This window comes from Brevundimonas vancanneytii (assembly GCF_901421975.1).
Lineage (GTDB): Bacteria > Pseudomonadota > Alphaproteobacteria > Caulobacterales > Caulobacteraceae > Brevundimonas > Brevundimonas diminuta.
The window spans coordinates 2,295,001-2,352,023 of record NZ_LR588407.1 but is presented as its reverse complement, the minus strand read 5'-3'; the positions used below and the strand labels follow the sequence as shown (position 1 = coordinate 2,352,023).

50 protein-coding genes and 4 pseudogenes (2 of these 54 only partly in view) are annotated in these 57,023 nt (G+C 66.8%); 40 read left to right on the top strand and 14 right to left on the bottom strand.

Features of this window, described 5'->3' with window-relative positions; genetic code table 11:
- From murB to lpxC, 7 genes and pseudogenes are all read left to right on the top strand, one after another.
- Positions 1-885 (top strand): annotated as a pseudogene (gene murB, locus FGL25_RS11675) (UDP-N-acetylmuramate dehydrogenase) (its annotated part extends 39 nt beyond the left edge of the window); the annotation flags it as partial.
- A 256-nt stretch (positions 886-1,141) separates the two neighbouring features.
- Positions 1,142-2,079 (top strand): annotated as a pseudogene (locus FGL25_RS11670) (D-alanine--D-alanine ligase).
- Positions 2,067-2,906, top strand: a complete 840-nt coding sequence (locus FGL25_RS11665) for a cell division protein FtsQ/DivIB (RefSeq protein ID WP_138141757.1) — start codon at positions 2,067-2,069, stop codon at positions 2,904-2,906. Before FGL25_RS11670 ends, FGL25_RS11665 begins: the two are co-directional and overlap by 13 nt.
- Before the next feature lie 27 nt (positions 2,907-2,933).
- The gene (gene ftsA, locus FGL25_RS11660; protein ID WP_046651635.1) at positions 2,934-4,259 is read left to right on the top strand and encodes a cell division protein FtsA; all 1,326 of its coding nucleotides are present in this window, start codon (positions 2,934-2,936) and stop codon (positions 4,257-4,259) included.
- Between the two features lie 294 nt (positions 4,260-4,553).
- Positions 4,554-8,354: a TonB-dependent receptor domain-containing protein gene (locus FGL25_RS11655; RefSeq protein WP_138141756.1), complete on the top strand. Its 3,801-nt coding sequence runs from the start codon at positions 4,554-4,556 to the stop codon at positions 8,352-8,354.
- 225 nt (positions 8,355-8,579) lie between these two features.
- Positions 8,580-10,172 (top strand): cell division protein FtsZ, encoded by a 1,593-nt coding sequence (ftsZ, locus tag FGL25_RS11650; protein ID WP_128115333.1) that lies wholly within the window; start codon positions 8,580-8,582, stop codon positions 10,170-10,172.
- A gap of 204 nt (positions 10,173-10,376) precedes the next feature.
- Entirely contained in the window at positions 10,377-11,276 is a 900-nt protein-coding gene (lpxC, locus tag FGL25_RS11645; protein ID WP_076223530.1) for a UDP-3-O-acyl-N-acetylglucosamine deacetylase, read from the top strand.
- 176 nt (positions 11,277-11,452) lie between these two features.
- Here the strand turns inward: lpxC and pgeF are convergent, their stop codons facing one another.
- From pgeF to lgt, 4 genes are read right to left on the bottom strand one after another with little or no spacing between them, the layout of a single operon-like run.
- Positions 11,453-12,223 carry a peptidoglycan editing factor PgeF gene (pgeF, locus tag FGL25_RS11640; RefSeq protein WP_138141755.1) on the bottom strand — a complete coding sequence of 257 codons (771 nt, stop codon included), beginning with the start codon at positions 12,221-12,223 and terminating at the stop codon, positions 11,453-11,455.
- On the bottom strand, positions 12,220-12,489 hold the full coding sequence (locus FGL25_RS11635) for a helix-hairpin-helix domain-containing protein (RefSeq protein WP_138141754.1): 270 nt from the start codon (positions 12,487-12,489) through the stop codon (positions 12,220-12,222). The genes pgeF and FGL25_RS11635 overlap by 4 nt, the downstream gene beginning before the upstream one ends.
- Positions 12,490-12,502: 13 nt before the next feature.
- Complete coding sequence (locus tag FGL25_RS11630; protein WP_138141753.1) at positions 12,503-13,576, bottom strand: class I SAM-dependent methyltransferase; 1,074 nt, start codon at positions 13,574-13,576, stop codon at positions 12,503-12,505.
- A gap of 7 nt (positions 13,577-13,583) precedes the next feature.
- The gene (gene lgt / locus FGL25_RS11625; protein ID WP_138141752.1) at positions 13,584-14,456 is read right to left on the bottom strand and encodes a prolipoprotein diacylglyceryl transferase; all 873 of its coding nucleotides are present in this window, start codon (positions 14,454-14,456) and stop codon (positions 13,584-13,586) included.
- Between the two features lie 179 nt (positions 14,457-14,635).
- Here lgt and FGL25_RS16885 point away from each other — a divergent pair, with 179 nt between their 5' ends.
- From FGL25_RS16885 to FGL25_RS11610, 3 genes are all read left to right on the top strand, one after another.
- On the top strand, positions 14,636-14,842 hold the full coding sequence (locus tag FGL25_RS16885) for an accessory factor UbiK family protein (protein ID WP_167493341.1): 207 nt from the start codon (positions 14,636-14,638) through the stop codon (positions 14,840-14,842).
- Between the two features lie 156 nt (positions 14,843-14,998).
- Positions 14,999-15,502, top strand: a complete 504-nt coding sequence (locus FGL25_RS11615; RefSeq protein WP_004370784.1) for a YbjN domain-containing protein — start codon at positions 14,999-15,001, stop codon at positions 15,500-15,502.
- Positions 15,502-16,305, top strand: coding sequence for a pyrroline-5-carboxylate reductase family protein (locus FGL25_RS11610; RefSeq protein ID WP_138141751.1), 804 nt, complete (start codon positions 15,502-15,504; stop codon positions 16,303-16,305). Before FGL25_RS11615 ends, FGL25_RS11610 begins: the two co-directional genes overlap by 1 nt.
- Before the next feature lie 12 nt (positions 16,306-16,317).
- On the opposite strand, the gene FGL25_RS11605 is transcribed toward FGL25_RS11610, so the two are convergent.
- From FGL25_RS11605 to FGL25_RS11595, 3 genes are all read right to left on the bottom strand, one after another.
- The gene (locus FGL25_RS11605; RefSeq protein ID WP_003163549.1) at positions 16,318-16,809 is read right to left on the bottom strand and encodes a hypothetical protein; all 492 of its coding nucleotides are present in this window, start codon (positions 16,807-16,809) and stop codon (positions 16,318-16,320) included.
- Between the two features lie 88 nt (positions 16,810-16,897).
- Positions 16,898-18,256, bottom strand: coding sequence for an ATP-binding protein (locus tag FGL25_RS11600; RefSeq protein ID WP_003163548.1), 1,359 nt, complete (start codon positions 18,254-18,256; stop codon positions 16,898-16,900).
- Positions 18,257-18,278: 22 nt separating this feature from the next.
- Positions 18,279-19,010, bottom strand: a complete 732-nt coding sequence (locus tag FGL25_RS11595; RefSeq protein ID WP_003163547.1) for a response regulator — start codon at positions 19,008-19,010, stop codon at positions 18,279-18,281.
- 88 nt (positions 19,011-19,098) lie between these two features.
- On the opposite strand from FGL25_RS11595, the gene FGL25_RS11590 reads away from it, so the two are divergent.
- The 4 genes from FGL25_RS11590 (at position 19,099) to FGL25_RS11575 (ending at position 22,659) form a co-directional block, all read left to right on the top strand.
- The gene (locus FGL25_RS11590) at positions 19,099-19,977 is read left to right on the top strand and encodes a branched-chain amino acid aminotransferase (protein WP_138141750.1); all 879 of its coding nucleotides are present in this window, start codon (positions 19,099-19,101) and stop codon (positions 19,975-19,977) included.
- Positions 19,978-20,088: 111 nt separating this feature from the next.
- Positions 20,089-21,360, top strand: a complete 1,272-nt coding sequence (locus FGL25_RS11585; protein WP_003163544.1) for a NupC/NupG family nucleoside CNT transporter — start codon at positions 20,089-20,091, stop codon at positions 21,358-21,360.
- 35 nt (positions 21,361-21,395) lie between these two features.
- A complete protein-coding gene (locus FGL25_RS11580) occupies positions 21,396-22,013 on the top strand; it encodes a glutathione S-transferase family protein (RefSeq protein ID WP_003163543.1) in 618 nt (205 codons plus the stop codon).
- A gap of 7 nt (positions 22,014-22,020) precedes the next feature.
- Entirely contained in the window at positions 22,021-22,659 is a 639-nt protein-coding gene (locus FGL25_RS11575; protein ID WP_197733841.1) for a YoaK family protein, read from the top strand.
- On the opposite strand, the gene FGL25_RS11570 is transcribed toward FGL25_RS11575, so the two are convergent.
- The gene (locus tag FGL25_RS11570) at positions 22,643-23,077 is read right to left on the bottom strand and encodes a PaaI family thioesterase (protein ID WP_003163540.1); all 435 of its coding nucleotides are present in this window, start codon (positions 23,075-23,077) and stop codon (positions 22,643-22,645) included. The two genes, FGL25_RS11575 and FGL25_RS11570, sit on opposite strands and share 17 nt — an antisense overlap.
- Before the next feature lie 47 nt (positions 23,078-23,124).
- Between FGL25_RS11570 and FGL25_RS11565 the strand changes: the two genes are divergently transcribed.
- The 19 genes from FGL25_RS11565 to FGL25_RS11475 all read left to right on the top strand — a co-directional run bounded on the left by FGL25_RS11565 (position 23,125) and on the right by FGL25_RS11475 (position 42,447).
- The gene (locus tag FGL25_RS11565; protein ID WP_003163539.1) at positions 23,125-23,445 is read left to right on the top strand and encodes a DUF3253 domain-containing protein; all 321 of its coding nucleotides are present in this window, start codon (positions 23,125-23,127) and stop codon (positions 23,443-23,445) included.
- Positions 23,429-24,034, top strand: coding sequence for a uracil-DNA glycosylase family protein (locus tag FGL25_RS11560; RefSeq protein ID WP_138141749.1), 606 nt, complete (start codon positions 23,429-23,431; stop codon positions 24,032-24,034). The genes FGL25_RS11565 and FGL25_RS11560 overlap by 17 nt, the downstream gene beginning before the upstream one ends.
- Before the next feature lie 170 nt (positions 24,035-24,204).
- Positions 24,205-25,224 (top strand): alpha/beta fold hydrolase, encoded by a 1,020-nt coding sequence (locus FGL25_RS11555; RefSeq protein ID WP_167493340.1) that lies wholly within the window; start codon positions 24,205-24,207, stop codon positions 25,222-25,224.
- 143 nt (positions 25,225-25,367) lie between these two features.
- Positions 25,368-26,456, top strand: a complete 1,089-nt coding sequence (locus FGL25_RS11550; protein ID WP_138141748.1) for a Glu/Leu/Phe/Val family dehydrogenase — start codon at positions 25,368-25,370, stop codon at positions 26,454-26,456.
- A gap of 238 nt (positions 26,457-26,694) precedes the next feature.
- Complete coding sequence (gene fliF / locus FGL25_RS11545) at positions 26,695-28,332, top strand: flagellar basal-body MS-ring/collar protein FliF (RefSeq protein ID WP_138141747.1); 1,638 nt, start codon at positions 26,695-26,697, stop codon at positions 28,330-28,332.
- Positions 28,332-29,369, top strand: coding sequence for a flagellar motor switch protein FliG (gene fliG / locus FGL25_RS11540; protein ID WP_003163534.1), 1,038 nt, complete (start codon positions 28,332-28,334; stop codon positions 29,367-29,369). The genes fliF and fliG overlap by 1 nt, the downstream gene beginning before the upstream one ends.
- Before the next feature lies 1 nt (position 29,370).
- Complete coding sequence (locus FGL25_RS11535) at positions 29,371-30,045, top strand: hypothetical protein (protein ID WP_003163532.1); 675 nt, start codon at positions 29,371-29,373, stop codon at positions 30,043-30,045.
- Entirely contained in the window at positions 30,045-30,377 is a 333-nt protein-coding gene (fliN, locus tag FGL25_RS11530; protein WP_003163531.1) for a flagellar motor switch protein FliN, read from the top strand. The genes FGL25_RS11535 and fliN overlap by 1 nt, the downstream gene beginning before the upstream one ends.
- A 42-nt stretch (positions 30,378-30,419) precedes the next feature.
- The gene (gene flbD, locus FGL25_RS11525; RefSeq protein ID WP_138141746.1) at positions 30,420-31,832 is read left to right on the top strand and encodes a sigma-54-dependent transcriptional regulator FlbD; all 1,413 of its coding nucleotides are present in this window, start codon (positions 30,420-30,422) and stop codon (positions 31,830-31,832) included.
- 4 nt (positions 31,833-31,836) lie between these two features.
- On the top strand, positions 31,837-32,721 hold the full coding sequence (gene bla, locus FGL25_RS11520; protein ID WP_138141745.1) for a class A beta-lactamase: 885 nt from the start codon (positions 31,837-31,839) through the stop codon (positions 32,719-32,721).
- 47 nt (positions 32,722-32,768) lie between these two features.
- Positions 32,769-34,868 carry a flagellar biosynthesis protein FlhA gene (flhA, locus tag FGL25_RS11515; protein WP_128719674.1) on the top strand — a complete coding sequence of 700 codons (2,100 nt, stop codon included), beginning with the start codon at positions 32,769-32,771 and terminating at the stop codon, positions 34,866-34,868.
- Positions 34,869-34,922: 54 nt separating this feature from the next.
- Positions 34,923-36,458 (top strand): sensor histidine kinase, encoded by a 1,536-nt coding sequence (locus FGL25_RS11510; RefSeq protein WP_138141744.1) that lies wholly within the window; start codon positions 34,923-34,925, stop codon positions 36,456-36,458.
- 20 nt (positions 36,459-36,478) lie between these two features.
- Positions 36,479-36,877: a response regulator gene (locus FGL25_RS11505; protein ID WP_040344682.1), complete on the top strand. Its 399-nt coding sequence runs from the start codon at positions 36,479-36,481 to the stop codon at positions 36,875-36,877.
- Positions 36,878-36,881: 4 nt separating this feature from the next.
- Positions 36,882-37,925: a sensor histidine kinase gene (locus FGL25_RS11500; protein ID WP_255370625.1), complete on the top strand. Its 1,044-nt coding sequence runs from the start codon at positions 36,882-36,884 to the stop codon at positions 37,923-37,925.
- 50 nt (positions 37,926-37,975) lie between these two features.
- Complete coding sequence (locus FGL25_RS11495; RefSeq protein WP_003163524.1) at positions 37,976-38,452, top strand: NUDIX domain-containing protein; 477 nt, start codon at positions 37,976-37,978, stop codon at positions 38,450-38,452.
- A 63-nt stretch (positions 38,453-38,515) separates the two neighbouring features.
- Positions 38,516-38,698, top strand: coding sequence for a CsbD family protein (locus FGL25_RS11490; protein ID WP_003163522.1), 183 nt, complete (start codon positions 38,516-38,518; stop codon positions 38,696-38,698).
- A 175-nt stretch (positions 38,699-38,873) separates the two neighbouring features.
- Positions 38,874-40,274 carry a glycosyltransferase gene (locus FGL25_RS11485; protein WP_197733840.1) on the top strand — a complete coding sequence of 467 codons (1,401 nt, stop codon included), beginning with the start codon at positions 38,874-38,876 and terminating at the stop codon, positions 40,272-40,274.
- Positions 40,271-41,242, top strand: a complete 972-nt coding sequence (locus FGL25_RS11480; protein ID WP_138141743.1) for a hypothetical protein — start codon at positions 40,271-40,273, stop codon at positions 41,240-41,242. Before FGL25_RS11485 ends, FGL25_RS11480 begins: the two co-directional genes overlap by 4 nt.
- 176 nt (positions 41,243-41,418) lie before the next feature.
- Positions 41,419-42,447 (top strand): hypothetical protein, encoded by a 1,029-nt coding sequence (locus FGL25_RS11475; RefSeq protein WP_252970144.1) that lies wholly within the window; start codon positions 41,419-41,421, stop codon positions 42,445-42,447.
- A gap of 201 nt (positions 42,448-42,648) precedes the next feature.
- Here the strand turns inward: FGL25_RS11475 and FGL25_RS18000 are convergent.
- Both FGL25_RS18000 and FGL25_RS11465 read right to left on the bottom strand, forming a co-directional pair.
- Positions 42,649-43,835 (bottom strand): annotated as a pseudogene (locus FGL25_RS18000) (vWA domain-containing protein).
- A gap of 21 nt (positions 43,836-43,856) precedes the next feature.
- Positions 43,857-44,384, bottom strand: coding sequence for a GNAT family N-acetyltransferase (locus tag FGL25_RS11465; protein ID WP_040344422.1), 528 nt, complete (start codon positions 44,382-44,384; stop codon positions 43,857-43,859).
- 236 nt (positions 44,385-44,620) lie between these two features.
- Here FGL25_RS11465 and FGL25_RS11460 point away from each other — a divergent pair.
- The 5 genes and pseudogenes from FGL25_RS11460 (at position 44,621) to dxs (ending at position 48,819) form a co-directional block, all read left to right on the top strand.
- Positions 44,621-45,260: pseudogene (locus FGL25_RS11460) on the top strand (histidine phosphatase family protein).
- A gap of 60 nt (positions 45,261-45,320) precedes the next feature.
- Positions 45,321-45,578: an exodeoxyribonuclease VII small subunit gene (locus tag FGL25_RS11455; RefSeq protein WP_040344421.1), complete on the top strand. Its 258-nt coding sequence runs from the start codon at positions 45,321-45,323 to the stop codon at positions 45,576-45,578.
- Positions 45,578-45,934, top strand: a complete 357-nt coding sequence (locus tag FGL25_RS11450; RefSeq protein ID WP_003163509.1) for a tRNA-binding protein — start codon at positions 45,578-45,580, stop codon at positions 45,932-45,934. Before FGL25_RS11455 ends, FGL25_RS11450 begins: the two co-directional genes overlap by 1 nt.
- A 2-nt stretch (positions 45,935-45,936) precedes the next feature.
- Complete coding sequence (locus FGL25_RS11445; protein WP_046651608.1) at positions 45,937-46,842, top strand: polyprenyl synthetase family protein; 906 nt, start codon at positions 45,937-45,939, stop codon at positions 46,840-46,842.
- A gap of 66 nt (positions 46,843-46,908) precedes the next feature.
- The gene (gene dxs / locus FGL25_RS11440) at positions 46,909-48,819 is read left to right on the top strand and encodes a 1-deoxy-D-xylulose-5-phosphate synthase (RefSeq protein ID WP_138141742.1); all 1,911 of its coding nucleotides are present in this window, start codon (positions 46,909-46,911) and stop codon (positions 48,817-48,819) included.
- Between the two features lie 335 nt (positions 48,820-49,154).
- On the opposite strand, the gene FGL25_RS11435 is transcribed toward dxs, so the two are convergent.
- The gene (locus FGL25_RS11435) at positions 49,155-49,934 is read right to left on the bottom strand and encodes a PhoH family protein (protein ID WP_088412108.1); all 780 of its coding nucleotides are present in this window, start codon (positions 49,932-49,934) and stop codon (positions 49,155-49,157) included.
- A 299-nt stretch (positions 49,935-50,233) separates the two neighbouring features.
- On the opposite strand from FGL25_RS11435, the gene FGL25_RS11430 reads away from it, so the two are divergent.
- Together FGL25_RS11430 and FGL25_RS11425 are read left to right on the top strand one after the other, a co-directional pair.
- On the top strand, positions 50,234-50,764 hold the full coding sequence (locus FGL25_RS11430; protein ID WP_040344420.1) for a gamma carbonic anhydrase family protein: 531 nt from the start codon (positions 50,234-50,236) through the stop codon (positions 50,762-50,764).
- Between the two features lie 168 nt (positions 50,765-50,932).
- Positions 50,933-51,862: a hypothetical protein gene (locus tag FGL25_RS11425; protein WP_252970273.1), complete on the top strand. Its 930-nt coding sequence runs from the start codon at positions 50,933-50,935 to the stop codon at positions 51,860-51,862.
- A 126-nt stretch (positions 51,863-51,988) separates the two neighbouring features.
- Here the strand turns inward: FGL25_RS11425 and FGL25_RS11420 are convergent, their stop codons facing one another.
- From FGL25_RS11420 to hfaB, 3 genes are all read right to left on the bottom strand, one after another.
- Positions 51,989-54,868 (bottom strand): M16 family metallopeptidase, encoded by a 2,880-nt coding sequence (locus FGL25_RS11420; RefSeq protein WP_138141741.1) that lies wholly within the window; start codon positions 54,866-54,868, stop codon positions 51,989-51,991.
- A 138-nt stretch (positions 54,869-55,006) separates the two neighbouring features.
- A complete protein-coding gene (gene hfaD, locus FGL25_RS11415; RefSeq protein WP_138141740.1) occupies positions 55,007-56,260 on the bottom strand; it encodes a holdfast anchor protein HfaD in 1,254 nt (417 codons plus the stop codon).
- Positions 56,187-57,023 carry the 3' portion of a holdfast anchoring protein HfaB gene (gene hfaB / locus FGL25_RS11410; RefSeq protein ID WP_003163501.1) on the bottom strand. The gene runs 183 nt beyond the window's last position, so the window shows 837 of its 1,020 coding nt (coding positions 184-1,020); the start codon falls outside the window, past its right edge — the gene reads right to left on this strand; it ends in the stop codon at positions 56,187-56,189. The genes hfaD and hfaB overlap by 74 nt, the downstream gene beginning before the upstream one ends.

Below are 57,023 nucleotides of genomic sequence, written 5' to 3'. Positions count from 1 at the left end.
GCTGCTGCTGAACGAGCCGCTGGGGCCCTACACCTGGTTCCGCGTGGGCGGGGCGGCGGACGCCCTGTTCATTCCGGCGGACGCCGATGATCTGGCCGACTTCCTCAAGACCCTGCCGAGGACGTGCCCGTCACCGTGATCGGCGTCGGCTCGAACCTGATCGTGCGCGACGGCGGGGTCGAGGGGCGTGGTGATCCGTCTGGCGGGCCGCGCCTGGGGGCAGGTGACGACCGACGGCGTCACGGTCACGGCGGGCGCAGGCGCGCTGGACAGCATGGTGGCGCGCGCCTCGGCCAAGGCGGGCATCGCCGGGGCTGGAGTTCTATGCGGGCATCCCCGGCTCGATCGGCGGCGCCCTGACGATGAACGCGGGCTGCTACGGCTCGGAGACGAAGGACGTGCTGGTTTCGGCCTGGGGCCTGAACCGCAAGGGCGAGCGGGTTGAATTGGCCCTGGCCGACTTCGGCTACACCTACCGTCACTCGAACGCCCCGGCCGACATCATCTGGGTCGAGGCGACCTATCGCGGAACGCCCGACGCGCCCGAGGCTGTCGCCGCCCGGATCAACGAGATCACCGGAGCGCCGCGAGAAGACCCAGCCGATCCGTGAGAAGACCGGCGGCTCGACCTTCAAGAATCCCGACGGTCATTCCTCGTGGAAGCTGGTCGACGAGGCGGGCTGGCGCGGCAAGCTGCACGCCGCGCCTGCACCGCATGGGGGCGGCGGCGCCAAGTTCAGCGAGCTGCACTCCAACTTCATGATCAACCCCGGCGAGGCCACGGCGGCTGACATCGAGGGGCTGGGCGAAGCCGTGCGCGCGGATGTGCTGGCCAAGACCGGCGTGCAGCTGAACTGGGAAATCAAGCGGATCGGGGCGTCCGTAATCCTTCTCCCCTTGTGGGAGAAGGTGGCCCGTCAGGGCCGGATGAGGGGTGTCGACGCGACGTTCCCTAATCCTGGCCCCAATCTCAGCCGCTCACCCAGCTTCCTCGCACCCCTCATCCGTCTTGCTCCGCAAGCCACCTTCTCCCTCAAGGGGAGAAGGAAGAGGGTGACGAATTTCCTTCCACGACCCCGTATCGTTTCAACCGGTTAACCGTATTCAGGGCATAGGGGTGGGCTAGTCTTCGGATGTCGCCATGCGTACGCCCCTGAACACCCTCCATGTCGCTTCCTGATGGGCGGTCTGTCGTCGGAACGCGAGGTCTCGCTGTCCTCGGGCCGCGGCTGCGCGGACGCTCTGGAGGGACAGGTCGCCAAGGTCACGCGCGTCGACGCCGGTCGCGACCTGGCTCAGGTGCTGACGGCGCTGAAGCCCGACGTCGTCTTCAACGCCCTGCACGGCAAATGGGGCGAGGACGGCTGCGTCCAGGGCATCCTGGAGACGCTGAAAATTCCCTACACCCATTCCGGCGTCCTGGCCTCGGCCCTGGCGATGGACAAGGACAAGTCCAAGGCCGTGCTGCACGCGGCGGGCGTCATCGTGCCCGGCGGCGGCCTGTTCGACCGGCATGAAGTGGCGTCGCGCCACGTCATCGACCCGCCCTATGTGGTCAAGCCGAACGCCGAGGGCTCCTCGGTCGGCGTCTTTCTGGTGCGCGAGGGCGCCAACCGTCCGGTGGCCGAGGTCGGCGCCGAAGACTGGACCTATGGCGATCAGGTCATGGTCGAGCCCTTCATCCCCGGCAAGGAGCTGGCGGTCAGCGTGATCGGCGAGGCGACCAGCCCGCGCGCCCTGACCATCACCGACATCACCCCGACCAAGGGCTTCTACGACTACGAGGCCAAATATGCGCCCGGCGGCTCGCGGCACGTCCTGCCCGCCGAGTTGCCCTCGCACGTCTTTGACAAGGCTTTACGTCAGGCCGAGCTGGCCCACGCGGCCATGGGGTGCCGAGGCGTCTCACGCGCCGACTTCCGTTATGACGATGTTAACGACGTTCTCGTTCTGTTGGAGGTGAACACCCAGCCCGGCATGACCCCGACCTCGCTCGTTCCCGAGCAGGCGGCCTTCGTCGGTATGGATTATCGCGAACTGGTTCGTTGGATGGTGGAGGACGCCTCATGCCCGCGGTAGTGCGCGGCGGTCGGCGACAGTCTTCGGGCAAGGGCGGCGCGCGCGGCGCTCCGTCCGGCCGCGCGGCCGAGATCGGCCGTCTGGACATGTCGCCGCGCGTCGTGGCGGCGACCCTGGTGGTCGGCGTCGGCATACTGGCGGCCGTGCTGGCCACCGGCGCGCGGGCTGAGCGCATCTCGACCGCCGTCACCGAACGCTTTGACTCGCTCACGACCGGCATGGGTCTGAAGGTGCGTCAGGTTCACGTCACCGGCGCCTCGCCCGAGGCCGCCGCCGCCGTGCGCGCCGCTGTCGGCGTTCATGCCGACCAACCCATCGTCAGCCTGGACCTGGCCGCCGTGCGCGACCGGGTGCAGTCGGTCGGCTGGGTCAAGGAGGCGCGCGTGGTGCGCCTGCTGCCCGACACCCTGATCGTCGACGTGAAGGAACACGACCGCCTCGCCGTCTGGCAGGTGGGCGGCAAGGCCCACGTCATCGACGCGCAAGGGATCGTCATTCCCGGCGCCGACGCGGGCCGATACCCGCGCCTGCCGCTGGTGGTGGGCAAGGGCGCCGATCAGGCGGCCTCCGACGTCCTGCCCCTGCTGGCCCAGCGTCCGCGCCTGATGGCCAAGGTCGACGCCCTGGTTCGCGTGGACGAGCGCCGTTGGGACTTGCGCCTCAAGGACGGCGCCCTGATCCAACTGCCCGCCGTGGATCAGGAATCCGCCCTCATCCGCCTCGACGCCCTGGACCAGCGCGAACGCCTGCTGGACCTGGGCTTCGCCCGTATCGACCTTCGCACGCCGGAAGAAGTGGCCGTCCGCCCTTCCGAAGGCGCCGTTTGACCCTCTGACTTCCTAGGACACGACCCCATGGTTGGACGCAGCCGAGACATCAAGCCGGAACAGGGCAGGGGCGCGCCGCGCGCGCCGGTCGTGGCCGCGCTCGATCTCGGCCAGGCCAAGGTCGCCTGCTTCATCATGAAGCCCGACGGCGTGCGCCACGCCGACCGCACCATCCGCGTCGCCGGCGCCGGCCACGTCCAGTCGCGCGGCGTCAAGGGCGGGGCCATCGTCAATATGGACGAGACGGCACAGGCCATCGGCCACGCCGTCGAACGCGCCGAGCGCGCGGCGGGCGCCCCTGTCTCCGGCGTCGTCGTCACCACGGCTATCGGCCAGATGGCCAGCCACCGGGTGCAGGCGCGCGTCTCGCTTGGCTCGCATCCGATCAGCGACGCCGACCTGGCCCGCGCCATCGGCATGGCCCTGGCCCAGATCCGCCTGCCGAACCGGCGCCCGATCCACGTCCTGCCCATCGCCTGGTCGGTGGACGGGGCGCGTGGCGTCCACGACCCGCGCTCGATGCGCGGCGGCTCTCTGGGACTGGACCTGCTGGTCGTCTCCATGTCCGAGGGCTCGTTCAACGCCCTTAGCCACTGCCTCGAACTGGCGCACCTGGACCTGCAGGGCGTGGCCGCAGCGCCGGTCGTCTCCTCCCTCGCCGCGTTGGAAGAGGATGAGATGGAGCTGGGCGCCCTGTGCATCGACATGGGCGGCGGCTCGACCTCGGCGGCGGTCTGGGGCGGGCGCTCCCTGCTGCACATCGAAAGCCTGAACGTCGGCGGCGACCATGTAACCGCCGACATCGCGCGCGGCCTGTCGACATCGCGCGTCGGAGCCGAACGGCTGAAAACCCTGCACGGCTCGGCCATGGCGTCGGCCAATGAAGACCGCGAAATGCTTGAGGCCCCGCCGCGCGGCGAGGACGCCTCTGCCGGTCCTGTTATCGTCCCGCGCGCCATGCTCAAGACCGTCATCGCCCCGCGCGTGGAAGAGACGCTGGAGCTGCTGCGCGACCGCCTGAAGCACGCCGGGCTGGGCCTCGAACCCGGCGCGGGCCTGGTCCTGACCGGCGGCGCCAGCCAGCTGAACGGCGTGCGCGAGCTGGCCGTGCGCGTCTTCGACCGCCCGGTGCGCCTGGGCCGCCCGCAACGCGCGCCCCACCTGGCCGACGCCGCCGCCGGCCCTGCCTTTTGCTCAGCCGCAGGCGTCCTTCTGCGCGCCGCCTACGGTCCGCGCGAGGCGGTCTCCGCCCGCAAGCTGATGTCCCGCCAGATCACAGCGGCGGATGCGCCAAAGGTTCACCGTGGCGGCATGGTGGCGCGCGCGGCGGGCTGGCTGCGGGATAATCTGTAAGCAGTAATGCTTCTATTTTAGGGTTCGTGAGGCGCTGACATTAAGGAAGTCTGTTAGCGCAACCTGTTCAGCGCCCAATTTTCAATTCTTCTGGACGCGAAAGGTTGTGCTCCTGTCGCCTTTCTTGCCGATTTCTTCGCATTGATTATTTGTTATTAAATTGCCACAATTTGCCACAAATTGTCGCAATTTGATGCCGTTTCGCCACAAATAGCTTGCGACGCCCTTGGCGGGGGTTAACGTTGTTATCTCGGCCTTCGCATCGGGCGTGAGGCGGCTGATTTGGGGGCGTTGATGACAAAGCATCGCTATTGGTTGGGAACCACTGTGCTTGCAGGGGCGCTGGCGGTATCCGTCCCGGCTTGGGCGCAGGAACAAGATGAGGCGGCTAGGCAGTCTTCGTCTTCAAGTGCGACTCAAACTGATCAGGCCGTAATGGTCGAAGAGGTTGTCGTGACGGGGTCGCGTATCCCTCGCCCGCAATACGAAGGCACCATCCCTGGCGTTCAAGTCACCAGCAAGGATATCACTGAGCGTTTGTTCACCAACGCAGGTGATGTGCTGAACGACATTCCTCTCGTTGGTGCGGGTGCCAGCCTCAACGGCACGAATGGTGGGCAGACGGCTTCTCTGGGCGTCACCTATGTCGACCTCCTGAATCTCGGCACGGCGCGCACGCTGACGCTGGTCAACGGTCGCAGGTTTGTGTCGAACAACTCGGCTACCATCTTCGTTTCCGGGAATGAAACCGGGTCGCAAGTCGATGCCTCAACCATTCCGGTTGCTCTGATTGATCGAGTCGACGTGCTGACCGTCGGCGGAGCGGCCGCCTATGGCGCCGACGCTGTGTCCGGCGTCGTCAACTATGTTTTGAAAGACCGTTATGAGGGAGCAGAGGTCAATCTGATTGGCGGGCAAACGTTCGACTATCAAGATGCGGCACGTTACTCTGTGAACGCGACCTATGGCCGGAACTTCCTAGATGATCGCCTAAATGTCGCGGTGTCAGGCGAATATAGTCATATCGATAGCGTGTTGGGCGATCAGCGCGATTTTTTGATGGAGCAGGCGGGCTCCATCTCCAATCCGTTTAATGGCGGAATGCGCAATGGGGCTTTTTCGCCAGGGGCTGTCGGCTCGACCGCCTTCTTGCCGTCGGGCGCGGATGGACAGCCAAATCTCATCTATACTGCAGGGCTGCGCAGCTATCTGACCTGGTACGGCGGGCAAATTTTCAATCCCACCTTCAGCGGTTTGAATGAAGAATATCCCGCCGTGGCGGGGTTGGTTCCAGGCGGCAGCGCAAACATGCCTGGCTTTGCGCGCATCGCGGCGCCAGCGTGGAGCTTCTTCTCTAGCGCCCTGCAACAGATTCCAGGCGCGCCAAACTTGTGTAATGCTGGGGCGTTTAGTTCAGCGGCGGCCGCCGCTGCAGCATCTGCGAATCCTCGTATATGTAATTTTGCGCCTTCTTCTCTGCCTGGTGCGACCGCGGCTGAGCAGGACGCTATCGCGAATCGAGTCTTCAGTTTCTATAATGTCGCGCGTCCGACCGGCGCGACGGCGGCGCAAGTCCGCGCTGCGGCTTTACAGGTTTTGCAGGCGAATAATCCGACGGCGCGAGAATATTTCGCCGCCAACCCTAATGTTCCTCTGAATGCCTTCTTGGGAAGCTTTATCGCTGGCCTGCCCGATGTCGCCAATACAGGTGCTTTCGCTGGCATGCTGCCCAGAACCGCCGTTCCCATTCGCTTCGATGCCAGCGGCAATGTGGCGGCGTTCAGCTACGGATCTCCAACACCGACCACGCCGGGCACGGCGGGTTCGTCCGTTGGCGGTGATGGCGCCTTACGCCAGTTCACCAATGTTTTGCGTGTGGAGCAGGAAAGATACGTTGCTAACGTCATCGGTTCCTATCGTGTTACCGACAACATTCAGTTCTTCACTGAAAACCTATATTCGGACATCACGGTTCGAAATCCATTCTCTTCCGGTGGGTTGTTCAACGGTGTGACGTCTTCCTCGACCGAAAACGCCGCTCTTCTCGTTAACGTGAACCATCCGTTCCTGACTGCGCAGAATCGTGCGGATTTGGCTGCGGCAGGCATAACCGGGAACTTTACGCTGTCGCGTTACAATGAAGACCTGGTCAATGACATCAGCCAGGAATCCACGATGGAGACCATACGCTCCGTGAATGGTTTCAAGGGCGACTTTGAGGCGTTCGGCCGGTCGTTTGGATGGGAGTTGTCGCATACCTATGGCAAGGCTGAGACACAGGTCGAGTTCAGCGCTATTCGTGACGTTGAATTCGCTATGGCGCTCGACGCCGTCAATGTGAATGGTGAGGTCGTCTGCCGCGCCAAGGCTGTCGGTTTGAACGCCTATCTCAACAGCTTCGGTGCGTCGCGCCAAATTCCTGGCATCCAGCCGCAGATCATCAGTCAGATCGGCAGTGATGGAGTGCGAGAGCAGGTCATCTTCCAGAACAACGTAACGCAGCAGATGGTCGATAACTGCGCGCCGGTAAATGTGTTTGGAGAGGGTAGGGCGTCCCAAGCGGCGAAGGATTTCGTTAGCGTCAGGAATTTCTTCAAAAACGAGTCCACTCAAAACTTCACCCAAGCGACTCTAACGGGTGAGCTTTTCAACCTCCCGGCGGGGCCTCTTCAGTTTGCGATTTCCGGTGAATTTCGAAAGGAAGAACTCGCATACACGACCGATGAAGTGAATCGGATAGGCGGCACTCGCTCGGCGCCCTCGGCGACTACATTCGCTGAAGTGGAAACTCGCGAGGGCGGGATCGAACTGCGCATTCCAGTGTTCGGCGGTGATTTCCAAGTGCCTTACGTCGGCTCCCTGGAAATTAACCCGTCGGTGCGCTGGACGCGCTTGAAGGGGGAGGCGGCTTCGTTCCGTGACACTTCCGGCACCTTGCGGACCCCGACGTACAAGGGCGAGACAGAAAATGTCTATACGATTGCGGCGACTTGGCAGCCGATCGACGACATCGCCTTCCGAGGCAATGTGTCCCGCTCGGTGCGAAACCCGAGTATAGTGGAGCTCTTCCTCGGCGGGCAGCCTTTCTTCACGAGCATTCCGCAGGATCCTTGCTCGGTGACGAATATCGATCTTCGCAGCAACCGCCGCGCGAACTGTGTGAGCGATGTCTTGGCGAAGGCGGCGGCCAACGGAGGACGTCTGGGAAGCTCGACTGGCGGGGGGCTGATTACGATCGCCTCCGAGGCTGACGCGACCAGCTTTCTCGCCAGCCATTATCGTCCGAACGGTAGTGCGTTCACGGGGTTGATCTCAGGCGCTCAAACGCTCAAGCCTGAACAGGGAGAGTCCTGGACGGCCGGGGTGGTTCTTCAGCCTCGTTTCCTGCCGGGCTTGATGATCGCGAGCGATTATTTGGAAATTGAAGTGACGGACGCTCTTGGGCCGTTGCTGGCCCAACCAGCGGCCGAATTCTGCTATGATAGCCCGAACTTCCCTGACAATACCGCGGATGTGGGTGTTAACAGCTGTGCTGGTATACGTCGTGACAGCAACTTCCAGTATACGAATGGCTTTGAGCTTCCCTTCTTTAACCTAGGTTCGACCAAGGTTCGCGCTGTCAACGCCAATGTGGCCTACTCACATGATATCGAGGGGACGCCTTGGCCGACCACGATCGGCTTCCGCGGCAATGCGTACTACCTGCTTGAGTACACTCAGTCGGCGAGCGGGACTTACGAGGACGCCACTAGCACGCGAAATACGCTAGCGAACCCGCAGCTGAAGCTTCAGTTGACGGCCTTGCTCAACACGGGCCGCTTGAATGCACGCTGGACTATCGATTATCAGGACAGCGCTTCAATCAAGAGCTCCGGCATTCCGATCGGCATAGAATTCCAGCCGATCGTGAGCTACCCATCGTATAGCCTGCACCGCCTATCGGTTGGCTGGGATTTCACAGACTCCGTGCGTGGGCAGTTTGTCGTCGACAATGTGTTCGACAAAAACTCTCTGGGCGCTCAAGGATATTATAACGACGCCTATGTGGATCGGATCGGTCGACGCTGGACCATGTCTTTGGGCATGAAGTTCTAAGAACACAGATCGGACAGCTGCTCAGGGCCCGGCGGATAACGTCGGGCCCTGAGTTAATTTCGGTTGGTGCTGGTTCAGGGCTGTCCCGTCTTTGCCGACTCAGCTACCAAGGTAACCCTTCGTTAACGCAGTCAGGGTTTTCCTTAACGCGCTCATAACCAATGCGATTCGGCGGGGAGTTCGCATCGGGGACGAAGGGCAGGGTCCTTAGGTCGGAATAATACAATGTCTCTCTCGCTGGTCAGGCCGGAAGCTACGGAATTGAAGCCCCGCATCGTCGTCTTCGGCGTAGGCGGAGCGGGCGGAAACGCGGTCAACAACATGATCGACTCCGGCCTTGAGGGCGTGGAGTTCGTCGTCGCCAACACCGACGCCCAGCATCTGAGCTTCGCCAAGACCGACCGCCGCATCCAGTTGGGCGAGACGATCACGCAAGGGTTGGGCGCGGGCGCCCACCCCGAAGTCGGCATGAACGCCGCCGAGGAGAGCGCTGACGAGATCCATGCGCACCTGGAAGGCGCGCACATGGTCTTCATCACCTGCGGCATGGGCGGCGGCACCGGCACCGGCGCGGCGCCGGTCATCGCCAAATGCGCGCGTGATCGCGGCATCCTGACCGTCGGCGTGGTGACCAAGCCCTTCACCTTCGAGGGTCGTCACCGGATGCGCCTGGCCGACGCGGGCGTGGCCGAGCTGCAGCGCTACGTCGACACCCTGATCGTCATCCCGAACCAGAACCTGTTCCGCGTCGCCAACGAACGCACCACCTTCTCGGACGCCTTCGGCATGGCGGACCAGGTGCTGCACTCGGGCGTCCGCTCGATCACTGACCTGATGATCCTGCCGGGTCTGATCAATCTCGACTTCGCGGACGTCCGCGCCGTGATGAGCGAGATGGGCAAGGCCATGATGGGCACGGGCGAGGCCACGGGCGACGACCGCGCCCTGCTGGCGGCCCAGAACGCCATCGCCAACCCCCTGCTGGACGAGACCAGCCTGAAGGGCGCCAAGGCCGTGCTGGTGAACATCACCGGCGGCATGGACATGACCCTGCTGGAAGTCGACGAGGCCGCCAACGCCATCGCCGGCGAAGTGGACGGCGACGCCAACATCATCTTCGGCGCCGCCTTCGACCCGGCGCTGGACGGCAAGATCCGCGTCTCGGTCGTCGCCACCGGCATGGATGAAGCCGTCATCCAGCAGATCGAGCCGCAGGGCCAGAGCTTCGGCCGCACCGGCGGCCTGCCGAACGCGGCGCCGCGTCAGCCGGAAGTCCGCATCGACCCGGTGCGCGAAGCCGCGCCGCAGCCGGCGCCCGCTCCGGTCTATGAAGCTCCGGCCGCGCGCGCGCCTGAGCCGAAGATCGAAGCCAAGCCCGAGCCGGTCATCCGTGACGCGCCGCGCAATCTGGAGCCGATCGTCGATCCGTGGGTCGAGGAATATGAGCAGAGCGCCGGTCGGGCCCAACCCGCCGCCTCTTCCGAGCAGGGCGACCTCTATTTCGACCGTGCGCCGCAGCGTCAGCAGCCGGCGCCGCAGCAACCGGCCCAGCGTCCGGCCGCCCGTCATGAAGAGCCCGCAGAGGAGCCCTTCTACGACGAGCGCGACCATCGCCGCAGCGGTTGGAGCCTGTTCGGCCGCAAGCGTCAGCAGCCGCAGCAGCAACAGTCCTATGCGCCGCCGCCGTCGTCGAACCGCACGACCCAGCAACTACGCCAGACCCAGGCGATGCAGCCCCAGCAGCAAGATCCGCAGGTGGGCCAGTCCGAGGATGACGACCTGGAGATCCCTTCCTTTCTTCGCCGCCTCGCGAACTGATCGGCCTAAGAAGCCCTGATACTGAAACGCCCCGGAGCCGACCTCCGGGGCGTTTTTGCGTGTGGGCGCAAGGCGTCGAGCTGTCGCCGAACCGAAACAATCCGAAACTCGACTTTCATTTCGGGCTTGAGCCCTGAGGCGTAAACGACAGGCGAGGCGAAGACCGTCCCGTTTGGGGCGGGTCGCGCAACAGAGAGTATCCGAGTGACGGTCCGCAACGACCAGTACGAACAGACCATCGTCGCCCCGGCCATCTGCGCCGGCGTCGGCGTGCACACCGGCCGCCGCGTGCGTCTGGTCGTGCGCCCGGCTGCGCCCGGCCACGGCATCGTCTTCGTGCGCACGGACGTCACCGACCGCGACAACCGCATCCCCGTCTCGGGCGAGGCGGTCGTGGACGCGCGCCTGAACACCATGATCGAGAACGCGGCGGGCGTGCGCCTGTCGACGATCGAACACCTGATGGCCGCCCTGGCCGCCCTGGGCGTCTCCAACGCCGTGATCGAGGTGGACGGGCCGGAACTGCCGATCCTGGACGGCTCGGCGCTGCAGTTCGTGCAACTGCTGGACCGCGCGGGCTTCCGCCGTCAGGAAGCGCCCCAGACCTATATCGAGATCCTGAAGCCCATCCGGGTGGAGGAGGGCGACAAGTCCGCCGTTCTTAAGCCCTGCGACCGCTATGAGATGCGCTTCGAGATCGACTTCCCGACGCCGGTCATCGGCCATCAGGTGGTGGATTTCGTGGTGGATGAGGCGACCTTCCGTTCGGACATCATGGCGGCCCGCACCTTTGGCTTCGCCCATGAGGTCGAGGCCCTGCGTCAGGCCGGTCTAGCCCGCGGCGGCTCGCTGGAGAACGCCGTGGTCATCGACGGCGGTCAGATCCTGAACCCCGGCGGCCTGCGCATGGAGCGCGAGTTCGTGCGCCACAAGGCGCTGGACGCCATCGGCGACCTGTATGTGCTCGGCGCGCCGCTGCTGGGTCGCTATGAAGGCGTCAAGGCGGGCCACGCCCTGAACAACAAGCTGGTCCGCGCCCTGCTGGTTCAGCCGGATGCGTGGCGCGAAACGGTGCGCGTGCCGGACATGGCGATGGCGGGCTGACTGCTTCCTTCTCCCCTTGAGGGAGAAGGTGGCAGGCGGAGCCTGACGGATGAGGGGTGGCGACGCCCTGGCATCCAGATTGTCGCGTCGCCGTCCTCGCTAATTTTTAGATGCCGCGCTGACACCCCTCATCCGAGCGCCTCCGGCGCCCACCTTCTCCCACAAAGGGAGAAGGGTCAGCTTAGCGTAATCGCGCTGATCAACCGGCCGAAGTCCGGTTCGCCCGCCAGGTAGGCGCGGCGGTTGGAGTAGAAGCGCCCTTCATCGGCGCGCGTGTCGTCGCCGGTCCAGGCCGCCTCGCCGACGCCCGCCTGCTCCAGCCGCCACAGGACGAAGCCGGGCAGGTCGAACTGGCGCTTGTCGTCCGTCGCGCCGAGGGCGAAGAAGCGTTCGCTGCCGGGATCGTGGTGGGCGAAGCGGTCCTGATAGTCGGCGCCGACCTCATAGGAGGCCTGGGCGATGCAGGGGCCGACGACGGCGACGATGCGCGACGGCTCGGCGCCCAGCGCCTGCATGGCCGCGACCGTCGAGTGGATGACGCCGCCAAGAGCGCCCTTCCAGCCTGCGTGGGCGGCGCCGATGACGCCCGCCTCGGCGTCGGCGAACAGCACGGGGGCGCAGTCGGCGGTCAGGACGGTCAGCACCGGCCCCTTCACGCCCGCGACCACGGCGTCGCCCTCGGGGCGTTCTCCGGCCCAGCCGCTTTCGGCCACGCGGGCGACAGCGGAATGAACCTGATAGCAACCGCACAGGTCGTCGGCGGCGCCGCCCATCCATTCGGCGACGCGGCGGCGGTTCTCGGCGACGTGAACCGGGTCGTCCTTGGAGCCGACGCCCGCGTTCAATCCGGCGTAGAGGCCGTCCGATACGCCGCCCGCGCGGGTGAAGAAGCCGTGGCGCATCCCGGCCTTGGTCAGCAGCGGATGGGTGATGGGGTTCAGGCTCATGCGGCGCCCTCCAGTTTGAAACGGGCGGCGTCGATGGCGGCCTGAACGGCCTTGCGGGCCTGGGGGCTGTTCTTCCAGCAGGTCGAGCCGACGCTAGCGGCGGCTCCGGCGCAGACGACGGCCGCGTCGGCCTGGGCCAGACGGGCGAAGCCGCCGACCCCCAGTTCTTCCAGCCGCTGGATCACCTTGGGGCCGACGCCCTTGGTCGCCAGCAGGATCTGGCGCTCATGCTCGGTGAAGGTCATGGCCGCATCAGTCTCCATCATCGGGCGGGCCGCGTCAGAAGCCCGGCAGGGCCAGTGAACGGGGCGAGAAGATCGCCGTCGCCTTGAACAGCTCGCCCATCTGATCCGGCGCGGTCAGGCGGTCCAACTGGCGCTGGATGACCGGGGCGGCTTCGGGGCGTCCCTGCATCAACCGCTGGGCGCGAGCTTCGATCCCCAGCGCCTTCAGGAAGGCGCCCTGGCTGATGCAGCCGGTGACGTCGGCGCCGCCGCGCACGGCGGCCTCCAGCACCAGGGGGAAGTCGGCCCACTGCGTCAGGTCGGCCTCGCCCGGCGTCGACAGGGGATCAACCTTCTGGTGCCGCCGCAGGGCCTGAAGCGTGTCGCCCGCCTCGGGCTTGCTGCGGCCGTAGTCGATCAGCAGGGCGGCGCCGGATGCGGCGCGGATCAGGCTGGCCAGATCGCGGCCGAAGGCGGCCTGCTGTTCCGAAATCTCGATGATCTGTCCCGGCTCGACGTCAAAGCCCGGCGCCTCGAAGCCGTCGGCGATGGCGGTCAGGCCGAAGGTCAGTTCATCAGCGTCGGTGACGCCGATGCGGCGCTCGGCCCAGCCGCCTTCGGTCTTGATGAACTGGCGCGCGGGCAGGCAGTCCAGCACCTCATTGGCGATCAGGATGACCGGGGCGTCCGTCTCGATCTTGTGCAGGGCGCTGAGCCAGCGCGGATGCACGTCGGCGTCGGCCAGCCGCCGCGCCTGCTCGGCGCGCAGCGGTGCGCTGGGCTCGATCAGGATCAGGTCGACCGCCTGCAGGAAGCCGGGGACCAGCCGCGCCGCGCGCAGCACGTCGGACATCAGCGTGCCGTCGCCCGGCCCGACCTCGACCAGCCGCACCCGCTCGGGCGCGCCCAGACGGGTCCAGGTCTCGACCGCCCACAGGCCGATCAGTTCGCCGAACATCTGGCTGACCATGGGGGCGGTGATGAAGTCGCCCCGTTCCCCCAGCGCGGGGCGAGTGGCGTAATAGCCGCCCTTGGGGTCGTGCAGGCATCGGGTGACGTAGTCCGCCACCGTCATCGGCCCGGTCAGCACGATCTCGCGGACCAGGCGGTCCTTGAGCGTCTCCGCCATGATGGTCTTACGCCTCCGTGACGGCCGGCTTCTTCAGCGCCCGCCAGATCAGCCAGGCGCCGACCAGCATCATCGGGATCGACAGGATCATGCCCATGGTCAGGCCCAGCGGCAGGTTCTCCAGCCCGGCGTCGGGCTGACGCACGTTCTCCAGCGCGGCGCGGCAGACGCCGTAGCCCAGCAGGAACAGGCCGGTGACGAAGCCGGGACGCTTCAGCATCCGCCACTTCCAGATCGCCAGCGACAGGATGACGAACAGCAACAGGCCCTCCAGCCCCGCCTCATACAGCTGGCTGGGGTGGCGCGGTTCGTTGCCGGCGGGGCAGAAACCGTACATCTGCTGGATGCGTTCGTTGCAGAAGCGGATGGCCCAGGGAACCGTCGTTTCGCGCCCCCACAGCTCGCCGTTGATGAAGTTGGCGATGCGGCCGAAGAACAGGCCCAGCGGCGCGACTGGGGCGATCAGGTCGCCCAGGCTGAGCGGGTTTACCTTCTGGCGATTGGCGTAGAGGGTGATGGCGATGACGACGCCCAGGAAGCCGCCGTGGAAGCTCATCCCGCCGGTCCACAGCTGCAGCAGCTCCAGCCGCTCGCCCCAGCTGTCGCCGGTGAACAACTGAGCGAACATCTCCGGCTTGTAGAAGAGGGCGTAGCCGAAACGACCGCCGAGGATGACGCCCAGCGTGATCCACAGCACCAGGTCGTCCAACTGCGGGCCATTCACCGGCGACTTGCCCGGCGCCCACAGCCGCTCGGTCTTGGCCAGACGCGAGGCGTACCACCAGCCCAGGACGATGCCGGCGACATAGGCCAGGGCGTACCAGCGGATGGGCAGGGGGCCGAGGTGGATCAGGACAGGGTCGAATTCGGGAAAGGGCACGGGGCCTCCGTCTGCGCCTTCAGAAGTTGTCCATCGTCTAGCAAGCGGGACTGCATTCGTCGCGCGCTTTTCCCGCGAAGCAGTCTATAGGCCGCAGGCAGGTAAGATTTGGTTTACCCAAATCAATGCACCGTTAACCACGTTCGGGCCGATGGTCCGAGAGTTCTCAAGAGGCCGCCATGCAGACGCGCAATCCCCTCCTTGATGAGTTCGCCAAGCTGACCACCGGCGCCATGGGCCTGGCCCAGGCCGCGGGTGAAGAGGCCAAGGCCGCCTGGCGCGCCCAGGCCGACCGCTTCGTCGCTGAAATGGATCTGGTCCGTCGCGACGAGTTCGATGTGCTGAAGGACGAGATCGCCGCCCTGCGCGCCGAGATCGCGCGCTGAGGCTGCGGCCCCGCCCCGAAGAAGGCCGCCAAGGGATCGTCCACAGACGCGGCTTCGACCCCGATTCAGCCGGTTGAGCCGAATCTGCGAACACGCCTACCGTCCTCGAAAGCGCTCACTTGAGTCGCTGTCGCTGCTGAAGAAGTTGAACGCCTGATGGATGCTGTGAGACCCGAAGAGGTCGACCTGCCCTTTGATCCGCTGGATGTGGTCGAACACGTCCTGACGGCGGAGAACCTGCCGTTCGACCGCACGGACGAGGGCGATCTGGCCTTCGCCCTGGCCGGCGACTGGAAGGACTATGAGCTGTGGTTCGCCTGGCGGCCCGAGGGCGACTGCCTTCAGCTGTGCCTGGCGCTGGACCTGCGGGTGGCCAAGACGCGGCGCGCGGCGGCCTATGAACTGGTCTCCATGATCAACCAGCGCACCTGGCTGGGCCATTTCGAGATCTGGCCGGACGAGGGCGAGATCGTCTTCCGCCACGCCCTGGCCCTGCCGCACACCGAACGGCCGACCCTGGCCCAGGCCGCGTCCATGATCGACGCGGCGGTCGAGGCGGCGGACCGTTACTATCCCGCCTTCGACTTCATGGTGCGCGGCTCCAAGAAGCCGAAGGAGGCGATCGACGCCTGCCTGTTCGAGACCGTGGGCAACGCCTGATGAGCGGTTCTGGACGTCCGGTCGTGCTTCAGGGCGTCGGACGCCTGGGCTCGGCCATTCTGGAAGGCTGGCTGGCGACGGGCGCCGTCGACCCGGCCGATCTGATCATCCTGACGCCGTCTGAAAAGCCGGTCGCCGAGGCGGCGCGGGCCAGGGGCGCGCGGATCAATCCTCCGCTGGAGGAACTGGCGAACGCCCGCGCCTTCGTCATCGGCGTGAAGCCCGCCAAATGGCTGGAGGCCGCGCAGGCCGTCCTGCCGCATCTGGCGCCGGACGCCGTGATCGTTTCGGTCATGGCCGGGGTGCGCGGCGAGACGATCTCTGACGGCTATGACGGCCGCCCGGTCGTGCGCGTCATGCCGACGACCGGCGTGGCCCAGGCGCGCGGCGTGGCGACGTTGTGGGCGGCGGAGGCTGAGGCCCTGAAGGTCGGGCGCGAACTGTTCGAGCCGATCGCCGAGACGGTTCTGCTGGACGACGAGACCCTGATGCACGCGGTGACGGCGGTGTCCGGCTGCGGACCGGCCTATTTCTTCGCCTTCACCCGCGCCCTGGCCGAGGCCGGGGAGGCCGAAGGTCTGTCGCCCGAGGCGGCCGCGCGACTGGCGCGCGCTACCCTGCGTTCGGCTGCGGCGGGCGTGGAGGGCGACGAGGCTCTGAACGCTCTGATCGACCGCGTGGCCTCGCCCGGCGGGGTGACCCAGGCCGGTCTGGTCGCTCTCAATGAAAACGGCGCCCTCGACCGTTCTGTCGAAAGCGCCGTGAAGGCGGCGGTCGCCAAGTCTACTGAGCTCAGCGGCTGATCGTCAGGCGATTCAGCGCCGGACGAAACGACCCTCGGCCAGGTTGCGGGCCAGGCGGTCATAGGCGCGCTGGGCGTCGGTCCAGGTCGTCGAACCGCGCGCATCGGCCAGGGTCGGGGTGTAGTAGTCGAACTTGACCGGCTGGACCTCGCCCGAGGCCATGGTCACGGACCCTTCCACCGCCGCACCGCCGATCGACAGGCTGCGCATGGAATCCAGACCCGGCTTGTCTGACAGTTGCTGCATCGTCGGGCGGTTGGGCTTCAGGTCGGTGATGACCAGCTCGACGCGAGCGCCGTCCAAGGCGTGACGATCCGTCAGCACGCGCTCGACGGTGCGGGTCAGGTCGCTTACCTGTTGCTGGACGTCGCGTTCGCCCAATTCTCGGGCGGTTTGGGCGAAGTCGGGGCTGACCGTCACGACGACGGCCGAGGGTTGGGCCGCAGCGGCGCCGGAAACGGCGAGGGCGGCGGCGAGCGGCGCAAGAAAAGCAATACGACGCATAGTACGGGCTCCTGATTCCAGGCCCCCCTGGAACACAGGACAAGATGGCGACGATTTTACGGTTCCGCTAGGGGCGCGAAGCAAAGATCTAGGCGGCGCGACGATCCGCCGGCAGTCGGATGGACGCCTTCAGCCCGCCCAGGTCGCTGCGGCCCAGGATGATGTCGCCGCCGTGGCCGCGCGCCACGTCCCGCGCCACGGCCAGGCCCAGACCCACCCCCTTGCGGTTCTGATTGCGCGAGGCGTCCAGCCGCGAGAAGGGGCGGAAGGCTTCTTCGTGCATGTCGTCGGGAATGCCGGGGCCGTCGTCCTCGACCAGGATCTCCAGCCCGCCGGAGGGCAGGGGGCGGGCTGACAGCCGCACCTTCTCGCCGTGCGAGGCGGCGTTGCCGACCAGGTTGTTGATCGCCCGACGGAAGGCCAGGGGGCGGGCCAGCATATTGAGATCGTCGGGGGCCTCGACTTCGGCCACGGCGCCCGAGCGGCGGGCGTCCTCGGCGGCGCGACGCAGCATTTCGGGCACGGAGATCGTCTGCATCGCCTCGCCCGCCTCGCCGCGCGCGAAGGCGAGGTATTCGTCGATCATGTGCTCCATCTCGTCCAGGTCGCCCTTCATCGCCTCGGCGCGCTTGAACGGCGGGGCCAGGGCCAGTTCGAGACGCAGGCGGGTCAGGGGCGTGCGCAGGTCATGGCTGACCGAGGCCAGCAGGGCCGTGCGCTGGTCGATGTGGCGCTGGATGCGCGAACGCATGTCCAGGAAGGCTGTGGCGGCGGCCCGCACCTCGCGCGCGCCGTGCGGTTTGAAGCGCGGCACGCTTTCGCCCCGGCCGAAAGCTTCGGCGGCGGAGGCCAGGCGCTCGATGGCGCGCACCTGGTTGCGAATGAACAGCACCGCCACGCCCAGCAAAAGGATGGTGGCGATCATCAGCCACAGGACGAAGATGTGGGCCTGGGTCGCCACGGCCCGTTCACGCGGGGCGATGACGCGCAGCACGCCGTCGGCCTCCTGCACCCGGATGTCGACATAGGCGGGGTAGCGGGTGGTGTCGAACCAGAAGGGCTGGTCCAGCCGCGAGGCCAGGGCCTTCTCCAGCGTCCGGTCGACCAGGCCCAGGGCGCCGCGCCGTTCTTCGTCGGGCAGGGAGGCGGAGGGTTGGAAGGCGATGGACAGCTGCATCGACCGTTCGGCGCGCTCGGAGATCAGGGCCAGGTTCTGGGGCGAGGGATCGTCGCGATAGCTTTCGGCCGCCCAGGCCACGTCGCCGGCCAGACCCTCGGACAGGCGCGCCGTCACCGCCTGCCAGTGGGCGTCGAAGAAGGCCCATGTCACCGCCGCCTGCATGATCAGCACCGGCAGGACGATGATCAGCAGCGACCGACCCCACAGGGAGGTCGGCAGCCGACGCTTGATCCACCGCGTCCAGACGTTGAACGGCATCAGCCGCATGAGGAGCGTTCCGGTCCTGTCGTCAGTCCGGCGCCAGCATATAGCCGACGCCGCGCACCGTCTGGAGGTAGCGCGGATTCTTGGGGTCCGCCTCCAGCTTGCGGCGCAGGCGCGTCACCTGGACGTCCACGGCGCGGCCGGTCACGTCGGCCGTGTCGGGCGACAGGGTCATGCGCTCGACCGGCGAATGGGCGTGAATGGCCAGGGTCTTGAGCAGTTGCGCCTCGGCCTCGGTCAGGCGTTGCAGTTCGCCGTCGCGCGTCAGCTCCAGCCGCTCCATGTCGAAGACGGCGGGGCCCATGCGGATCTCCTTGGGCGTCATCAGCTTGCCGCCGGTGCGGCGCAGGATGGCCTCGATCCGCAGCGACAGCTCGCGCGGGTCGAAGGGCTTGGACATATAGTCGTCGGCGCCGCGCGACAGGCCCTCGATCCGGTCGTCCGGGTCGCCCTTGGCGGTCAGCAGCAGCACCGGCGTCTTGGACAGGGCCGCCTGGCTGCGAATCCAGGTGGTCAGGTCGAAGCCGCTTTCGCCCGGCATCATCACGTCCAGAACGATCAGATCGAACTCAATCAGTTCGACCATGCGCCGCGCCGCGCCCGCGTGGGCGGCGCCGGTGACGCGATAGCCCTCGCGGCTCAGGAATTCCTTGAGCAGTTCGCGGATGCGGTCGTCGTCGTCGACGACCAGGATGTGCCGTCCGCTGCCGGCGGGCGCGATGGGGCCGGACCGGCCGTTGGCGCGAGGCTCGATCATGCTCACTGCGAATCTCCTCGCGAGGCGCCGTTGACGCGGGCGTGCGACGGGCGTCTAAATAAATATCTTGCGCGGGAGATGTTCTTCAATGGCCTTCGTTCCTTTCGACGATCGTGACGGATGGATCTGGTTTGACGGAGAATTCGTCCCCTGGCGGGAGGCGAAAACGCACGTTCTGACCCATGGCCTTCACTACGGCTCGTCGGTGTTCGAGGGTGAGCGTATGTATGGCGGTGAAATCTTCAAGCTGACCGCGCACAGCGAACGCCTGAAGCGCTCCGCCGAGCTGCTCGACTTCGAGATTCCCTATAGCGTGGCCGAGATCGACGCCGCCTGCAAGGAAACCTGCGCGCGCAACGGCCTGATCGACTGCTATATCCGCCCCGTCGCCTATCTGGGACCGGAACAGCTCAGCGTCACCGCCAAGAACAGCAAGGTCCATCTGGCCATCGCCGCCTGGGAGTGGCCCAGCTATTTCGACCCCGAGGTCAAGAAGAAGGGCATCGCTCTGGAGTGGGCCAAGTGGCGCCGTCCCGACCCGGCCACAGCGCCGTCGACGGCCAAGGCGGCCGGCCTCTACATGATCTGCACCATGTCCAAGACGGCGGCTGAGAAGCGCGGCTTCGCCGACGCCCTGATGCTGGACTGGCGCGGCTATGTGGCCGAGGCGACCGGCGCCAACGTCTTCTTCGTCCGGAACGGCGCCCTGCACACGCCGCGCGTCGATCACATCCTGAACGGCATCACCCGCCAGACCGTCATCGAAATGGCGCAGGCGCGCGGGATCGAGGTCATTGTCCGCGACATCCTGCCGGAAGAGCTGGGCGATTTCTCCGAATGCTTCCTCACCGGCTCGGCCGCCGAGGTGACGCCGGTGGGCCAGGTCGGCGATTATCGCTTCACGCCGGGCGCGCTGTCGCTGAGCTTGATGGACGACTACGGCAAGCTGGTGCGCGGCCAACTCTAGGCGGCTTCCATCGACGAGTTTCGTCGTCCCCCTTGCCAGCGGCGTTCTGCTGTCGTTGATGCGCACTGAAGAAGCCGGCTCCCATAGCGCCGGTCGCGGAGCCGCCTTTCCATGTTCAGCCTCCTGAACCTCCAGAGCCTGTTCGGCCTGGTCGTCATCGTCGCCGTCTGCTGGGCGATTTCCGAGAACCGCCGCGCCTTTCCGTGGCGGCTGGCGATCGGGGCGGTGCTGGTGCAGGCGGCGCTGGTGCTGGCGACCTTCGCCATTCCCGGCTCGCAGGTGGTGCTGGACGGCATCAACAATGCGGTGAAGGGGCTGGAGCTGGCGACCGCAGAGGGGACGCGCTTCGTCTTCGGCTATCTGGCGGGCGGGGATCAGCCCTACGCCGTCGCCAATGAAGGCGCCCTGTTCACCTTCGCCTTCAATGTGCTGCCGCTGATCCTAGTGATCTCGGCCCTGTCGGCCCTGCTGTGGCACTGGAAGATCCTGAAGTGGATCACGCTCGGCTTCGGCTTCCTGTTCCAGCGGACCATGGGGCTGGGCGGCGCCTCGGCCCTGGCGGTGGCGGCCAACGTCTTCCTGGGCATGATCGAAAGCCCGATCGTCATCCGCGCCTATCTGGACAAGCTGAGCCGCTCCGAGGTCTTCCTGATGATGGTGGTCGGTCTGGCCACGGTCGCCGGTTCGACCATGGTGGCCTATGCGACCATTCTGTCGCCTGTGCTGACCAATGCGGCGGGCCACGTCCTGGTGGCTTCCATCGTCTCGGCGCCCGCGGGCATCCTGCTGGCCCGCGTCATCATTCCGGAAAAGCCGGGCGAGGGCGGGGCGGTCGCCGACTACAACTCGGCGCTGAAGTACGACAGCGCCGTCGACGCCATCGTGAAGGGCACGTCCGACGGCCTGATGGTGGTGCTGAACATCTCGGCCGTGCTGATCGTCTTCGTGGCCCTGGTGGCGCTGGCCAACGTCATCCTGGGCGGCTTCGTCATCGCCGGAGAGCCGCTGACGATCGAGCGCATCCTGGGCGTGCTGTTCGCTCCCGTGGCCTGGCTGACCGGTGTGGAATGGGCCGACGCCCAGAAGGCGGGCTGGCTGCTGGGGGTCAAGCTGACCCTGACCGAGTTCGTCGCCTTCATCGAGCTGGGCAAGGTGCCCGTCGCCGAGATGAGCGAGCGCACGCGGATGCTGATGACCTACGCCCTGTGCGGCTTCGCCAACATCGGCTCGGTCGGCATCACCGTCACCGGCTTGTCGGTGCTGATGCCCGAACGCCGCGAGGAGGTGCTGGGTATGGTGTGGAAGGCGCTGCTGGCGGGCTTCCTGGCCACGCTGATGACGGCCTGCATCGTCGGGGCCTTGCCCGCCGCCGTCTTCGCCTAGTAGCGTTCCGAGGGCAGCCGAAGGGGAACCCTCTGATGAAGCTCTATGAAAGCCGCCGCGCGCCCAATCCGCGCCGCGTCCGCTGGGTCATGGCGGAAAAGGGCGTGACCGACGTCGAGCGGGTCGAGATCGAGCTTCTGGCGGGCGAGCATCGCACCCCGGCCTATCGCGCCAAGTTCGGCGTGCCGCACGTTCCTGCGCTGGAGCTGGACGACGGAACCTGCCTGACGGAATCCATCGCCATCTGCCGCTATCTGGAGGCCCTGCATCCCGAGCCGAACCTGTTCGGCCGCGATCCGAAGGAGCAGGCGATCATCGAGATGTGGATGCGCCGGTGCGAGATGTACCTGGCCAATCCGATGATGCTGAACGTGCGCTTCACCCACCCGGCCCTGGCCGCGCTGGAGGCGCCCCAGCCGCAGGTCGCCGAATACAACCGCCTGGGCGCCGAGCGCTTCATGAAGACGCTGGATCGGCATCTGGCGGAGCATGAGTTCATCGCCGCCGACCGCTTCACCATCGCCGACATTGTAGGGGCCGTGGGTCTGGATTTCGCCCGCCTGGTCAAATACCGCCCGCCCGAGGAGCTGACCCACCTGGCCCGCTGGCTGGAGACGTGCCGCGCCCGTCCGGCGGCGGCGGCGGGGATGTGAGCCTGCCTTGCGGACTCTGACGGCGCCGGATCGCGGGCTGGCTCTGATGCTGGCGGGGCTGGCGGGCTACGTCGACAGCCTGGGCTTTCTGCATCTGGGCGGGGTGTTCGTCTCCTTCATGAGCGGCAACACCACCCGCCTGGCCGTCAACCTGGCCGAGGGACGGTGGCTGGCGGCGGGCGCGGTGGCGGGTGTTCTGCTGCTGTTCGTGCTGGGCGCCATGCTCGGGGCCTTGGTCGCGGGCGGCGAGGGGGCGCGCTCGCGCAGCCGGGTGCTGGCGGTCGAGGCGGCGCTGCTGGCCGGGGCCGCCGTGGCGGCGGGGGCGGGGATCGCGCCCCTGGCGATCGGCCTGATGGTCCTGGCCATGGCGGTGGAGAACTCGGTCTTCCTGCGTGACGGCGAGGTCGGGGTCAGCCTGACCTATATGACCGGAACCCTGGTCAAGACCGGCCACGCCCTGGCCGCGGCCGTGCGCGGCGGCGACCCCTGGGCGTTTCGGCCCTATATGGCGTTGTGGGCGGGGCTGGCCGGAGGCGCGCTGATGGGCGCGGTCGTCTACGGCCGTCTGGGGCTGACCGCCCTGTGGCCGGCGGCCGCCGTCGCCATGGCCCTGGCGCTGGGCGTACGGTTCAACCGCGCGGCGTGAACTTTCGGATCACGCCCGAGAAGGTCATCAGCAGCCGTTCGCCGGTGGTGATCTGGCCGCGCACGAAGATCAGGCTCTTGCCTGCCTTGGTCACCTGGCCGGTCGCCTCGATCAGTTCGCCCACATAGGCGCCGTCGATGAAGGTGGAGTCGAGTTGCACCGTCACGCCCGAGGCGCCCTCCATCTCCTGATAGGCGATCTGGAACATGGCGATGTCGGCGAAGGTCATCAGACAGCCGCCGTGCATCCGGCCGCCGGCGTTCATGTGCTTCTGCTCGGCGCGGAAGGCGCAGCGCATGTGCCCGTCGGGATCGGGCTTGCCGTAGAAGGGCCCCACCACCACGTCGAAGGTGTCGCGCAGGTCATAGGTCTGCCAACCGGCGAACTCGCCCTCGGTGACGGTGATTATCTCGGCCATGTCGGTTTTGCCTTCTTTCCGATCTCGCGGTGCAGCATATAGCCCCTATGAGCGATCCAATCGAAGCGGCCATTTTCGAAAAACTGGCCAAGGCCGACCCCAAGAACGTCGGCGGCAAGAGCATTGAACCGGCCGACGTGGCCAAGGAGCTGCAGCCCGAGCAGTGGCAACGGATGCTGCCCAAGGTGAAGGCGACGGCGCTGGGCCTGATGCGTCAGGGCAAGCTGACCATCACCAAGAAGGGCAAGGCGGTCGATCCCAACAACTTCCGCGGCGTGATCCGCCTGCGCCTGCCGACCGAGGCCGAGACGGCCGCAGCCCTGGCGGCCCTGCCGCCGGTCGAAGCTTCGGATGACGACTTCGACTGAACCGGACAACGGCCTGGACGCGCTCCTGGCCGAGATCCGCGCCTGCCGGGCGTGTCTGGGCCAGCTGCCCCACACGCCGCGACCGGTGGTCATGGTCGCGCCTGAGACGCGCCTGCTGATCTGCGGCCAGGCGCCGGGGCGGCGAGTGCATGAAAGCGGTCTGCCCTTCACCGACCCGTCCGGCGTTCGCCTTCGCGATTGGATGGGGGTGGATGAAGCGACCTTCTACGGCGATCCGCGTCTCGGCGTGGCGGCGCAGGCCTTCTGCTTCCCCGGCACCGATCCCAAGGGCGGCGACTATCCGCCGCCGCGCCGCTGCGCCGAGCTGTGGCGGCCGCGCCTGCTGGCCGAACTGCCGAAGGTCGAACTGACTCTGCTGGTCGGCGGCTACGCCCAGGCCTGGGCTCTAGGCGCGGCGGCCAAGGCCAACATGACCGAGACGGTCCACGCCTGGCGCGACTACGCCCCCGCCATACTGCCTCTGCCGCATCCATCGTGGCGCAATACGGCCTGGCTGAAGAAAAACCCGTGGTTCGAGGCCGAGGTTCTGCTCTACCTTCGTCAGCGGGTGAAGGAGATGCTGGCGTGACACATCGATTTTTCCTTCTCCCCTTGAGGGAGAAGGTGGCTCGCGGAGCGAGACGGATGAGGGGGCTGCCTGCTTCGCCCTCATCATCGGCCGTTCTGCCCGCTGATACAGCCCCCTCATCCGAGCGCCTTCGGCGCCCACCTTCTCCCTCAAGGGGAGAAGGAAGAGGTGTGATCGCCGCCGCGTTCCTCTCTCTCGCTCTAGCCGCCTGCGCCACGCCGCACGTCCAGTCGCCGCTGACGCCGCCCAACGGGTTCAACGGGCCGCGCATCGAAACGGGAACCCTGGGACGCGGCGCCTTTGTGGTGCAGGACGGGGCGCGGTTGCCCTATCTGCGCTGGAGTCCGGAAGGCCAGGCGCCTTGGGCCGTCATCGTCGCCCTGCACGGTTTCAACGACCACTACGCCTCCTTCCGCTTCGCCGGGCCGTGGTGGGCGCAGCGGGGCATCGAGACCTGGGCCTATGATCAGCGCGGCTTCGGCCTGGCGCCGAACCGGGGCCAGTTCGCGGCCGAAAGCCTGACCAGTCAGGATCTGCGCACGATCGTCGCCCTGGTCCGGGCCGAGCGGCCGAACGCCCTGATCGTGGTGGCTGGCGAGAGCATGGGCGGCTCCTCGACCATCGCCGCCTTCGGTTCGGAGACGCCGCCGGACGCCGATCGGGTGGTGCTGCTGGCGCCCGGCGTCTGGGGCTGGTCCAGCCAGAGCGCCTTCAATAGCGCGGGCCTGTGGACCGCCGCGCGCATGATGGGCGCCAAGCGGGTCGAGCCGCCGTCCTTCGCCGTGCGCGACATCCGCGCCTCGGACAATACGTTGGAGCTGATCCGCAACGGCCGCGACCCCCTGTCGATCCTGTCGACGCGCTTCGATTCCCTCTACGGCCTGGTCGATCTGATGGAGACGGCGACCCAGCGGTTAGGACAGGTCGAGAAACCGACCCTGCTGCTGTACGGCGCCCATGATCAGATCATCACCAAACGCCCCATGCGTCGCGCCCTGGAACAGGCGGGCGAACGGGCGAACCTGACGACGGGCTATTACGCCGACGGCTGGCACATCCTGAATCGCGATCTTCAGGCCGAGACCGTGTTCGCCGACGTCGAATCCTGGCTGCGCGATCCAACACGCCCTCTGCCGTCAGGCGCGCCGGCTGTGCTGCCCGCCCTGCAGGCTGATCCCAAGGCGCGCTGAACGCAGAACCTGCGGAAAGCGGAGGCGTTTTCCGCAGGTTTCCTAGAAGCCTGGGGCGGCCGCATGGTGATGCTTGCCGTTTGGTCAGGCTGCGCGTATGTCCTTCCGCACAAAAAATACCCCAGGAAAGGCCTGTCATGGGCATGACGCTGTTTGATTCTCCTTCTTTCTCGAACCATGAAGGCGTCCACGCCTTCTATGATGAGAAAACCGGCCTGAAAGCGATTGTTGCGGTGCACTCGACCGCGCGCGGTCCGGCCGTCGGCGGCACCCGCATGTGGAACTACGCCACCGCCGCCGAGGCGCTGGAAGACGTGCTGCGCCTGTCCAAGGGCATGAGCTACAAGAACGCCGTCGCGGATCTGGAGATGGGCGGCGGCAAGTCGGTCATCATCGGCGACAGCCGCACCCAGAAGTCACCGGAGCTGTTCCATGCTTTCGGCCGCTATCTGAACGGTCTGGGCGGTCACTACTATGCCGCCGAAGACGTCGGCACCTCGGTCGAGGACATCGCCGAAGCCCGCAAGGTCACCGAATTCGTTCTGGGCCTAAAAGACGGTCCGGAAGCCTCGGGCGATCCCAGCCCCGTCACCGCCGAAGGCGTGTTCCGCTCGAACCTGGTCGTCGCGCGTCGCCTGTTCAACCAGAACGACATGACCGGCCTGACCGTCGCCATCCAGGGCGTGGGCCACGTCGGCGCCTATCTGGCCGAGAAGCTGCACAAGGCCGGCGCCAAGCTGATCATCACCGACGTCAACCAGGCCAACCTGGAAGCCGTCGCCGCCAAGACCGGCGCCGAGATCGTCGCCCCGGACGCCATCTATGACGTCGCCGCCGACATCTACGCCCCGTGCGCCCTGGGCGCGACCCTGAACCCGCAGACGCTGGACCGCCTGAAGGTCAAGGCCGTCTGCGGCGCCGCCAACAACCAGCTGGCCACGGCCGACATCGGCGACGAGCTGTTCAAGCGCGGCGTGCTGTATGCGCCGGACTACGTCATCAACGGCGGCGGCATCATCAACGTCGCCTCGGAAATGAACGCCCGTCAGACCGGCGGCGCCTATGACGCCTCGTGGGTCGAAGGCAAGCTGTCGCGCCTGATGGAGACCTTCGAGGAAATCCTCGAGCGTTCGGTCGCCGAGAACAAGCCGACCCATTTGATCGCCGACGCCATCGCCGAGGCCCGCATCCAGGCCGCCGCCGACAAGAAGGCCGCGGCCCTAAAGATCTAAAGTTTGAAGGTCTGATCGACCTTTGACCAGCTAGCCTGCCTCTCTCGAGAGGCGGGCGGGCGCCGGGGGGCGCCTGAGGGGTGCGGGCCATAAGTCCGCGCCCCTTTATCATTTTTGGGCCTGCGCCAGCGGCCCCGCCTCCCATTCTTTAACGCCTCTTAACGCCGCATTTACCATCCAGGCGGCAGTTTCTGCCTAGCGGGTTCGGTTCGTCCCGCGTGTGCAGGGGCGATGGCGCGTGGGCGGCTTCACGGAAGCTTTGAAAAGGTTCGGCATCGGACGCCTGGCCGCCATCCTGGGCGTGGCTGCGGGCGTGGCCGCCGTGCTGGTCGCCGTCATGCTGCGCGTGGGCCAGGCGCCGGACGCCTTGCTCTATTCCAATCTCGACCTGCGCGAAGCCTCCGAAATCAGCGCCGCCCTGGATCAGGCCGGCATCAAATATTCGTCCAAGGGCGACGGCTCGACCATCTTCGTCAGCCGCGACGAGGTGGGCACGGCGCGCCTGATGCTGGCGGGCAAGGGGCTCGTGACCTCGGGCAGCGTCGGCTACGAGATCTTCGACAACCAGTCGGTGCTGGGCCAGACCGAGTTCCAGCAGAACCTGAACGAGCAGCGCGCCCTACAGGGCGAGCTGGCGCGCACCATCATGTCGATGCGCGGCATCTCTTCCGCCCGCGTCCACATCACCATGCCGCGTCGTGAGATGTTCCAGGCCGCCGCCATCGACCCGACCGCCGCCGTGGTGGTGGGTCTGTCGGGCCGCGACCTGACCGCTGATCAGGTGCGGGCCATCCGCAACGTCGTCGCCTCGTCCGTGCCGAACCTGAAGCCGGACAAGGTCACGGTGACGGACCAGGCCAACCGCACCCTGGCGGCGGGGTCTGAGGACACGGGCTTCACCTCGGCCACCGCCGAGGCGTCCAAGGCCTCGACCGAGGCCCAGATGCAGGCTCGCATCAAGGACATCGTCGAGGGCGTCGTCGGCGCCGGCGCTGCCCGCGTCCAGGTCACGGCCGACATCGACCACAGCCGCTCGACGACGCAGGAGCAGAAGTTCGACCCGGACGGCCAGGTCGTCCGCTCGACCTCGACCAACGGCTCGCAGTCGCAGGACACGACCGGTCAGCAGGACGGCGGCGTCACCGCCACCAACAACATTCCCGGCGGGCAGGCCCCGAACACCACGCCGATCGGCTCGACCAACTCGGAAAACACCGAGACGACCAACTACGAAATCTCCAACACCACCACCACGACGGTGAAGGAGCCGGGCGAGGTCAAGAAGCTGTCGGTCTCGGTCGCGGTCGACGGCAAATACACTCCTGCCGCCGACGGCAAGGGCGAGCCGACCTATGCCGCCCGCACGGCCGAGGAAGTGCAGCAGATTAAGTCCCTGGTCGCCGCCGCCGTCGGCATCGACGAGACGCGCGGCGATAAGCTGGAGGTCGTCAACGTCCGCTTCAACCGCGAGCCGTCGGCCGCGCCGGGCGCCGAGGAAGGCTCCTCGATGTTCGCCTTCGACAAGAACGACATCATGCGCGGGGTCGAGCTGCTGATCCTGGCTGTCACGGGCTTCGTGCTGGTCTTCTTCGTCCTGCGTCCGCTGCTGAAAGCGGCGACGGGTTCTGGCGGCGCGCCCGCCCTGGCCGGCGCCGGCGGCATTCCCGTGACCGCCCTGGACACCCAGATCGTCGGCGGAACCCTGCCGGGCGGCGCGCCCATGCTGGCGGGCCCCAGCGACATGGAGCAGCGCATCGACATCGCCCGCATCGAGGGCCAGGTGAAGGCCTCCTCCATCAAGAAGGTCGCCGATTTCGTCGACAGCCATCCAGAGGAATCCACGGCGATCCTGCGCTCGTGGATGCATGAAAGCTGATGGCGGCGAGGCTGGTGTCAAAGGGTGCTGCGGTTGACGACGCGAAGAAGCTGACGGGGCCTGAAAAGGCGGCCGTCGTTCTGCTGTCTCTGGGCGAAGAGCACACCGCCCTGTGGCAACAGCTCGACGATGAAGAGATCAAGGAGGTCTCTCAGGCCATGGCGGGGCTGGGCACCGTCACCGCCGCCGTCGTCGAAGAGGTGCTGGTCGAGTTCGTGTCCGGCATCGGCGGGTCCGGCTCGCTGATGGGCTCCTATGAGCAGACGCAGCGCCTGCTGGCCTCCTTCATGCCCGGCGATCGGGTCGAGGCCTTGATGGAGGAGATCCGCGGTCCGGCGGGTCGCACCATGTGGGACAAGCTCGGCAATGTGAACGAGGCCGTGCTCGCCAACTATCTGAAGAACGAATACCCGCAGACGGTCGCGGTCGTCCTGTCGAAGATCAAGCCGGACCACGCCTCGCGCGTGCTGACGGCCCTGCCCGAGGACTTCGCCCTGGAATGCGTCCAGCGGATGCTGCGCATGGAGCCGGTGCAGCGCGACATTCTCGACAAGATCGAACAGACCCTGCGCAGCGAGTTCATGTCCAACCTGGCGCGCACGTCCAAGCGCGACAGCCATGAGCTTATGGCCGACATCTTCAACAGTTTCGACCGCCAGACCGAAGCCCGCTTCATCGGCGCGCTGGAGGAACGCAACCGCGACGCGGCCGAGCGTATCCGCGCCCTGATGTTCGTGTTCGAGGATCTGTCGCGCCTCGATCCGGGCGGGGTGCAGACCCTGCTGCGCGCGGTCGAGAAGGACCAGCTGGGGCTGGCGCTGAAGGGCGCCTCGGATCCCCTGCGCGAAATGTTCTTCTCCAACATGTCCGAGCGCGCCTCGAAGATCATGCGCGAGGACATGGATTCCATGGGACCTGTCCGCCTCAAGGACGTCGACAACGCCCAGATGGCCATGGTCCAGGTGGCCAAGGATCTGGCGGCGCGGGGCGACATCATGCTGGCCGGCCAGGGCGGCGACGACGAGTTGATCTACTGACATGAGCGCCCAACCCGCCAACGCCGTCCCCTTCGCTTTCGACACCGAGTTCGGGGCCGACGGCGCCGTGCTGCGCGCCTCGACCTGGCAGCCGGCCAAACGATCCTTCGCCCCCGCCGAGGTCGAAGCCCTGGTCGCCCAGGCCCGGCTGGAGGCCCGTCAGCAAGCCCTGGCCGAGGTCGAGGCCCTGCGCGCCGACGCCTTGTCGATCGTGGCCCAGTCGACGGCGCAGGCCGCGACCCTGTTGCGCGGCGTGGCCGAGTCGCACCGTCGCGAATCCGCCGAACTGGCGTTGGCCGCCGCGCGGGTCATCGGTTCAGCCGCCTTCGATCGCTTTCCGCGCCGTCCGCTCGAGGCCGCCATCGAGGCCCTGGGGCAGGAGATGGACGCCACGCCGCGTCTGCTGGTTCGCGCCTCGGGGCTGGACGACGAAGGCCGCGCCCAGATCGAGGCTCTGTGCGCCCAGGCGGGTTTCTCGGGACTGGTGGTGTTCCGCGACGAGCCGCACCTGCCCGCCGCCGCCTTCGCCCTGGAATGGGCCGACGGCCGCGCTGAATTCGATCCGGCCGAAGCCGAGGCCCGTGTGGTCGCCGCGCTCAACGCCGCCCTGGCCGCCGAAGCCGGCCACGCCGAGCCGCCCCTCGAAGGCGGCGCTCATGACAGAAGGGGCTTCTGATGGCCACCGACGATCTTTCGCTTGAGGAATTCGGCGAGTCCACCGCCCTGAACCTGGCTGACGAGGGCGGCGAGAAGTCCGCCGTCGATCTGGCGCCCGTCTTCGACGTGCCGGTCAACATCTCGGCCGTGCTGGGCAAGGCCAATATGTCGGTGGCCCAGTTGCTGAAGCTGAACAAGGGCTCGGTGCTGGAGCTGGACCGCAAGGTCGGCGAGGCGATCGACATCTTCGTCAACAACCGCCTGGTGGCGCGCGGCGAGGTCGTCGTCGTCGAGGACCGTCTGGGCGTGACCATGACGGAAATCATCAAGACCGAGGACAAGGGCGCCTGATCGGCCGCCCCGTCACGGACAGGATTTTGAAGGAGTAGGGCGATGCGTCTTCTGGTGGTGGGTCGTTTAAGCGGCCAACTGGCGACGGCGGTGAAGATGGCCATGGCGCACGGCGCCAAGGTCCAGCACGTCGAGCGCGCCGATCAGGCGACCGAGCAACTGCGCCGGGGACAGGGCGCGGACCTGCTGATGGTCGACTATCGCATCGATATCGCCGCCTTGATCGCCGCCAATGACGCCGAGCGCATCCATGTGCCGGTCGTGGCCTGCGGCGTCGACGCTGACGCGCGCGAGGCGGCCGACGCCATCCGCGCCGGGGCCAAGGAGTTCATCCCCCTGCCGCCCGAGGCGGATCTGATCGCCGCCGTCCTGTCCGCCGTGGCCGACGACGAACGGCCGATGATCTCGGCCGATCCGGCGATGAAGCACGTCATCCAGCTGGCCGATCAGGTGGCGCGTTCGGAGGCCTCCATCCTGATCACCGGCGAAAGCGGCGTGGGTAAGGAGGTGATGGCGCGCTATCTGCACACCCACTCGCGCCGCGCCGACAAGACCTTCATCAGCGTCAACTGCGCCGCCATCCCCGACAACCTGCTGGAATCCGAGCTGTTTGGTCACGAGAAGGGCGCCTTCACCGGCGCCGTGGCCCGTCGCATCGGCAAGTTCGAAGAGGCCGACGGCGGCACGCTTCTGTTGGACGAAATCAGCGAGATGGACGCCCGGCTCCAGGCCAAGCTGTTGCGCGCCATTCAGGAGCGGGTGATCGACCGCGTCGGCGGCGCCAAGCCGGTGCCGGTGAACATCCGCATCATCGCCACCTCCAACCGCGACCTGGCCAAGGCCGTGGCCGAGGGGACGTTCCGCGAAGACCTGCTGTACCGGCTGAACGTGGTGAACCTGCGCCTGCCGTCCCTGCGCGAACGCCCCGGCGACATCGCCGTGCTGGCGGACCACTTCGTCAAGAAATACGCCGCCGCCAACGGCGTGCCGCCGCGCGCCATCGGGGCTGAAGCCAAGCGCGCCCTGGTCGCTCACCGCTGGCCCGGCAACGTGCGCGAGCTGGAAAACGCCATGCACCGCGCTGTCCTGCTGGCGGCGGGCGCCGAGATCGACGTCGACGCCATCCGCCTGCCGGACGGCCGCCCGCTGCTGAGCGGGGGGGAGGGGGCCTCGACGCCCGCCGCCTCGGCCTATGACGCCGGCGTGGCCGGTCAGGCCGCCCAGGTCGCCGACGCCGTGACCCGCAGCTTCGTCGGCCAGACCGTGGCCGAGATGGAGAAGGCCCTGATCCTGGACACGCTCAGCCACTGCCTGGGCAACCGCACCCATGCGGCGACCATCCTGGGCATCTCGATCCGCACCCTGCGCAACAAGCTGAATGAATACGCCGACGCAGGCACGCCGATCCCGGCGCCCCAGTCGGGCGTCGCGGCCGCCTACGGCGCGGCGGGCTGATCGGATGCGCGCCGACCGCCGCACCCTGCTGATCGGCGCGGGCGCCCTCGCCCTGGGCGCTTGCGCGCGTGCGACGGAGCCTGCGGCGGCTGAACCGGCCGTGCTCAACCTCGACCTGTCGGCGCTGGAGGCGCGCCATGGCGGTCGTCTGGGCGTCTCGGCGGCGACCGAGGGCCGGAGCGCCGCCTGGCGCGGCGACGAGCGGTTCGTCTATTGCTCGACCTTCAAGATGTATCTGGCGGCGGCGACCCTGCTGCGCGTCCAGGCGGGGCAGGAGCGGCTGGACCGGGCGATCCCGGTGACGCAGGCCGACATGATCAGCCACGCCCCGGTCACGGAACCGGCGGTCGGCTCGACCCTGACGATCGAGCAGTTGATGCAGGCTACGGTCGAGGTCAGCGACAATCCCGCCGCCAACATCCTGATCCGCGAATTGGGCGGACTGGACGCCTTGCGCGCCTTCTATCGCGGCATCGGCGACGACAGCACCCGCGTCGATCGCCTCGAGCCCGAGATGAATCGCCAGGACGGCGACAAGGACACCGTCACGCCCGATCAGTCGGTGCGGAACATCCAGCGTCTGCTGGTCGCCGCCGATACGCCGCTGAGCCCGGCGTCGAAGACCCTGTTGATGCGCTGGCTGGTCGATACGCCGACGGGGCAGGGGCGCATCAAGGCGGGCGTCCCGGCGGGCTGGACAGTGGCGCACAAGACCGGCACCGGCGCCTATGGCCCCGTCAACGACATCGGCCTGATCCTGCCGCCGAATGCGGCGGCCATCGCCATCGCGGTCTATTTCCACGCCACGAAGGATTCGACCGACGCCCAGCGCGAGGCGGTGATCGCCGATGCGACCCGGCAGGCGCTCAAGGCGCTGGGGCATGGCTGAGGGCCGCCGAATCCTGTCATCAGGCGGCATGAGCTTCGCACGTCGTCATGGCTGACGCGCCCATCCTGATGAAGGACGGCATGGCGCGCCCCACGGGGCGTGACGCGCTCGGCTGGCTGATGCGCGGCGAGGTCGGCATGGCGGTCGGCGTCATCGCCGTCATCATGCTGCTGATCCTGCCGATCCCGAAGATGCTTCTGGATCTGCTGCTGGCGATCTCGCTGGTGTCCAGCGTGCTGATCCTGATGACGGCCGTGATGATGAAGCGGCCGCTGGACTTCGCCATCTTTCCCACGGTCCTGCTGGTCTCGACCCTGTTCCGTCTGGGTTTGAACCTGGCCTCGACGCGGCTGATCCTCAGCAACGGTCAGGAAGGCCACGACAGCGCCGGCAAGATCATCCAGGCCTTCGGCGAGCTGATGATGGGGGGCAACTTCATCATCGGGGTGATCATCTTCGCCATCCTGCTGGTGGTGAACTTCGTGGTCATCACCAAGGGCGCGACCCGCATCGCCGAGGTCTCGGCCCGCTTCACCCTGGACTCCATGCCGGGCAAGCAGATGGCCATCGACGCCGACCTGTCGGCGGGTCTGATCAATGAGGATCAGGCCAAGCTGCGCCGCAAGGAGCTGGAGCAGGAATCGACCTTCTTCGGGGCCATGGACGGCGCCTCCAAATTCGTGCGCGGCGACGCGGTGGCGGGTCTGATCATCACCTTCATCAACGCCATCGGCGGCCTGCTGATCGGGGTGGTGCAGCACGGCATGCCCGCCATGGAGGCGGCCAACACCTATGTCCAGCTAACCGTCGGCGACGGCCTGGTGACGCAGATTCCGGCCATCATCGTGTCGGTGGCGGCGGGTTTCCTCGTGACCAAGGCGGGGGTCGAGGGTTCGGCCGACAAGGCCTTCGTCGCCCAGTTGGCCAGCAATCCGGTGTCGCTGGGCGTGGTGTCGGGCACGGCGGGACTGATCGGCCTGATCCCGGGCATGCCGCTGCTGCCGTTCGCGGCGCTGGCGCTGGGGACGGGCTTCATGGCGTGGAAGCTGGGCCGCGACCGGCTGAAGCCGCCGCCCGCCGAGCCGGTGAACCTGAAGCCGAAGGAAGACGTGGAGGAGCCGATCTCCACCGCCCTGACCATCGACGAGGTGAAGATCGAGCTGGGCTACGCCCTGTTGGCCCTGATCAATGATCTGGAAGGCCGCCGCCTGACCGATCAGATCCGCGCCCTGCGCCGCTCGCTGGCCCAGGAGTACGGCTTTGTCATGCCCAGCGTGCGCATCCTCGACAACATGCGCCTGTCCAATCAGGGCTACGCCATCCGCATCAAGGAGATGGACGCCGGTTCGGGCGAGGTGCGCCTCGGCTCCCTGATGGCGATGGATCCGGCGGGCCGTCAGGTCGAGCTGCCGGGCGAGCACACGCGCGAGCCCGCCTTCGGCTTGCCCGCGACCTGGATCGACGATTCCCTGCGCGAAGAGGCGACCTTCCGCGGCTACACTATCGTCGACCCCTCGACGGTGCTGACGACGCACCTGACCGAAATCCTCAAGGAGAACATGGCCGAGCTGCTCTCCTACGCTGAGGTGCAGAAGCTGCTGAAGGAGCTGAAGGGCGAGGAGCAGAAGCTGGTCGAGGAGTTGATCCCCTCTGTCGTCACCGTGACCACGCTTCAGCGCGTGCTTCAGGCCCTGCTGCGCGAGAAGGTGTCGATCCGCGACCTGCCCGCCATTCTGGAAGGTCTGGCAGAGGCGGCGCCGCACACCACCAGCGTCGCCACCCTGGTCGAGCACGTGCGCGGCCGTCTGGCGCGTCAGCTGTGCTGGCAGCACAAGGCCGACGACGGCGCCCTGCCCATCGTCACCCTGTCGCCCGAATGGGAGCAGGCCTTCGCCGAGAGCCTGATCGGCCCTGGCGAGGACAAGCAACTGGCCATGGCGCCCAGCAAGCTTCAGGATTTCATCCGCGCCGTCCGCGAGGTGTTCGAGCGCGCCGCCATGACGGGCGAGAACCCGGTCTTGCTGACCGGGCCGCAGGTGCGCCCCTACGTCCGCTCCATCATCGAACGCTTCCGCGGTCAGACGGTGGTGATGAGCCAAAATGAGATTCATCCCAAGGCCCGCCTCAGGACGGTGGGATCAGTCTAGGTCGCGGCGTGGTAGGGGCTGGACACGGCTTCGACGGCGAATAAGGTTCGCGGCATGAAACGCATTCGGCCGGCCCTGCGCACCTTCGGAACCTTCCTGCGCACCCCGACCCTCAGTCGCTCGATCATCGCCCTTCTGGCCCTGGCGCTGCTGCTGCTGCTGGCCGTCAATACGGCGACGCTGGTGATGATCCAGCGGACCTCCAACTACAACGACACCGTGGACCACAGCCAGCAGGTGCGCCTGGCGGCCAAGGACACGCTGATGCTGCTGACCGACGCTGAGACGGGGCAGCGCGGCTTCATGTTGACAGCGCGGACCGAGTATCTAGGCGTTCACGACAACGCGGTCGCCAAGTTGCCGGCCGTGATCGCTCGGCTGGAAGCCCTGGTTGAAGGCGACGCTGAATCCTCGGCGCGCGTGGTCAAGGTCAAGCAGATGGCGCGGGAGCGGCTGGCCCTGATGGATGAAACCGTCAACCTGACCCGCACGGGCCGTATCGGCGAGGCCGTTTCGCGCATTCGCGGGGGGCAGGGCAAGGCTCTGATGGACGCCATGCGCGTCGAGCTGGCCGCCATCGACGCCATTGAAGCGAAACGCCTGGCCGAACGCACCCGCCAGTCGGAATGGGCCCAGGCGGTGACCGTGGCCGTCAACGCTCTGGCCGGGGTGCTGATCCTGGTTCTGGCGGGGATCAGCGTCTGGCTGGTGCGACGCTATGTGGCCGAGATCGAGGCCGCGCATTTCGAACTGGACCGGGTCAACGCCGGTCTGGAGAACGAGGTGCGCGATCGCACCGCCGAACTGACCCGCGCCAACGAAGAGATCCAGCGTTTCGCCTATATCGTCAGCCACGACCTGCGTGCGCCCCTGGTCAACGTCATGGGCTACACCTCCGAACTGGAGCAGGTCGCCAAGCAGGTGGACGAGCAACTGACGCAGATCGAGGCGGCTCGCCCCGGCGCCGTGGATCCGGAGGTTCTGCGGGGCGTGCGCGAGGATGCGCCCGAGGCGGTCGGCTTCATCCGCACTTCGACGGCCAAGATGGATCGTCTGATCAACGCCATCCTGCGCCTATCGCGCGAAGGACGCCGCGCCCTGGCGCCCGAACGACTGGACATGACGGCCATGGTCCAGACCATCGCCGATACGGTTCACCATCAGGTCGTGGAGACGGGGGGCGAGATCGTCGTCGGCCGTCTGCCGATGCTGGAGAGCGATCGCCTGGCGGTCGAGCAGATCTTCGGCAATCTGATCGACAATGCGGTGAAGTATCAGCAGCCCGACCGCCCTATCCGGGTCGAGATTCAGGGGCAGGAGACATCCGGCGGCTGGCTCGAGTATCGCATCAGCGACAATGGCCGGGGCGTCTCGCCCAAGGATCATGAGCGGATTTTCGAGCTGTTCCGTCGCTCGGGCAAGCAGGACACGCCGGGCGAGGGCCTGGGCCTGGCCTTCGTGCGCAACATCGTGCGGCGTCTCGGGGGCTCCATCGACGCCGAATCAGAACTCGGCCAGGGGTCGACATTTCATCTGAAATTTCCGAAACGTCTGACTATGCTGGGTGACTACCAAGGAGACCGCCTGTGAGCCACTCAGTGAAGATCGTCATGGTCGAGGACGATCATGGGCACGCCAAGCTCATTGAGAAGAACATCCGGCGGGCGAACATCGCCAACGACATCGTCCATTTCGATCACGGCGAGGCGGCGCTCGACTATCTGTTCAGCGACGAGGTGGGGCGCACCGGCCCCCTGTTGATCCTGCTGGACCTGAATCTGCCGGACATGTCGGGCACGGACATCCTTGATCGGGTCAAGTCCGACGACAATCTGCGCCGCGCGCCCGTGGTCGTGCTGACCACCACCGACGACAAGGTCGAGATCCAGCGCTGCTACGATCTGGGCTGCAACGTCTACATCACCAAGCCGGTGGACTACGAGGCCTTTGCGGGCGCCATCCGCCAGCTGGGCCTGTTCCTGTCGGTCATGCAGGCGCCTGAGATCTGACGCCGTGACGGAACCGGGGGCCGCCATACGTCTCTTGTACATCGACGATGACCGCGGCTTGTCCCGCTTGGTCCAGAAGGAGCTCGGCCGCCACGGCTATGAGGTCATCTGCGCGCCCGATGCGGACAGCGGCTATGAGGTGTTGAAGGCGGGCCAGTTCGATGTCTGCGCCCTGGACCACTACATGCCGGGCCGTGAGGGCCTGGACGTCCTGCCCGACATCCTGGCCCTGCCGACGCCGCCGCCGGTGGTCTATGTGACGGGGGCCCAGGACGGCCGCATCGCCGTCGCCGCCCTGCGCGCCGGGGCCGCCGACTACGTCATCAAGGACGTGTCCGAGGACTTCACCGCCCTGCTGCGTTCGGCTCTCGAGGACGCCTTGCTGCGGCGTCGTCTGGAGCGCGAGAACGAAGAGGCGCACGAGGAAGTGCGCCAGGCCCGCGACCGCGCCGAGGCCTTGCTGCGCGAGGTGAACCATCGCGTCGGCAACTCGCTGCAACTGGTGTCCAGCTTCATCTCCCTGCAACTGCGCCAGCTGGCCGATGAGGGCGCGCGCGACGCCCTGCGCGAGGCCCAGGTGCGGATCGAGGCCGTGGCCCATGTCCACCGCCGCCTCTACACCTCGGCCGATGTCGAGCGGGTTCAGATGGACGAGTATCTGGCCGGTCTGGTCGATGAGCTGGGCAAGTCCATCGGCCCCGACAGCGACGGACCGCGACTGACTCTGCAGGCCGAGCCTCTTCAGGTGACGACCGATCAGGCCGTGTCCCTCGGCGTCATCGTGACCGAGCTTGTCACCAACGCCGTCAAATACGCCTATGAGCCGGATGCTGCGGGCGAGATTCGCGTGATCCTGAGGCGTCTGGAGGATGGGCGACGCGCCCAGCTGACGGTCGAGGATGACGGGCCCGGCCTGGGCGACGGCTTGCCCAAGGGAACGGGCCTGGGCTCCAAGATCATCTCGGCCATGGCGGGCGGACTGCGCTCGGCGATCGAGGTGGACCCGGCGCATCGCGGCGTGCGCGCCCTTTTGGCGTTTGATCTCTGACGACGCTTTGGGGGTTTCGCCCGGCGATGCGGCAGGGTTAATCTCCCACGATGAAGCTTCAGTTCGGTACGGCCCGTCCCGGTCTCGATTACATCCACCGTCCCGCAGTCTTCGGCATCGCCGAGCGTGACGGCCGTCTGGCCTGCGTGCGTGTGGATCGCGGCGACGGGCACGCCTATTTCGATCTGCCCGGCGGCGCCCTGGACGGCGAAGAGACGGAGCAGCAGGCCCTGGCGCGCGAGTTCGCCGAGGAGACGGGCCTGATCATCCAGCCGGTCGATCGCCTGACCGAGGCGGCGCAGTATTTCCTCAAGTCGGACGGCACGCCGGTCAACAACGTCGGCGGCGTCTGGCTCGTCAATGTGACCGGCGCCGACCCCTCGACCAAGCAGGAAGCGGATCATGAGCTGGTCTGGCTGGAGCCGCTGCGCGCCCTGTTCAGCCTGCGGCACGAGGCGCACAGCTGGGCCGTTGCGCGCTGGTTGCGTGATCGTCATGCCGCAGCCTCCGCTTCGGAACCTCGCTAGAGAAAAAGGGTTGTTTTCCTGACGGGCGCCAGTTCCGGCGATCCGAAAGACAGGGAGCTCTCCATGCCCGACCACGACCGTATCGAAGGCGCCGCCAAGAACATGGGCGGCAAGCTCAAGGAAGCCGCCGGCAAGCTGACCGGCGATGAAAAGCTGAAAGCCGAAGGCCGCGCCGATCAGGTGGCGGGCAAGGTCCAGAACGCCGTCGGCGGCGTGAAGGACGCATTGAAGGGCGAGCGAAGCTAAGACGTGGGGGCGGGCGTTGTCGCCGCATGACGCCCGCTACTCGCGTGATGCGAGAATTTACGATTTATTCGAGATGTTGCGTGTAATATTCGCATGATGGTTACTTTCGGTTAGCTGTAAAAATTCAGAAACGAGAATTTCTGTCGTCATTCACAAGGCGTTCACGGGGGCAGCGATGTCCGATAGAGTGTCTGAGACGAACACGGAGCCGATGGTCGGCGTGCAGGGCGCGACCGGACTGTCGCATCCCTACCGGCGATTGTATCTGCCGGTTCCTGCAAAATTCATTCTGGCGCTGACGTTGGCGATCGCCTGGACGGCGCTCAGCGTCTGGCTTTCGCAGCGTTGGCTGGCGGACCTGGCGAGCGTGAGCAACTGGGTATTCGCCCTCATCGCCATCGGCTTCATCGCCTATGTGCCGGGGTTCATGAACGCCTTCCTGCTCGGCACGCTGATGTTCGATCGAAGGCCGCCGCGCATCCGCCCGACGACCTATCCGGCAGTCAGCGTTCTTGTCGCCGCCTATAATGAGGCGTCCGGCATTCGCGACACCCTCACCAGTCTGGCGCACCAGACCTATCCCGGTTCCTATGAGATTCTGATTCTCAACGACGGTTCGACCGACGACACGGTCGCGGTCGCGCGCCGGGCGATCGCCGAATTGGACTTTCCGCCCAACGCCGCCGTGCGCGTGCTCGACTATTCGGTCAATGCAGGCAAGGCGGCGGTGCTCAACCGCGGTCTGAAGGAGGCGCGGCACGACCTGATCGTCACCATCGACGGCGATTCCTGGGTGCGCGAGGACGGCCTGGCCCAGATCGTCGAGCGTCTGCTGACCGATCCGCCCTCCACCCAGGCGATCGCCGGCGCCGTCATGGTGCGCAACTCGCGTGAGAACTTCCTGACCCGTTCCCAGGAATGGGACTACTTCCACGGCATCGCCGCCGTGAAGCGGATGCAATCCATGTATCACGGCACCCTGGTGGCCCAGGGCGCCTTCTCCCTCTATCGGCGGGAGGCCCTTGAACAGGTCGGCGGCTGGCCCGAATGCGTGGGCGAGGACATCGTCGTGTCCTGGGCCCTGCTCGAAAAGGGATACCGCATCGGCTACGCCGAGGACGCCCTGGCCTTCACCAATGTGCCGACGCGCTTCAAACAGTTCGCCTTGCAGCGCAAACGCTGGTCGCGCGGCCTGATCGAGGCGTTCAAGGCGCACGGCGGCCTGCTGCTCAAACCACGCCTGACCACCATCTTCATCTGGTGGAACCTGTGCTTCCTGCCGCTGGATCTGGTTTACACCTTCGTCTTCATCCCCGGCTTGGTGCTGGCGATGTTCGGCATCTTCTGGATCGCCGGACCGCTGACGCTGGCGGTGCTGCCGCTGGCGGCCCTGTGGAACATATTCATCTTCCGCATCCAGCGCCGTATGTTCCATAGCGAAGGGCTGAAGGTGCGCCGCAACTTCGGGGGATTTCTCTTCTACGCCCTGGGCTACAGTCTGGTGATGCAACCGGTCTGCGTGTGGGGCTATGGCGCCGAACTGCTGGGGATGCGGAAGAAATGGGACACCAAATGAACGCCCTGACCGGGGGAGCCGCGCTGGCGCTCGTTCTGCTGGCGGCGGCCTCCGCCCAGGCTCAGTCCGCGCCGGAGACGGCCCAGCAGACCGCCCGCGCCGAGCATCCCGACAGCGTGGCGGCCGGTTTCCTGCCGCGCTACGCGGTGGGCGCGGACCTGTTCGCCTCGACCGACGCCGACAACACCGACGTCATCAAGGCGGGGGTGAACCTCGACTGGCGCTACAGGGGGCCGGACGACTACCTCGGCCTGCGGGTCGAGACGGCCAGCTTCAAGCCGCTGGGCCAGAAGTCGACCGAGGACCAGCGCGTCTATCTGCGCTTCGCCGACAAGACCGGCGACTGGTCGTGGAAGGGGCAGGTGGGCACGGACGGCGACACCGTCCTGGGCGCGGTCAGCGTTCACAACGACGCCCGGTTCCGCCAGGAATACTTCATCGAGCGCGAGATTCTGGAAACGCCGCTCGGCTTGGAGAAGGGGCTCTACTACACGTTCCTCGGCGGGGCCTTCGACCTGCCGGTCAATGATCTTAACAACTTCACCGTCATGGCGGGCGTTCAGGATTTCACGGGCGACAACGTCCGCACCCATCTGCGCCTCAACTACATCCATGTGCTGAAGCCCGAATGGGGCCTGTCCGCCCAACTTCGCACCCGCTACTTCCACAGCAGCGACCCCGGCGAGTACGATTATTTCTCGCCCAAGAACTATGTCGAGGTCATGCCGGTGCTGCAGGTGCGCCGCTACTACGGCGGCTGGCGCTATGTGATCGCCGGCGGCCTGGGCGCTCAGAAGGAAACGGGCAGCGACTGGCGCAACGCCCGCTATTTCAACGCTCAGGTCACCAGCCCCCCTGTGCGCGAATGGGCCTTCACCGCGGGCCTGACCTACAGCAACACCCCCGTCGCCCGTGGCTACACCTATGACTACACCCAGGTGAATTTCGGCGTGACGCGCGCCTTCTGACCAATTCGGCTTTCACTCTTGAAAGTCAGGCTGTCGGGGTGTGAACGGAGCGCTTCTGTTCAGGGACGCTTCGCCACAGTCGCGCCGGAATCTTTTCTAGTATCGTTGTCATGTCAGTTTCTCGAGGGGGAGAGCGGATGTGGGCACGTCGATCGATCTTGTTGGGAGCGGCGGGTTTGAGCGTGGGGCTTCCTGCGTCCGTCCTGGCGCAGGAAGCGCTTTCGAGCGACGACCAGTTCTTCTCCGAAGGTCGCTATTTGCCGACCTACCTCGACCTGAAGGCCAAGGCTGAAGCGGGTGATCAAGCGGCGCGACAGATGTTAAGTCAGTTCGCGTCCTTCCTGGGGGACGAGCCGACGGCCGTCGGCTTGGATGAGCGGCCTCCGCGGCCGTCGCTGATTCCACCCGATTTGGACGGCGCAGTGGCGCGTGAAGCGATCGAAGCCATCGTCGAGGCGGCCCGCAACACCCGCATTGTCATCCTGAACGAGGCGCACAACATTTCCGGACATCGCGCCTTCGCCGCCCGGGTGATGCGTGCGTTGCGCCCGCTGGGCTACGACTGGTTCGCCGCCGAAACCTTCACCCCGCCTCAGCCTGTGCCGCTTGTCCGGGTCGACGCCTATACGAAGGGCGCGCCCTTCCTGGCCAGCTACGGCTACTACACGCACGATCCGGTCTTCGCCGAGATGGTGCGCGAGGCGGCCCGGCTCGGCTACCGCTTTTCGGACTATGAACAGAGCTTCGACCAAAGGGCGCCCGATGACGCGGACAGCGCCGCGCAGATCGCCGCGCGTGAAGAGGCGCAGGCCGATAACCTGATCGCCAACATCCTGTCGACTAACTCTGCGGCGCGCGTCTTCGCCTTCGTCGGCTACAGTCATGCGATGGAGATTGAGGGACGGGGCGGGCTGTGGTTCGCCGCGCGCCTGAAAGCCAAGACGGGCATCGATCCGCTGACGATTGAGCAGTCGAGGAACTGGCCCGCGATCGCGCCTCAGAACGATGCGCCGCACGTGGCCGCCGTCCTGGCGCGCTTTGCGCCCCGAAAACCCGATCGTGGTGTCCAGAGATGGCGAGAGCATCGCCACGCCCAACTATGCCGGAAAAATGGATATGTCGGTCTTCCATCCGCGCATGACGCCTGTGGCGGGCCGCCCGGGGTGGCTGGCGGCGGATCCCGAGCGGCGGCGCGTGACGATTAAGGTTCCGCCGCTGGACGAACAGGTGCTGATCCAGGCCCTGTCGATGGCGGAAACCACGGCCGGCCCGCCATCGGATCACTATCTGTTGCCGCCCGGCGCGTCGGAGGCGACTTCTTCCTTCACCCTGGCCGCTATTTCTTCCGTCAGGAAACGGCGGCCGGCATCCTGTCTGCCTTCGGGCTTCTCACCGTCAACTAGGGCTTAGCGCGCCAGCGTCCGCACGGCTCGTTCCAGGCCTTCCAGCGTCAGGGGGAACATGCGGTGCTCCATCACCTCGCCGATCAGGCTGACTGAGGGGGTGTAGCTCCAGTGGCGCTCTGGCACCGGGTTCAGCCAGACCGACTTGTCCCATTGTTCGCGGGCGCGTTTCAGCCAGACGGCGCCGGCTTCCTCGTTCCAGTGCTCGGACCGAGCCGCCCGGGCATGGTCACTTCATAGGGCGACATGGTCGCGTCGCCGACGAAGATGGCGCGCCAGTCGCCGGGGTATTTGTGGATCAGATCCCAGGTGGGGATGCGTTCGCTGTGGCGGCGCCGGTTGTCCTTCACACCCCTTCGTAGAGGCAGTTGTGGAAGTAGAAGAACTCCAGGTTCTTGAACTCGGTCCGCGCGGCCGAGAACAGCTCTTCACACAGCTGGATATGGCCGTCCATCGAGCCGCCGACGTCGAGGAACAGCAACACCTTGATCGTATTGCGCCGCTCGGGCCGCATGTGGATGTCCAGCCAGCCCTGACGCGCCGTGCCGTCGATGGTGCCGTCGATGTCCAGTTCCTCGGCCGCGCCCTCGCGGGCGAAGCGGCGCAGGCGGCGCAAGCGCCACCTTGATGTTGCGCGTGCCCAGTTCGACCGTGTCGTCCCAGGTTTCCTGTATTCGCGCTTCTCCCAGACCTTGACCGCGCGGCCGTGACGTCCGGCTCCGCCGATGCGGACGCCCTCGGGGTTGTAGCCGCCGTGGCCGAAGGGGCTGGTTCCGCCCGTGCCGATCCAGCGGTTGCCCGCCCTGATGGCGCTCCTTCTGTTCCTCGAGCCGTTGCTTCAGCGTCTCCATCAGCTGCTCGAAACCGCCGAGGGCCTCGATCTGGGCCTTTTCCTCGTCGGTCAGGTATTTTTCGGTCAGCAGGCGCAGCCAGTCCTCGGGGATGTCGGCGGTGATCTCTTCGCCGGGGGCTGACGCCCTCCAGTCCCTTGAACACCTTGCCGAAGACCTGATCGAAGCGGTCGTAATGCTTCTCGTCCTTGACCAGGACGGCGCGCGGACAGGTGATAGAAGGCTTCGACGTCCGCGGCCCGCCACGCCCTTGTCCATGGCCTCCATCAGATGGAGCCATTCCTTGAGCGACACAGGCACCTTGGCCTCGCGCAAGGCGGTGAAGAAGGGCAGAAGCATGGGCTTAAGACTGGCCCCGGCCTAGCCGCGCCGCAAGATGAACTCGTCGTCCATCCAGGCGCCGACCGGATACTGATACTCGCCCGCCTTTTCGAAGCCGTAGGCGGCGTACAGCTTCTGCGCCTTCAGATTGCCGCTCCAGACGCCGATCCACAGGGGGCCGTCGGAGTGGGCCTCCATCCAGTCCAGCGAGATCTTCAGCAGTTTCGTGCCCAGGCCCAGCCCCTGCGCCTGCTTGCCGACGTAGAGGCGGCGCAGCTCGGCGTGGCTGGCGCGGCCGTCGGGGTGGGGCAGGGTGTTCGGCCCGGCGTTGGCGAAAGCCAGCAGTTCGCCCTCGCGCTCGGCCACCCACCAGGCGGCGCCGGGCTCGGCCAGCTTCTTGGTGATGGCCTCGGCGTTGAAGCTGGCGTCCAGGAACATGGTCAGATCGGCGGTCGGATAGGGGATGCCGAAGCCGGTGACGAAGGTGTCGATGAAGGTCTGGCGTCCCAGCACGGCCAGGGCGGCGGCGTCATCGGGGCGGGCGGGACGGATCACGGGTTCGCTCATTCTTCGACGCATAGCGCCGCGCGGAGGCCGGGTGAAGGCGCGTCGGGACGCTCCGCGCCCTGTTCATTGCAACCTCGTCATCTTTGCGTGGTTGCAGGGGCGCGCGGCGGAAGCTACCACCTTTGTCCAAGGTGCGCTGTTCGCGGCGCACGCCAATGCTGGGATCGGGGAGGTAAAGGGACGCCAAGGCCTTGGTTTCACAGGCTGATCCCCGTGCTATGACTTCTCCTGCACTCATGACTCATTCCGAATCCGCAGTTCAGACGCCGGTTGCGGCCGCCGGCTCCGCCGAGTCGGAGACCGCCTATGGCGCGATCACCCTGGCGCGCCATGGCGAGCCGGCGCTGTCGCGCAAATGCATGATCACCTCGGACCAGTATCGCGACTGGTGGGGGCGTTATGAGATCGGCGGCCTGCGTGCAGGTCAGACGCCGCCCCAGGCCCTGCTGAGCACGGCCGAGGGCGCCGGGGCGATCTACGCCTCCACCCGGCCGCGCGCGCAGGAAACCGCCCGCGCCGTCGCGCCGGGCCGCGACGTCCTGGTCGACGCCCTGTTCATCGAGGCCCCCCTGCCGCCGCCGCATTTTCCGGCCTGGATCAAGCTGTCGCCTCGCTACTGGGGCGTGATCTCGCGCATCTGGTGGCACGCCTTCAACCACCACGAGGGCCAGGAGACCCGCGCCGAGGCCGAGGTCCGCGCCGACCAGGCCGCGCGCGTCCTGATCGCTCGCGCCTCGGAAGGCCATGACGTGCTGGTGCTGGGCGCACGGCTATTTCAACCACATGGTCGGCCAGCGGCTGAAGGCGCACGGCTGGCGTCTGGCCCACAACCAGGGCTTCAAATACTGGTCCCAGCGCCGTTTCGTGAAGCGCTGACGTCGCGGCGTCAGGAAGGCCGTTGAAGCGGCGCGCCTGCCTCTCTAGGTTGCGCCCATCATGACTGACGCATCCGCTTCCCCCGCCGTGCCCGCCGATCTCAGCTTCGAGGACGCCCTGTCGCGTCTGGAGGGCATCGTTTCGCGCCTGGAATCGGGTCAGGCGCCGCTTGAGGAGTCCATCGCCCTGTACGAAGAGGGCGCGCGGCTGAAGGCTCACTGCGAGGCGCGGCTGAAGGCCGCCCAACTGCGGGTCGAGAAGATCGTCGTCGGCGCCGACGGCCAGGCCAAGGGCGTCGAACCGGCCGAGTTCGGCTGATGTCCGGTTCCGAAATCGCGCCGCAGATCGGCTTCGACGACTTCATGAAGGTGGACGTTCGCGTCGGCCGGATCATCAAGGCCGAGCCGTTCCCCGAGGCCCGCAAGCCCGCCTATAAGCTGACCATCGACTTCGGCGAGGCGATCGGCGTCAAGAAGTCCTCGGCCCAGATCACCCATCACTACACCCTGGACGAGCTGCACGGCCGCAAGGTCGCCGCCGTCGTCAACTTCCCGCCGCGCCAGATCGGGCCGGTGATGTCCGAGGTGCTGACGCTCGGCTTCCCGGACGCGGAAGGGAACGTCGTCCTGGCCGGCGTCGACCGCGACCTGCCGCTGGGCGGGAGGCTGTTTTGACCATGCTCGCCGCCAATTCGCCGGAACAGGCCGTCATCGACCGCGTGGCCGAGATCGCCGATCTGGTCACTGTCGCCCTGGACCAGTTGCTGCCGCGCGCCGACGGACCGGAAGCGCGCCTGACCGAGGCCATGCGCTATGCCGCCCTGGGGCCGGGCAAGCGGCTGCGTCCCTTCTTCGCCATCGAGGCGGGGCGGATGCTGGAGGTCGAGGAGCGCGCGGCCCTGCGCGCCGCCTGCGCCCTGGAATGCGTCCACGCCTATTCTCTGGTGCACGACGACCTGCCGGCGATGGACGACGACGACGTGCGTCGCGGCCGTCCGACCCTGCACATCGCCTATGATGAGGCGACGGCCATCCTGGCGGGCGATGCGCTTCAGACCGCCGCCTTCGACATCATCCTGGACGAGGACACCCACGACGATGCGGCCGTGCGCTGCGAACTGGCGCGGCGTCTGTCCTTCGCCTCGGGCGCGCGCGGCATGGCGGGCGGCCAGATGATCGACCTGATGGGGGTGCGCGACGATCTGGGCGGCGTGGCCCGGATGCAGCGTCTGAAGACAGGCGCCCTGTTCGCCTACGCCTTCGAGATCCCGCTGATCATCGCCGACGCCAACGAAGCGGCCTGGCACGCCCTGACCAGCTTCGCCCACGACATCGGCCTGGCCTATCAGATCGTCGACGATGTTCTGGACGCCGAAGGTTCGGCCGAGGAAATGGGCAAGGCCGCGGGCGGCAAGGACGCGGCCCTGGGCAAGACCAACTTCGTCACCCTGCTGGGCGTCGATGCGGCGCGACAGAGGGTCGCGCATCTGGCCGATCAGGCTCGCTCGCACCTTGACCTGTTCGGTCATGAGGCCGAAATCCTCAAGGCCAGCGTGGACTTTGTGCTTAAACGCCGGTCCTGATAGGAAACGCGCCCGCCCTCAGCGGGTTACTGTTGACGCTCCGTCGTCTGAAGGCCCCCGATCCCCATGCCCCACACCCCGCTTCTCGACACCGTCAAGTTTCCCGCCGACACGCGGGGCTTCGACATCGCCCAGCTGAAACAGCTGGCGGACGAGGTGCGGGCTGAGACCATCGACGCCGTGTCGGTGACGGGCGGGCACCTGGGCGCGGGTCTGGGCGTGGTCGAACTGACGGTCGCCCTGCACCACGTCTTCGAGACGCCGCAGGACATCCTGATCTGGGACGTCGGCCACCAGTGCTATCCGCACAAGATCCTGACCGGGCGGCGCGACCGGATGCGCACCCTGCGTCAGGGCGGCGGCCTGTCGGGCTTCACCAAGCGCTCCGAGAGCGAATACGACCCCTTCGGCGCGGCTCACGCCTCGACCTCCATCTCGGCGGCGCTGGGCTTCGCCGCCGCGCGGGACGCCAAGGGCGGGAACAACCGGGTCGTGGCCGTCATCGGCGACGGCTCCATGTCTGCGGGCATGGCCTATGAGGCGATGAACAACGCCGCCGAGGCCACCAGCGGCCAACTGATGGTGGTGCTGAACGACAACGACATGTCGATCGCCCCGCCCGTCGGCGGCATGAGCGCCTATCTGGCCAAACAGGTCTCGGGCGGCGCCTATCAGAACATCCGCAAGGTCGGGAAGAAGTTCGTCGACCACATGCCGCGCCCCTTCCGCGACGCCGCGCGCAAGGCCGAGGAATACGCCCGCGGCATGATCGTCGGCGGCACCCTGTTCGAGGAGCTGGGCTTCTATTACGTCGGGCCGATCGACGGTCACGACATGGAGAATCTGGTCCCTATCCTCAAGAATGCGGCGGCCATCACCGACCGTCCGGTGCTGGTCCACGTCGTCACCCAGAAAGGCAAGGGCTACGCCCCGGCCGAGAGCAGCGCCGACAAGCTGCACGCGGTGGTCAAGTTCGACGTGGTTTCGGGCAAGCAGGCCAAGGCCGTCTCCAACGCCCCCAGCTACACCAAGGTTTTCGGGACTGAGCTGATCAAGCACGCTCAGGCCGACCCGACCATTATGGCCATCACCGCCGCCATGCCGTCCGGCACCGGGCTGGACCTGTTCGGTCAGGCCTTCCCCGATCGCACCTTCGACGTCGGCATCGCCGAGCAGCACGCCGTGACCTTCGCCGCCGGCCTGGCCGCCGATGGGATGAAGCCGGTCTGCGCCCTCTATTCGACCTTCCTGCAGCGCGGCTACGACCAGGTCGTCCACGACGTGGCGATCCAGTCCCTGCCGGTGCGCTTCGCCATGGACCGCGCTGGTCTGGTGGGCGCCGACGGCTCGACCCACGCGGGGTCGTTCGACATCGGCTATATGGGCGCCCTGCCGGGCATGGTGCTGATGGCCGCCTCGGACGAGGCCGAACTGGCGGCGATGATCTCGACCTCGCTGGCCATCGACGACCGCCCCAGCGCCTTCCGCTATCCGCGCGGCGAGGGCGTGGGCGTCGACATCCCTGAACTGGCCGCCCCGCTGGAGATCGGCAAGGGCCGCATCGTTCGCGAAGGCACATCGGTCGCCATCCTGTCGCTGGGCACCCGCCTGCAGGAAGCGCTGAAGGCCGCCGACATGCTGGCCGCCAAGGGCGTCTCGGCCACCGTCGCCGACGCCCGCTTCGCCAAGCCGCTGGACGCCGACCTGATCCTGCGTCTGGCGCGCGAGCATGAGGCGCTGATCACGGTGGAAGAGGGCGCCATGGGCGGCTTCGGCGCCTTCGTGCTTCAGTTGTTGGCCGAGAAAGGGGCGCTGGACGGCGGGCTCAAGATTCGCACTCTGCACCTGCCCGACATCTTCCAGGATCAGGACAAGCCCGAGGTCATGTACGCCCAGGCCGGTCTGAACGCCGAACACATCGCCGCCGCCGCCGTGACGGCGCTGGGCGTCGACGCCAGCCGGGCCGTTAGGGCGTAGGACGTTCTTCCTTCTCCCCTTGTGGGAGAAGGTGGCCCGTCAGGGCCGGATGAGGGGTCTCTCCGAAATCTAATGAAGGGCTGCGAGGCGGACGTCGCGCAACCCCTCATCCGTCAGGCTTCGCCTGCCACCTTCTCCCGCAAGGGGAGATGGACAAGGAGCACAATACCCCGATCATGCCCGCCGCCAGCGGAGATGCACGGTGTCGCTGAATCACAATCGACCATCCCCTCTCGGCGCCTGTGCTAGACTGCATCCGGGCCGAGAGGGGATTTCAGACGATTCAGACGAATTGGACTCTATTTTTTCCTTCTCTCATCAGAGAAGGGCGAGGGTCACAGCACTCCGATCATGCTGGCAACCAGCGGGTGACGCACGATGTCGCGTTCGGCCAGTCGGACGACGGCTATTTCGGGCACGGCTTCAAGTCTGTCGGCGATGTCCGACAGGCCCGATACGCCCGGCAGCAGGTCCGACTGGTGCGGGTCGCCCGTGACCACCATGGTCGAGTGCCAGCCCAGACGGGTCAGCAGCATCTTCAGCTGGACGTAGGTGCAATTCTGCGCCTCATCCACGACGATGAAGGCGTTGTTCAGCGTGCGGCCGCGCATATAGCCGATGGGGGCGATCTCGATCAGGCCCTCGGCCATCAGGGCCTTGACCCGTTTCATGGACAGACGGTCCGACAGGGCGTCGTAGAGCGGCCGCAGGTAGGGGGCCAGCTTGTCCTCCATGTCGCCGGGCAGGAAACCGATCGACTCCCCGGCCTCGACGGCCGGGCGGCTCAGGACGATGCGGCCGACCTTGCCCGCCTCCAGCGCCTCGACCGCCTTGGCGACGGCCAGATAGGTCTTGCCCGTGCCCGCCGGCCCCAGCGCCAGCACCAGATTGGCGTGATCGACGGCCTCCATCAGTTCGGCCTGGCCGTCCGACTTGGGCTTCAGCGTCTTCATATAGCCCTGGTCCCGCTCGTCGTTCGACGGCACGGGCGACCAGCCGCCGACGCGGGCGGGCAATCGCCGCACCTTGGCGTCCTGAATGAATTCGGGCGAATCCAGCACGCCTTCGCGCAGCTGACGCTTGATGGCCGATCGTTTGCTCATGGACGCCTCCAGGGCATGAAAAAAGGCGAGCCCGGCTGGGTCTCGCCTCGGTCGTCGGTGGGGGAGGTGGGGGCCGAAGTCGCGCAGCCGTCCCGAACGGTCGCAGGGTCTTCGCCGCAGCAGGTGCGTCGCCGTCCCCGAACTGGTCGCGAACACGCCAAGCGCATTCTCCAGCGTCTGACCGGACCGGGCTTGATCCGGCTTCGGATCCGGGGGCGAATGGAGCCTGCCGAATCGCATCAACAGTCTGATGCTAACGTGGTTTCCGAAGGGTTAAAGCCTTCATTTTGAGAAGAATAGGCGGTGTGCGGATGAGTGTTTACAGTCTGGGCGACAGCAAGCCTCAGCTTCCGCCGGAGGGCGAATACTGGATCGCGCCGAATGCAACCGTTCTAGGGAACGTGATTCTGCATCCGGGCGCCAGCATCTGGTTCAACGCCGTGCTGCGTGGCGACAACGACCCCATCGTCATCGGGGCGGACACGAATATTCAGGATGGCGGCATCCTGCATACTGACGTCGGCTCTCCCCTGACCATCGGCGCCGGGGTGACGGTGGGGCATAAGGTGATGCTGCACGGCTGCGAGATCGGCGACAACAGCCTGATCGGCATTGGCGCGGTCATTCTGAACGGGGCGCGCATCGGGAAGAACTGCCTGATCGGCGCCAACGCCCTGATCACCGAAGGCAAGGTCATTCCCGACAACAGCCTGGTCATGGGCCAGCCCGGCAAGGTGGTCCGGGAATTGGAAGAGGGGCAGATCGAGGCGCTGCGTCTCTCGGCCCAGCACTATGTGCAGAACTGGCGTCGTTATGCGGGCGGGTTGAAACGTCTCGACTGATCCGCCGCCCCACAATGGCACGGCTCACAATGAGACAGGCGGCCCCTTAGGCGAGGCGGTATGGCGCAAACTCGCCTTAAGGGGGATGAAACCGCCCAATGTCGGACGCTTGAAACGGCCCGGCGCTTGCATCGCCCCTGCTGACGATCAATGCAGGAGTCCGATCCCATGCGGGTAGGGATTACGAAAATGCTGGCGGGCGCCGTGGCCTTTGTGGGGCTGATGGCGGTCGCTGACGCCGCTGCGGCGCAGTGCGGGCCTTCGAGCTGCCTGCCGCCTCCGCCGCCCAACCCTCCGATCTTGCCGCCTTCGCCGCCGATCACCCCGCCGGTGACGCCGCCGGGCGGGGGGTGCGGCCCCAGCGGCTGTCTGCCGCCGCGTCCGCCGGTGACGCCGCCGTGCGCCGGCGGCGGCTGCCTGCCGCCTCCGCCCCCTCCGTGCTGCGGCTCGGGCGGCGGCAATGTGAACGTCAACGTGAACGTCAATGCGAACGCCAGCGCCAACGCCTCGGCGCGCGCCTGGGCCGGATCGCGAGCAGGCTCGACGGTCATCGTCGCGGGCGGCGGCGGCGCTTACTTCAACGTCGATCAGCCCTATCCGACCACCATCCAGGGCCTGAACGTCCAGGGCGGGATGCAGTCGGTGCGCGTGCCCTTCACCGCCACGCGCCGCATCGAAAAGCAGGTCGTGCTGCAGGCCGTCTGCATCGACGACCGCAATGTGCCGCACCCCGCGTCCCAGGTGACGCCGGGCCGCGACGTCGCCAACAGCTATGACGGCGAACTGTATCGCTGCCTGGCGGGCACGAAGCTGCAGTGGACCATCAGCGACGCCGAAGGCGCGCCGGGCGAGACCGTGGCCTGCAACAAGGGCGACGCCCTGTGGCACGGCGCGGGCGGGCGTCTGGAATGCCGTCCTGAAAAGCAGGCGCGTCAATGCAACGAGCGTTCGCTGCTGCGTCGCTACGGCGCCGGCGTGAAGGTGCTGACCATGATGCGCGAAGAGACCTACACCGAGTATCGCGAGGAAATGGTCGAGGGCGCGGCGTCCACGGGCATGATCATGATGGACGGCGGGGTCGGCGGCCGGGTTTTCTGAACCGGCTGTTCAGCCTGGCGACAGGCGTAGACGCCTAAGGTCCAGGCATCGACTCTCCGTCGATAGGCCTAAATGACTGGGCCCCGTTCCTTGCGGAACGGGGCCCTTTCTTCGTCTAAGGCCGTCTTACTGCGCGGCGCTGGCCGAGACGACCTCGGCCTTCCACGCCGTGTCCGGCTTCAGATACTGACGCGCGGCCGCCTGGATGTCGGCGGCGGTGAAGGATTCCAGGTCGCTGATGTGCGTCTGGATCTGCTCCAGGGAGGCGGGCTTGGCGGCCAGATCCTCCAGTTGGCCCAGCCAGTATTCGTTGCCGGCCTGGCTGCGGCGCAGGGACTCGATCACCGGCAGGCGGGCGCGGTTCAGCTCGTCCTCGCTGACCGGCTTGTCGCGCAGGTCGGCGATGATGGCGTCGACGGCGCTGAAGAAGGCGCCGAACTTCTCGGGCGCCGTGTCGGCCGTGATCGAGATGGAGCCATAGCCCTGGAACACGTCGGACGCCGAGGCGCGGACGCTGGGCGAATAGGCCAGGGCCTGTTTCTCGCGGATTTCGTCCAGGACGCGCAGCTTCAGCACCTCGGCCAGGATGGCGGCACGGCGCGACTCGGTGCGGTCGTTGACCGCATCCGTGGTCGGCCAGGCGATATAGGCCAGTCCCTGCTCGGCCGGACCTGCGTGGGTCAGGCGGATCGGCTGGGCCGTCGGCGCCGGGAAGCGGCGCTGATCCGAACCGGCCGTCGGCTGGGCGGCCGGAGCGCGGGCGGGCAGGGCGGCGAAGGTCGAGGCGACCGAGGCGACGGCGTCCTCGACCTTCACGTCGCCGACCATGACGATGTCGATCGGGCCGGAAGCGAGGCCCTGAACCACGCCTTGCTTCAGCTCATCCAGGGTGAAGGCCGCGATTTCCTGCGGCGAGGGCATGGATTCGCGCTTGTCGCCGCTGGCCAGCAGGCCGCTGGCCTGAAGGCTGAAGGCGCCGCTGGGGGTCGCCATCTGCTGAGCCATGAACTGCGGCAGGACGGCCTTGATCTGCTCAAACGGCGCCGGGCGCAGGCCCGGATCGGTCAGATAGGCGGCCAGCACCTGCATCTGCAGTTGCAGATCGGCCGGGCGAGTGGCGCCCGACAACTGATAGGCGTCGCCGTCGATGGCGAAGCCTGCGCCGTAGATCTTGCCGGTCAGGACGCGGTTCAACTCGTCCGCCGTCAGCTTGCCCAGACCGCCTGCCGTGAAGACCATCGGGGCGAGGGACTCGGAGGTGAAGCGGTCGGTCGGCAGACCCATTTCGCCGATGCCGGTACGGACCGAGATCAGGATCTGCTGATCCTTGAAGGCGGTGGGCTTGACGGTCAGACGCACGCCGTTGGGGAAGGTGACGACGGTGGCGCCGACCGCGGCGACTTCGGTGGTCGAGGCTGGCGTGGCGGCGGCGCCGAAGTCGGCGTAGGGCCATTCCAGTTCGACCTGGGCGGCCGGGGCGGTCACGGGGGTGGCGCGGCTGGCTTCCAGCAGGGCGGTGACGCCCGCCTCGCCGCCCTCGATCGGTTCGGGCGTGATGACCAGGGCAAGCGGGCCCTGACCTTCAAAGGCGCGCTTGACCTCGGCGCTGACCTGTTCCGCCTTGAGATCCTTCACCGCGGCCTCGAACAGGGCCAGGTCAGTGGCGGGCGCTGAGAACACCTTGTCGTCGTTGGCGGCGCCCAGCAGGGCGTTGGCCAAAGCCGGGGTGCTGCGCGTCGCTGCGGCCTGAACGGCGTTTTCCAGCGCCGTGCGCGTATTGGCGACTTCGCGATCCAGTTCGACTTGCGAGACGCCGAACTGCACCAGGCGGCGCTGTTCCTGCTCGATGGTCTCCAGCGCGCGCTTGATGCCGCCGGGGTTGAAGGCGGCCGAGACGCTGCCGAGGTCCAGGGTCTTGAACAGAGTCCCCTGGCCGCCGCCGGCGCCGATGAAGGGCGGGTTGTCGGCGCGGGCCAGTTCGCCCAGGCGACGGTTCAGCACGGCCATGCCCAGGTTCTGCAGCAGCGCGTCGCGACGTTGTGCGGCGGTGTCGGGATCAAGATCGGGGTTGCGGATCCAGTTCAACTGGACCGAGGACTGCACGCCCGGCTCGACCAGGATGCGGGTCTCGGGCTGGCGCGGGGCGACCTGTCCCAAATCGGGCTCGGGACCGTCGGCGGCCTTGGGCGTCCAGTCCGAGAAGGTCGCCTTGATCTTGGCTTCCATCTGATCGACGTCGAAGTCGCCGACCGCGATCATGGTGGCGCGCTCGGGGCGGTAATAGGCTTCGTAGAACTCGACGAATCGCTCGCGCGGGGCGCTGCGGATGATGCTGAGGTCGCCGATCGGCAGACGGTTCGACAGACGCTGGCCGGGCGCCAGCAGGGCGATCTGCGCCTTCAGCGAGCGCAGGGCGGGGGTATTGCGCAGGCGCTCTTCACCCTCGATCACGCCGCGTTCGGCGTCGATGTCTTCCGCCTTCATCAGGGCTTCGGAGACCTGTTCGCGCATGATCCGCAGCGAGGTGTCGACGGTCTCGTCGTTGGTGCGCGGCAGCTCCAGCGTATAGGCGGTCTGGTCGAAGCTGGTGAAGGCGTTGGTGTCGGCGCCGAAGGCCAGGCCCAGGCGTTCCAGAATCCGCAGCAGCTCGTTTTCAGGCACGTTCGTCGTGCCGTTGAAGGCCATGTGCTCCATGAAGTGAGCGAGGCCCAGCTGGTCTTCGTTCTCCATCAGCGAACCGGCCGCGATCCGCAGGCGCAGCGACGCCTGACCGGGCGGGGTGGCGTTCTTCAGGATGGCGTAGCGCATGCCGTTGGGCAGGACGCCGAAGCGCACAGCCGCGTCGGCGGGAATGTCGCTGGCCGCCTGGGCCCAGGGCCTGGAAGATTGGGCGTCCTGCGTCGCGACCGCTGACGGCGGGGTCAGGGCGACGGCGGGAAGCGCGGCTCCGCCCATCAGGGCGAGGCTGGACGCGGCAAGCAGGAGCAGGCGGCGAGGGGATCGCATTCAGTAGTCTCCGCGACGTGCGAGCGGGCGGCCCCCGGGACTGATTGCGGCCCTGCACGTAAGACAGGCGCGAAGCTTCTTCAGCCTCGCGCCTGTTCACGGTGACAAACGAGCTTGACTACCTCAAGTTACCGAAAGTTAATTTCCCGGATTGGTGACGTAGAAGCTCGCCGTGTTGCCGACGGCGTTGGCGCCCGCGACGACGTTGCGGCCCCAGCCGTTGATGTTGGTCGTCGCCGTCGCCCGCACGTCGCCCATGTTGGTCTGGCTGTTGCGCACGTTCAGGTCGCTGCCGCAGGTCGAGCAGCCGAAGCCGGTGACGGCGTTGCCCGCCGCATTGGCGCCGACGTAGGCGTCGTAACCGTTCTGACCCGTGAAACCGGCGCTGGCGGTGACGCCGCCGGTGTTCATCTGGGTGTTGTCGATGCTGACATAGATGTCGTTGTTGCCCGCATGAACCTCATTGCCCACGGCCTCGGCCGTCGAATGAGCGGCGCCGAAGTCATAGGAGCTGAGCTCGGTGCGCGACAGCACTTCCGCCGCGTTCTGCTGATCCACATCCACGACCAGCGAACCGCCCTGGTTGTAGAAGGCGGCCTGGTTGGAGGCGGCGCGGCTGCGCGCGGCGATGTCCCAGGCGTTGCCCGCCCACACGCCGGTCCAGGCGGTGACGCCGGCGCCCGAGGCGTTCTGGCTGACCGACAGGTTCTGGTGCGAGTTCGGCGTCGAGGTCGCCTGCACGGCGTTGGCCGAAGCCTGACTGCTGAAGACGGCCGGCGCCGGGGCGTAGGTGAAACGGGCTTCGTTCTCGGCGTAGATTTCGCCGGTCGAGTTCTGATCGGTGCGGCCGGTGACGGCGCCGCGCTGTTCGCCCGTGCCGCTTGCGCCCAGGGCGACGGTGTTGCCGATGGCGTCGGCCGAGACATGGCCGCCGTAGTTCAGGCGAGCGCCGGTCTCCACGATCTGGCTGCGCGCCGTGACGTCGCCGTTCAGATTCTGACCGGCGTCGACGTCGATGCCCGTGTTGACCGCGGTCCCGGCCAGATAGTTGCCGCGCGCCTGGGTCACGCTGTTCACATAGCCGGTCTCGCCGCGCAGGGTCAGGGAGGTGTCCGCCACGGCGGCGCCCTGCATGTCCTGGGTCGAGCGGATGTCGGCGGCGCGGCCGTCGGCGCCGCCGGACAGGGCGTTGCCCATGGCGGCGTTCGACACGGCGACGTTGTCGCTGACGTTGACGACGTTCAGGCGTTGACCGCTGATGACGTCGCCCAGGTTGAGCTGTTCATTCAGGACTAGCCCGCGATCCTGAGCGGAAGCCTCAGCGGCCGCCGCCACGCACAGCGCTGTCGCGGCGATCGTGCCAGCGAGACGGGTCGGCGCGAGTTTGGCCATTGTTCGTGTCCGTGTTTGCGTAAGCGGGATAGTAGCCGCCGGTGGCGCCGACCGGGCTGTCGCCCAGCGGGTCATTGGCGGGGTTGAGGCAGATTTCCGGGCCGGGGGCGCCGTACAGATTGGCCATGAATTCGACCGTGGCGCGTTCGACGAGGGCGCGAACCGCCAGCTGGACGGGCTCCAGGCCGCTGGTGCCGGCCGAGATGTCGAAGACGTTGCCGTTCAGGAAGTCGAAGACGCCCGCCGACACTTCACGGCCGACGATCTGCTTCTGATAGGAGACGACGTCCACGACCTCGAGGGTGGTGGTCTGCACCAGGCGCAGGTCGATCGCGACGTTCATCACGAACACCTTGCCGGTCAGCAGGCCCGAGCCGCCGTTCTGGCCCACTTCGCCGCCGGCGATGTCGAAGCCGCCCGAGCGGATGTTGTAGTTCACCTCGGTGATGCCGCCGACCACATAGAAGTCCGAGCCCGGCACCTGACCGGCCAGGATGCGGCGGAAGGCGGCGTCCTGGGGCGCGCCGTTCGGCACGTCGTCGCCGATCAGCTTGTTGTTGGCGTAGCGCAGCTCAAGCTCGGACACCGAGGTGTCGTAGCGCTCGACGATGCGGGCGCCGGCTTTCGCCAGGGCGGTGTTGGCCATCAGGGACGCGCCCTGGGTGATCTGGCGGCCGCCGTCCGAGGAGATGGAGCCGGTGTAGTCGCTGATCCGGCCCACCGCCATGCGCGGCGAGGGCAGGTTGTAGCGGCGCGCATAGTC

Coding starts and splice junctions, on each gene's coding strand:
- FGL25_RS11595 (WP_003163547.1), bottom strand. CDS start 19,010: ATGATCGAGCCTCGCGCCAACGGCCGGTCCGGCCCCATCGCGCCCGCC.
- FGL25_RS11455 (WP_040344421.1), top strand. CDS start 45,321: ATGACTGACGCATCCGCTTCCCCCGCCGTGCCCGCCGATCTCAGCTTC.
- ftsA (WP_046651635.1), top strand. CDS start 2,934: ATGGTTGGACGCAGCCGAGACATCAAGCCGGAACAGGGCAGGGGCGCG.
- FGL25_RS11605 (WP_003163549.1), bottom strand. CDS start 16,809: ATGCGTCGTATTGCTTTTCTTGCGCCGCTCGCCGCCGCCCTCGCCGTT.
- FGL25_RS16885 (WP_167493341.1), top strand. CDS start 14,636: ATGCAGACGCGCAATCCCCTCCTTGATGAGTTCGCCAAGCTGACCACC.
- FGL25_RS11570 (WP_003163540.1), bottom strand. CDS start 23,077: ATGGCCGAGATAATCACCGTCACCGAGGGCGAGTTCGCCGGTTGGCAG.
- FGL25_RS11610 (WP_138141751.1), top strand. CDS start 15,502: ATGAGCGGTTCTGGACGTCCGGTCGTGCTTCAGGGCGTCGGACGCCTG.
- FGL25_RS11635 (WP_138141754.1), bottom strand. CDS start 12,489: ATGATGGAGACTGATGCGGCCATGACCTTCACCGAGCATGAGCGCCAG.
- FGL25_RS11430 (WP_040344420.1), top strand. CDS start 50,234: ATGAGTGTTTACAGTCTGGGCGACAGCAAGCCTCAGCTTCCGCCGGAG.
- FGL25_RS11485 (WP_197733840.1), top strand. CDS start 38,874: ATGTCCGATAGAGTGTCTGAGACGAACACGGAGCCGATGGTCGGCGTG.
- FGL25_RS11585 (WP_003163544.1), top strand. CDS start 20,089: ATGTTCAGCCTCCTGAACCTCCAGAGCCTGTTCGGCCTGGTCGTCATC.
- FGL25_RS11600 (WP_003163548.1), bottom strand. CDS start 18,256: ATGCGGCTGATGCCGTTCAACGTCTGGACGCGGTGGATCAAGCGTCGG.
- hfaD (WP_138141740.1), bottom strand. CDS start 56,260: ATGGCCAAACTCGCGCCGACCCGTCTCGCTGGCACGATCGCCGCGACA.
- FGL25_RS11535 (WP_003163532.1), top strand. CDS start 29,371: ATGAGCGCCCAACCCGCCAACGCCGTCCCCTTCGCTTTCGACACCGAG.
- FGL25_RS11630 (WP_138141753.1), bottom strand. CDS start 13,576: ATGGCGGAGACGCTCAAGGACCGCCTGGTCCGCGAGATCGTGCTGACC.
- fliG (WP_003163534.1), top strand. CDS start 28,332: ATGGCGGCGAGGCTGGTGTCAAAGGGTGCTGCGGTTGACGACGCGAAG.
- FGL25_RS11420 (WP_138141741.1), bottom strand. CDS start 54,868: ATGCGATCCCCTCGCCGCCTGCTCCTGCTTGCCGCGTCCAGCCTCGCC.
- FGL25_RS11505 (WP_040344682.1), top strand. CDS start 36,479: ATGGTCGAGGACGATCATGGGCACGCCAAGCTCATTGAGAAGAACATC.
- FGL25_RS11490 (WP_003163522.1), top strand. CDS start 38,516: ATGCCCGACCACGACCGTATCGAAGGCGCCGCCAAGAACATGGGCGGC.
- ftsZ (WP_128115333.1), top strand. CDS start 8,580: ATGTCTCTCTCGCTGGTCAGGCCGGAAGCTACGGAATTGAAGCCCCGC.
- FGL25_RS11560 (WP_138141749.1), top strand. CDS start 23,429: ATGACGACTTCGACTGAACCGGACAACGGCCTGGACGCGCTCCTGGCC.
- FGL25_RS11550 (WP_138141748.1), top strand. CDS start 25,368: ATGACGCTGTTTGATTCTCCTTCTTTCTCGAACCATGAAGGCGTCCAC.
- FGL25_RS11580 (WP_003163543.1), top strand. CDS start 21,396: ATGAAGCTCTATGAAAGCCGCCGCGCGCCCAATCCGCGCCGCGTCCGC.
- FGL25_RS11465 (WP_040344422.1), bottom strand. CDS start 44,384: ATGAGCGAACCCGTGATCCGTCCCGCCCGCCCCGATGACGCCGCCGCC.
- FGL25_RS11565 (WP_003163539.1), top strand. CDS start 23,125: ATGAGCGATCCAATCGAAGCGGCCATTTTCGAAAAACTGGCCAAGGCC.
- FGL25_RS11590 (WP_138141750.1), top strand. CDS start 19,099: ATGGCCTTCGTTCCTTTCGACGATCGTGACGGATGGATCTGGTTTGAC.
- bla (WP_138141745.1), top strand. CDS start 31,837: ATGCGCGCCGACCGCCGCACCCTGCTGATCGGCGCGGGCGCCCTCGCC.
- FGL25_RS11665 (WP_138141757.1), top strand. CDS start 2,067: ATGCCCGCGGTAGTGCGCGGCGGTCGGCGACAGTCTTCGGGCAAGGGC.
- FGL25_RS11615 (WP_004370784.1), top strand. CDS start 14,999: ATGGATGCTGTGAGACCCGAAGAGGTCGACCTGCCCTTTGATCCGCTG.
- flbD (WP_138141746.1), top strand. CDS start 30,420: ATGCGTCTTCTGGTGGTGGGTCGTTTAAGCGGCCAACTGGCGACGGCG.
- flhA (WP_128719674.1), top strand. CDS start 32,769: ATGGCTGACGCGCCCATCCTGATGAAGGACGGCATGGCGCGCCCCACG.
- FGL25_RS11445 (WP_046651608.1), top strand. CDS start 45,937: ATGCTCGCCGCCAATTCGCCGGAACAGGCCGTCATCGACCGCGTGGCC.
- FGL25_RS11425 (WP_252970273.1), top strand. CDS start 50,933: ATGCGGGTAGGGATTACGAAAATGCTGGCGGGCGCCGTGGCCTTTGTG.
- FGL25_RS11480 (WP_138141743.1), top strand. CDS start 40,271: ATGAACGCCCTGACCGGGGGAGCCGCGCTGGCGCTCGTTCTGCTGGCG.
- fliN (WP_003163531.1), top strand. CDS start 30,045: ATGGCCACCGACGATCTTTCGCTTGAGGAATTCGGCGAGTCCACCGCC.
- FGL25_RS11495 (WP_003163524.1), top strand. CDS start 37,976: ATGAAGCTTCAGTTCGGTACGGCCCGTCCCGGTCTCGATTACATCCAC.
- FGL25_RS11450 (WP_003163509.1), top strand. CDS start 45,578: ATGTCCGGTTCCGAAATCGCGCCGCAGATCGGCTTCGACGACTTCATG.
- dxs (WP_138141742.1), top strand. CDS start 46,909: ATGCCCCACACCCCGCTTCTCGACACCGTCAAGTTTCCCGCCGACACG.
- FGL25_RS11655 (WP_138141756.1), top strand. CDS start 4,554: ATGACAAAGCATCGCTATTGGTTGGGAACCACTGTGCTTGCAGGGGCG.
- pgeF (WP_138141755.1), bottom strand. CDS start 12,223: ATGAGCCTGAACCCCATCACCCATCCGCTGCTGACCAAGGCCGGGATG.
- FGL25_RS11510 (WP_138141744.1), top strand. CDS start 34,923: ATGAAACGCATTCGGCCGGCCCTGCGCACCTTCGGAACCTTCCTGCGC.